Annotated in this window: 20 protein-coding genes; 12 read left to right on the forward strand and 8 right to left on the reverse strand. The window is 43.9% G+C overall.

What is annotated here, in order from left to right:
• Window positions 1-2 precede the first annotated feature (2 nt).
• The 5 genes from MHN31_RS16685 to MHN31_RS16700 all read right to left on the reverse strand — a co-directional run bounded on the left by MHN31_RS16685 (window position 3) and on the right by MHN31_RS16700 (window position 5,140).
• Window positions 3-1,742 carry a carbamoyltransferase C-terminal domain-containing protein gene (locus MHN31_RS16685; RefSeq protein WP_010384070.1) on the reverse strand — a complete coding sequence of 580 codons (1,740 nt, stop codon included), beginning with the start codon at window positions 1,740-1,742 and terminating at the stop codon, window positions 3-5.
• A 68-nt stretch (window positions 1,743-1,810) separates the two neighbouring features.
• Complete coding sequence (gene fabD, locus MHN31_RS16690; protein ID WP_239444819.1) at window positions 1,811-2,887, reverse strand: ACP S-malonyltransferase; 1,077 nt, start codon at window positions 2,885-2,887, stop codon at window positions 1,811-1,813.
• Window positions 2,888-2,906: 19 nt separating this feature from the next.
• Window positions 2,907-4,322, reverse strand: a complete 1,416-nt coding sequence (locus MHN31_RS16695; protein ID WP_239444820.1) for a PfaD family polyunsaturated fatty acid/polyketide biosynthesis protein — start codon at window positions 4,320-4,322, stop codon at window positions 2,907-2,909.
• A 371-nt stretch (window positions 4,323-4,693) separates the two neighbouring features.
• Window positions 4,694-4,819: a hypothetical protein gene (locus MHN31_RS24265; protein WP_275446833.1), complete on the reverse strand. Its 126-nt coding sequence runs from the start codon at window positions 4,817-4,819 to the stop codon at window positions 4,694-4,696.
• Between the two features lie 156 nt (window positions 4,820-4,975).
• A complete protein-coding gene (locus tag MHN31_RS16700; RefSeq protein WP_239444821.1) occupies window positions 4,976-5,140 on the reverse strand; it encodes a hypothetical protein in 165 nt (54 codons plus the stop codon).
• A 321-nt stretch (window positions 5,141-5,461) separates the two neighbouring features.
• Here MHN31_RS16700 and MHN31_RS16705 point away from each other — a divergent pair, with 321 nt between their 5' ends.
• On the forward strand, window positions 5,462-6,154 hold the full coding sequence (locus MHN31_RS16705) for a penicillin-insensitive murein endopeptidase (RefSeq protein WP_239444822.1): 693 nt from the start codon (window positions 5,462-5,464) through the stop codon (window positions 6,152-6,154).
• Window positions 6,155-6,193: 39 nt separating this feature from the next.
• On the opposite strand, the gene MHN31_RS16710 is transcribed toward MHN31_RS16705, so the two are convergent.
• Entirely contained in the window at window positions 6,194-7,861 is a 1,668-nt protein-coding gene (locus MHN31_RS16710; protein ID WP_239444823.1) for an alpha/beta fold hydrolase, read from the reverse strand.
• A gap of 206 nt (window positions 7,862-8,067) precedes the next feature.
• On the opposite strand from MHN31_RS16710, the gene MHN31_RS16715 reads away from it, so the two are divergent.
• Window positions 8,068-8,532, forward strand: coding sequence for a GNAT family N-acetyltransferase (locus MHN31_RS16715; RefSeq protein ID WP_239444824.1), 465 nt, complete (start codon window positions 8,068-8,070; stop codon window positions 8,530-8,532).
• Window positions 8,533-8,552: 20 nt separating this feature from the next.
• Here the strand turns inward: MHN31_RS16715 and MHN31_RS16720 are convergent, their stop codons facing one another.
• Window positions 8,553-8,876 (reverse strand): hypothetical protein, encoded by a 324-nt coding sequence (locus tag MHN31_RS16720; protein ID WP_125560670.1) that lies wholly within the window; start codon window positions 8,874-8,876, stop codon window positions 8,553-8,555.
• Between the two features lie 240 nt (window positions 8,877-9,116).
• Here MHN31_RS16720 and MHN31_RS16725 point away from each other — a divergent pair, with 240 nt between their 5' ends.
• From MHN31_RS16725 to lpdA, 5 genes are all read left to right on the forward strand, one after another.
• Window positions 9,117-9,425 (forward strand): hypothetical protein, encoded by a 309-nt coding sequence (locus tag MHN31_RS16725; RefSeq protein ID WP_239444825.1) that lies wholly within the window; start codon window positions 9,117-9,119, stop codon window positions 9,423-9,425.
• A 478-nt stretch (window positions 9,426-9,903) separates the two neighbouring features.
• Entirely contained in the window at window positions 9,904-10,653 is a 750-nt protein-coding gene (gene pdhR / locus MHN31_RS16730) for a pyruvate dehydrogenase complex transcriptional repressor PdhR (RefSeq protein WP_010384087.1), read from the forward strand.
• Window positions 10,654-10,722: 69 nt separating this feature from the next.
• Entirely contained in the window at window positions 10,723-13,389 is a 2,667-nt protein-coding gene (gene aceE / locus MHN31_RS16735) for a pyruvate dehydrogenase (acetyl-transferring), homodimeric type (RefSeq protein WP_125560667.1), read from the forward strand.
• 11 nt (window positions 13,390-13,400) lie between these two features.
• The gene (aceF, locus tag MHN31_RS16740) at window positions 13,401-15,296 is read left to right on the forward strand and encodes a pyruvate dehydrogenase complex dihydrolipoyllysine-residue acetyltransferase (protein WP_239444826.1); all 1,896 of its coding nucleotides are present in this window, start codon (window positions 13,401-13,403) and stop codon (window positions 15,294-15,296) included.
• Window positions 15,297-15,517: 221 nt separating this feature from the next.
• The gene (lpdA, locus tag MHN31_RS16745) at window positions 15,518-16,942 is read left to right on the forward strand and encodes a dihydrolipoyl dehydrogenase (RefSeq protein WP_010384093.1); all 1,425 of its coding nucleotides are present in this window, start codon (window positions 15,518-15,520) and stop codon (window positions 16,940-16,942) included.
• Between the two features lie 128 nt (window positions 16,943-17,070).
• Here the strand turns inward: lpdA and MHN31_RS16750 are convergent, their stop codons facing one another.
• Window positions 17,071-17,277 (reverse strand): transposase, encoded by a 207-nt coding sequence (locus MHN31_RS16750; protein WP_239444827.1) that lies wholly within the window; start codon window positions 17,275-17,277, stop codon window positions 17,071-17,073.
• 2,298 nt (window positions 17,278-19,575) lie between these two features.
• On the opposite strand from MHN31_RS16750, the gene MHN31_RS16755 reads away from it, so the two are divergent.
• From MHN31_RS16755 to MHN31_RS16775, 5 genes are all read left to right on the forward strand, one after another.
• The gene (locus MHN31_RS16755; protein ID WP_239444828.1) at window positions 19,576-28,191 is read left to right on the forward strand and encodes a type I polyketide synthase; all 8,616 of its coding nucleotides are present in this window, start codon (window positions 19,576-19,578) and stop codon (window positions 28,189-28,191) included.
• A 50-nt stretch (window positions 28,192-28,241) separates the two neighbouring features.
• A complete protein-coding gene (locus MHN31_RS16760) occupies window positions 28,242-29,939 on the forward strand; it encodes a cyclic peptide export ABC transporter (RefSeq protein WP_138538764.1) in 1,698 nt (565 codons plus the stop codon).
• Between the two features lie 17 nt (window positions 29,940-29,956).
• On the forward strand, window positions 29,957-30,715 hold the full coding sequence (locus tag MHN31_RS16765; RefSeq protein ID WP_164517546.1) for an alpha/beta fold hydrolase: 759 nt from the start codon (window positions 29,957-29,959) through the stop codon (window positions 30,713-30,715).
• An 11-nt stretch (window positions 30,716-30,726) separates the two neighbouring features.
• Window positions 30,727-40,533, forward strand: a complete 9,807-nt coding sequence (locus tag MHN31_RS16770; RefSeq protein ID WP_239444829.1) for a non-ribosomal peptide synthetase — start codon at window positions 30,727-30,729, stop codon at window positions 40,531-40,533.
• A 27-nt stretch (window positions 40,534-40,560) separates the two neighbouring features.
• Window positions 40,561-42,637: condensation domain-containing protein (locus MHN31_RS16775; RefSeq protein WP_239444830.1), on the forward strand; the 2,077-nt coding region annotated here is incomplete at its 3' end.

The following is a 42,637-nucleotide window of genomic DNA, read 5'->3' on the forward strand; positions in this document are numbered from 1 at the left end:
GGTTACTTCTCGTAAATGGTGTTGTTGATCACCAGCACATCAATGCCGGACATCAGGAACACCGCCAGCATGTCCTCAACGGAATGGACAATGGGCTTACCCATGATGTTAAAGCTGGTGTTTAGTAGCACCGGCACGCCAGTGATTTCACGGAAACTGTCGATCAGTTTGTAGTATGGCGCGTTCCATTCCTTTTTCACGCTTTGCAGGCGACCTGTGTTGTCGACATGCACTACGCCCGGGACTTTATCGCGCACCGCTTCTTTAAACACCAAAGTACGCTCCATGTATGGAGATTCCTGGTAATCCTCAAAGTACTCGTCGCCATATTCATGCAGGATAGACGGTGCAAAGGGGCGGAATTCTTCGCGGAACTTAACCCGGGCGTTCACGGTGTCTTTAATGTCCACCAGACATGGGTTGGCGAGGATTGAGCGGTTGCCCAAAGAACGTGGACCAAACTCAGCACGACCTTGCGCCCAGCCGATGATCTTCCCCTGAGCCAGGAATTCTGCGGTTTTCTTGTATACGTCTTCGCCGTAGTCGGTGGCCTTAAGGTGGCTGTAACGGTGCAGTTTATCCAGTGACTTTTGCTTCACTTCTGAGCCGGTGTAGGGGCTCTGAATTTGCGTAGAAGGCTGCCAGCTTGGGTTATCCTGCTGGTAGCACAACAAGGCGGCACCAATGGCATTGCCATCATCTGCCGGGGCGGACGGCACAAAGATGTTGTCAAATTTGGATTTCGCCAGCGCGGTGCCCATAAAGGAGGAGTTCAGTGCGCAGCCGCCGGAAATTGCGAGGTTTTTCGACGGAGCATGCTCGTAGATGGCATCGATCAGATCCATAAAGATTTCGCTGAATACCAGTTGTCCGGTGTAGGCAAAATCTTTGTAGGCTTCGATGGATTCGCCCGGCTCGCGCGCCATGGCTTTGATCTCTTTCATGATGGCATTAAGGTTTTTAGGTACCACGAAGTTGCCGTTTTTCACCTGCAAAGAGGCGCGCAGTAGATCATAAATCTTCTGATCTTTTTTACCATAAGGCGCCAGGCCCATCACCTTCCATTCTTCGCCCTTGAGTGGATCAAAGCCCAGGTTTTCACAAATAATGGTGTAAAACAGGCCCAGACTTTTGAACGAGCGCTTTACCTTGATGGGTGCAGGTGTGATCTTGCCATCTTTGTAGGTGAAGTAGTCGATGCTGCTTTTCTCACCCATGCCGTCTACCACCAGGCACGACGCTTCGCTGAATGGACTGTTAAAACAGGCATTGGCGGCATGTGTGAGGTGGTGATCGAAATAGCGTACTTCAGTGGGCTTTTTATTGCGGTAGTTACCCACGATGAAGTTGCGGCATGAGGCTTCAAAAAAGCGTGACAAGGTGCGTCCCGCAGCTGCCTGTGAGGCTCTGGCAAAGTAGAACTGATCCTTGATGTCGCGGGTGTTCACGTCGATATTAAACGAGAAAGTCTCGAGTATGCTCAGCACCACATTTTCAAGAATGTTGGTACTTTTCTCGCGGCCTTTGCTCCAGGTTTTTGCGATCACCAGCTCAGTACAGTCGCTGCAATAGGTTTTAAGCACTTCCTCGATGTAATAGGGGTTATCCGGCAGGCAGTACAGGCCACGTTTGTAGCCCAGAAAACGCTCGGCGTCTTCGGCAAAAATCACGTCACCCTGCTGATTGACAATCGCAATGGCAGGATCATGAAAGGAGGTGGCAAGGCCAATATAGTATTTCATCGTTTCAGTCCAAAAGTTGGGTCGTTATTCTGTGTCCGGCCTGTGCCGGGGCATAATCTTGTCTTTAGTTACAGTGGTGTGGCTTCGTCGAGTGCGATATAACCCTGAACACCTTCGACATACACCGCGGGTCGGTGGCCGAACAACAGCATGGCTGGGGTCCGTGTGCGCAAGGGCTCGCCAAGATGAGCGACTCTGATCTGAGTGCCAACACCATGGGACTGGTTCCAGCGTTCTATTTGTTGTGCTGTAGGGTCCTTCAATATCGTGGTCTTAGCAGCATTAGATGCAGGCAAGCTGGTTGCTTGCTGCTTAATCTCAGCTACCAATTTGGTGAGGATTTTCTTTGGTCCCAGTTCGACAAAAGTCATGTCACCCTGAGCCAGCAGATAGGCAATGCTGTCAGTCCAGCGCACGGAACTGGTAAGCTGGGCGATTAGCTGCGACTGGATAGTGTGATCCTGGTAGGGCCGTGCACTGACATTGGCAATCACCGGCACGCTGGGCGCTTTGAATTCAACCTCTGCCACGCAGCGTGCAAAGTCAGCCTGTACACCGGCCATATAGCGAGAGTGAAATGCGCCGCTGGTGTTGAGCCGAATAAACCGTCCTCCGGCTTGCTCAATGACCTGTTGTGCGCGACTGATGTCGTCATTTAGGCCTGACAGTACGCTTTGCTTAGGGCTGTTCAGATTGGCAATGTCCAGTGTTTCCAGTTGATGCACTGTCAGACAGGTTCTGATCGTGGCTTCGTCTAACGCCAGCACCGCGGCCATCGCGCCACCGTCTACCTGACTCATTAGGGCACCTCGTTGTTGTACCAGTCGCAGGCCATCTTCAAAAGACACTGCGCCGGCAGCAAATAGCGCAGTGTATTCGCCCAAACTGTGCCCGGCCATAAAATCTGCAGGGATCGGGTCGCGCTGCTGATGGGCCAAAAACGCCAGGGCACTCACCACATACAGGGCAGGCTGAGTGAACTCGGTCTGGTTCAGCTGGTTATGTGGGTCGTCAAGACATAAGGTTTTAATGCAGTAACCCAGAATCTCACTGGCTGTGTGGGTTTGCTCGGGAAACAACTCAAACCAGGCTTTACCCATGCCAACGTATTGTGCGCCTTGTCCGGGAAATAAATAACTTTTCATTTTTGCCTCGTCTGTATGGTTAATCGACGTGTTCAGGTGCCAGCCAGAGGCGGGTCCGGGTCGTCAGCAGGGCGGCGGTAGCCGTCATGAGCTGCTGGGCAATGTCGGCAACATAGCGCTGCTGCCAGGACTCAAGTGCTGTGCCTTTAACCCACTGATTAAATGCCCCCAGTGCAGGTCCGGTATGAACCTGAAAATTGATCCGCTCCTGCGTCTCTCCTGCAAATGCTAGCTTCATCGAGTGGGCAAAATACCAGCGAAATACACGCGCCATCTTGTACTTAGGGTCCTGCTCTGCGCGCGTTACTTCTGCACTGCGTCCTTGCTGATGTAAATACTGACTGGTCTCTTGCCAGATTTGACTAAAGGTCTTTTTAAACACCTTGTTTTCAAGTTGACTACGCTGCGCTGCAGGGATGGCATCCAGAGAGGGATAGTGCTGATAAAGCTGATACAGCTTTTGTGCCCGGGCTGGAAAAAATACGCCTTTTTTCAGTACCTGTACTTTGGCACCCAGTTCAAACATGTCTCCGGCAGGGGCATAGTCGGTGTCCTGAACATTAATGTCTTGCAACAGGGTTTTTACTGCCGCAGAGGTGTCGGCTTCGACCGTGCATTGGTTAATTGAACCGGTCAGGATAAAGTCCGCCCCCATCATAAACGCGGCTGCGGCGGAGGTCGGCGTACCAATGCCACCGGCCAGCCCAACCCGGGGCGCAGTGTTGAATTGATACTGCGCACTGAGTGTGTCGCGCAACTGTTGCATAGCAGGCAGCAGCACCGCTGGCATCCCTTGATCGGTATGACCGCCGGAGTCAGCTTCTACACACAGGTCGTCACACATGGCAATGTGTTTACTCAACTCGGCCTGCTCTAAAGTGATGTGTTTCTCTGCCAGCAATTGGGCAACGAGATTGTCCGGGGCCGGGCTTAAAAAAAGACTGGCGACTTCAGGGCGCGACACTTTGGCCATCAGCTTATTGGCCGACACTACCTGGCCCTGCTCATTTCGCGTCAGACCACGCAGGCGATACAGCACCAATGCCGGGGTAATGCGAATAAAGGCCGCGGCTTCGAGGCAACGAACCTGGCGTTTCAGGCACAGTTCTACCAAAGCCAGTTCTTGCTCTGGGCGAGTCAGGTTGCAGACCAGGTTGAGACCAAATCTCTGTTCCTCGGTGAGCGTGTTTTGTATTTCATTTAGCGCATGTTCAACGACATCAACAGACAAGCCACCTGAGCCAAAAAAGCTTAATAAGCCCGCTTGTGCCATGGCAATCACCAGTGTTGATGAGGCGATGCCCCGATACATACCGCCGCTGACATACGCATATTTAACGCCATAGTCAGCTCTGAACGAAGTGGCGCCCAGCTGCTGAGGGGTAATGGCTGGAAACGGGTCCGGGCTGGCGTCGCCTGAGAGTGTGTGTATCAAGAGTCAATGCCTAGTCATGATAATTACATCGAACCGTAATACATAATTATGAAAACATAATGGAGAAGCAGGAGAGGTTGGAGGAGTCTAAATTATCACCTAAGGAATAGGGTATTTATCATTTCTTATTTGTGTTGAATAGTGAAACAAATGACTTTTAAGTACATTTTCTTTATAAGTTAATGGGTTAACTATGAGCTCTTATCTAACTTTGCTATCACTCGACGTACTTAACGGCAGCGCTTTTGCTAACCAGGCTAGCGACTGAATTGGGCTGATTGGTATGAGATGAGCCTGGGCCGTGCTTTTCCCCGGCTCATACTTCAGCTCCGCGGCTGACGGTTTCTTACCGCCTGCAACGGGAAGCCTAATCAGGCTTCAACTTCAGTGTTTGCTTCGGTTAAAACCAGATCTTTGATATCGACCAGCGCAGCCTGAGCAGCTTCCAAAAGGGAGGCATCGTTGCCTGTTAATGCATACCCGATTAATGCTCGCACCAGTGCTTTGAACTTGGCGCCAGAGTCATCCTGATCGGTGAAGAGTGATTTGGTGTACAGCCAGTTGTGATGGTGATCAATTGAAAACCGTGCCTGGCCGCGATATTTATCCTGATTTGCAGGTTTTACAGAGATATCGTCCTGGGCATAAATCTTCTAGCACTCGGGGTAATCATAGGACCAGGTGGTGGCATTGGGGCCAATCAGCTCATACTTTAGCGTCTCTTTGGTGGATGCCGTCCTGTCATAATTGGCTGTCAGGTATGCCTTTTGACCGCTGTTTGAGTGAAAAATATAAAGGGTGGCTTTTTTAGTGATCATTGTATTGTCCTTAGTTTAGGGTTGTTCTAACGTTCGATATAAATGGTAGAAAAACATCTCAGTTTGGTTATTACGTAGCCATTACGAGCTAGGAGCGAATTGATGTGTTGTTTGGGTTAATATGTGGCGGCTGTTCACTTATTGTACTTGTGGCTTAACCAGCCCGTCTGCTCTGGTGATGGTTATTCGACGACCTCGACCTTGTCGGCCTGTTTTATTGCGTGTGTGGTTACCGCCAGCAAGGCACATCAAACGCTTACCACTGAGGCGATGACCTCATCAGTCAGAGGATATTCAGCTTAGTCTGTGTATGTTTTGGGTATGAAACTTTGCTATCTATTATTTATTGCTGGCTTGGTCCCAGCCGTTGCGTATTCAAAAAGCAGCACTTGCTACGGTACAACCGGGCAGGGGTCACTGAAGGGGGCCGTGGAATTACCTAAGGCTGGCAATAACTTCGTCGGCTATAGCGCGCTTGCGCGGCTGGCGGGGCGCACCTATGTGCATTCAGAGGTGTATGAAATCGTTACGGCTTCTTATCAGGTGCTGGAAAAAACACACCCAGATAAAGTCTATAAGTACGCAGAGACAGGCTTTGCCGAAGGGGGGCGGTTCAGGCCACACAAAACCCATCGTAATGGTTTATCAGTAGATTTTATGACGCCAGTCATTGATGAAGCTGGTCAGTCAGTGCATTTACCCACGCATCCGTTCAACAAGTTTGGTTATCTCATTGAGTTTGATGAGCATGATCAGTTTGACGGCCTGGAGATAGATTATGCAGCGATGGCGGCGCATATTGTTGCATTGCACAAACAGGCCAAGCGTCGTGGCCACGATCTGTGGCGCGTTATTTTTGATCCTAAACTACAGCCAAACTTGTTCAGTACACAATATGGGGAATATCTGAAAACCCATATTCAGTTTTCTAAAAAACCGTCCTGGGTTCGTCATGATGAACACTATCATATTGATTTTGATATACCCTGCGAGCCCATGGCTGAAACCGGATAATGCGGTTTCAGTCATGGTGTTAATCGCAAATAAATTTAATCAGAAATCTATAAGCGGCATAAAGGTGGCGTAGGCCTGCACAAATGCGGCTGGATCAGATTGCTTTAACTGCATAATGTCGACCTCTGACATGATCTCAGGCTGGCCATCAAAGGCATCTGGAGTACCGAACAGTACATGGCTTGCCATCGCGGAAGCGGTAAAATTGAGGCCCTGCAAATGCGCGATACAGCCGGTATCCGGTTGGCTCCAGATATCTTCAATAAAATTTTTCATGATCTCTGCGCCACAGGTGCTGGTACTGGCGTCATGGGTGTGGCTGACAAAAAGTACCCCATGATGGGTTTGTGGAAGCTCAACATAACGCTGATTAATGTTAGTAAAGGCGTCTTGGATCAGTGATATATAGGTATGTGGCGTTTGCGGGTCTAAATCACCATTGAGCGCGAGTGTGGGCATGTAATGGTGCATGGGTTGATACACATAGTGGTCAGTGTAACGATTACCCCAAACCTGCTTGTCCAGGTGAATCCGGTAGTTCATAAAATCCGGGTAGCAGGCAATGGCGTCCTGGCAATAAGCTTGCTTGCTATGCAAATCGCGTTGCACATGATTAATTTCATTGTGTGTAATGAGCTTTGAGACCACCTGTGAAAAACCGAACGGGTCTTTTGCCGGGAGTTGCATGATCTGCCTGCCCAGGCCTTTAAAGATAAAATTATGCAAGTTATTCAGTGCTATTACGTCGTTGCTGTTGCAACGATTAAGACGATGTAGTGTGGGTATGAGTATTTGTTCTACTGAGCGTGACAAGCCGAGGATCGAGAGCATTTGCAGTGCCTGGCGGTCAAAATCCAGTCCCGCGCAACTCTGGGCGGTAAAAATGTCATTAAGACGCGCTTTGAGCTGCGGCAGTGAGCTGAAATTTAATCGCGACTGGCACCTTGTATCAAGCTGGCAGTAGGCTAACAAATCGTCCAGTGTCGCGTTAAAGTTTTCATCCCAAAGGTCACTACCAAATTCGGCAGGTGGCAGCACGGAGTCGAGAATAATGGCCTGAGCACCGGTTGGGGCAATTTGACTGAATCTTTGTGCCCACAGCGTGCCATAAGAGACACCATACACATAGCTGGGTTGCCAGTCTCGCACTTTACTTTTGCCGATCACATACTCCAGATCTCGCGCCGCTGCTGTGGTATTAAACTCAAACAGGTCATCGCCCCATTGCTGATGGAGATCATCAAAACAAGTTTTGGCATACTGAGCATAATCGCTGACAACCGGGTTACTGCAGGCCAGGTGAGTCGACCAGCCAACACCGCGATGTTCCAGTACGAATAAATCATAGTGTTCGGTAAAAGGCGCTAAGGTGGTGTTTAACTGCTGCACAAAAAAGCTCCCTGATCCACCAGGACCTCCCTGTAACAGCCAAATTTGCCCTTTACTGTTTGTCGATTTCGCAGGGTATTTTGAGACCAGCACGGAGATTTTTTTGCCGTCAGGCGCCTGCCAGTTGAGAGGCACGTCGGCCAGCGTACAGGTGTTTTTGCCATCTGAGGATTGAAACTGCGCCGGGCACTCGCCCCAGTTAAAATCCAGATAGCGGTTAAAGTCAGATTGGGTTAACTCAACGGCCTGACTGGTACTGGCCAGGGTGAGCATGGTGAGCATGGTGAGCATGGTGAGTGCGACAAATGAGGTTTTCATGCTATTCCTTTACTTTTTTGTTAACTTTTTGTGTTGAAGATTCACATTAGCGCATCTCTACTTTGTTGTGTATCGTTTTTACCTGAAAAAGGTTCATGTTGATATGTTAAGTAAATATACTGAGCGCCATCGTCACAATTGCATCCGCTGTTTAATAGGGTTACAAAGGAGTAGCATTTACTGGCTCATAAAATAAGGAAGTTAAATTGCTCTGTACAGAAATCACTGCTTCACAAGTCCCCCTGGCTTTGTTACTCGAGGCGGATCCTTCGGAGCATAACATTCGTCAGTATATGCAGGATGCCTGGTGCTATGTTGTCAAAGCACAAAGACAGATTGTTGCTGCCTGTGTGGTTGGGCCAAAAAACGCGTCGTGTGTTGAGATTTTTAATGTGTCTGTACTTCCTGCTTTCCAACAGCTGGGGATTGGCACTGAACTGCTGAAATATGTGCTGGCAGAGCTAGTTGAGAAACAGGTCATTCGGGCAGAGCTGAGCACGGGGACGTTTGGTTATCAGTTAACCTACTATCAGCGTTTGGGGTTTAGAGTAGGCAGTGTGGTTAAGGACCATTTTGTGTGTCATTACGCCGAGCCTATCATTGAAGACGGCATTCAACATAAGGACGCGCTGAGACTCTATATCAATCTGGGCGACAGTGATGGGGCGTAAAAAACCCCATCAGCTTGGTTTTAATATACCCAGATGCTGTGAATTCTTGGGTGTCTGTTATTTTGACCTGAACAACCGCTAACCCAAAAACGAACCTTCTTTCCCGCAAATTTGGCAGCCAGTAAGGTGGCATGCATCGCATTGTAGTTAGGGTGAGAAGGAACGATTGCATAGTACTCTGGGTTTGAGCAGCCGTCCGGGTTGCCAGTGATGCTGCTGCCGTGAACCATAGTCCAGCTGTTGTTTACATAGATTGTTTGAATCTGGCCAAGGCTGGTTTGCGCACCAGCATACACCTGACCAGAAAGAAGTAGCGTACATGCTGCTGTTATTAGCTTTTTCATTGTATTTCCTTTGTTATTAGCTTCGGGACGGACTTTAACATACACAGAAGTAAACGTGTATTGCTTTATGCCTGCTATTGGAGGTGGTGCTTTACGCTATCTAAAACATCAAGTTTTTGATATGTGTATGTTTTTGTTTTGTTTTTTGTGTTTTTTGTTGATCTAATAGGCACGAGTAAGTATAGTGCGCGGTGCACATAATAACGCGGTGCACATAAAAACAAACAAGGAAATCTAATAATGAAAAATATAGTTTTAGTACTCGCACTTCTCATCTTATCTGTGACTGGTTTTAAAGCACAGGCAAATAGCTACGTAGATACCTACCCCAAAGTGACCAAAGTGTATGTTAACTCAGGCGGTTTGGCTTTGATCCGTATTGAGTCTCATGATAACTGGCTTGAACTGGGTAAAGTGGGCGATGCGAAGACCGACGCATGGATTGCCATTGCTTTGGCTGCCGCTCTGTCTGGGAAAAAAACATGGATCCGTTATTACCCAAGTACGTCCGGTTATCCCAGAGTGTCCATTCTGAGCGTTAGTGCCTAACTAAATAATGCACTGGCTGCCTAATATCTCCGGTTGCCAGTGCGTTGCCCTCCTTAAGCTTTGAAATTTTACGTCTTCTCCATGCAGGCCCAACTCGCAGCCTAATAACCATACTGCTATTTTCACAGCCTCACAGATGTGTCCCCTGGACAAGTATGACGTAACCCTATAGTTGGTTTTTCTATCTGGTCTGACCATTTTATTTTCCTTTTTTAAATCATTTAACTTGTATAAAGTTTAGTCACTTTGCGCGGGCTTTTCTGTATTACTTTTAGCCGCAAAGCGCCGAATTTTGACAGTTGCGCTTGATTTTGATAACGTAGTGCACAAATTTGGTATGACCAATTTACCTTTAGGGTTGGGCTTACCGGATCTGTTTAAGTAAAGAGTGAGCTGGATCAGCGCCTTGCCTGTGTTTTGACAGGCAGTGCATGTACAGCTGGCTTGGGGGTTCACCAATAAACTCGGCGTTTAATCAATGTCTTTAAAGATAAAAGCAGCGAAACTATCAGATGTGATTCTGGAACAACTGGAAAACATGATCCTCGAAGGGTCATTGATGCCAGGTGAAAAGCTGCCGCCGGAGCGTGAGCTGGCCAAGCAATTTGAAGTGTCGCGACCTTCACTGCGTGAGGCAATTCAAAAGCTTGAAGCTAAAGGGCTGGTTACCCGACGTCAGGGTGGTGGCACTTATGTGAAAAATCAGCTTGAGGAAGGTCTGACAGATCCCTTATTTGAGTTGATCAGTAAACACCCCGAGTCACAGTTTGATTTGCTGGAGTTTCGTCATGCCCTGGAGGGCATCGCAGCTTATTATGCAGCCATGCGTGGTACGCAAACCGATCTCGATAAAGTGGAACAGAGCTTTGATGATATTGCCAGTGTTGGTGATGACCTGGTGCAAAAAGCCAGAGCCATTAACACTTTCCATTTTACCGTAGCAGAAGCATCACATAACGTGGTGTTGCTGCACCTGATGCGGGGTATGCAGTCTTTACTGGAACAAAATGTATTGCAGAACTTAACGGTGCTGGTGCAAAAGCCGGATGCCAGTGAACAGCTTGCTCACCATCGCGAAGTGTTAAAAAACGCGGTGATCGAAGGCAAGCCTGAGCAGGCACGACTGGCCAGTAACGCACACTTAGCCTTTATTGAGGAGGCGTTGCTGGAAGCTGGACGAGAGCGCTCGCGTATTGAGCGCAGCTTGCGTCGTACCAAAGCGCAGTAATATATAAAACAGAGCCATAAGCTAACGCTATAGAATAAATTCGTATTTTAAACATAAGGAACACTCCATATGTCTGAAGTCAATAAATTTGACGTAGACGCGCTAGAAACCAAAGAGTGGTTGCAGGCGCTTGAGTCGGTTGTAAAAGAAGAAGGCGTAGAGCGCGCACAATACCTGCTTGAGCAGGTACTTGAGCAGGCGCGTCTGGATGGCGTTGATATGCCAACGGGCATTACCACCAACTATGTCAACACTATCCCGGCAGATCAGGAACCTGCCTATCCGGGGGATGTGAATCTTGAGCGTCGTATTCGCTCAATCATCCGCTGGAATGCGATCATGATCGTACTGCGCGCTTCCAAGAAAGATCTGGAGCTGGGCGGACATATGGCGTCGTACCAGTCGTCAGCAGCGTTTTATGAAATGTGTTTCAACCATTTCTTCCGCGCACCGAATGAAAAAGACGGCGGCGACCTGGTTTACTATCAGGGTCACATTTCACCAGGTATTTATGCCCGTGCATTCGTTGAAGGCCGTCTGACTGCAGAACAGCTGGATAACTTCCGTCAGGAAGTAGACGGTAAAGGTCTGTCTTCTTACCCGCACCCTAAACTGATGCCTGAATTCTGGCAGTTCCCAACCGTATCTATGGGTCTGGGTCCAATCGCTTCTATCTATCAGGCGCGTTTCCTGAAATACCTTGACGGTCGTGGCCTGAAAGACACTGCCGAGCAGCGTGTTTACGCCTTTCTGGGCGACGGTGAAATGGATGAGCCGGAATCTCGTGGTGCGATTTCTTTTGCGGCCCGTGAGAAGCTGGATAACCTGTGTTATCTGATCAACTGTAACCTCCAGCGTTTGGATGGCCCGGTAATGGGTAATGGTAAGATCATCCAGGAACTGGAAGGTCTGTTCAAAGGTGCTGGCTGGAATGTGATTAAAGTCGTGTGGGGTTCAGGCTGGGATAAGCTTCTGGCGAAAGACACCACAGGTAAACTGTTGCAGTTGATGAACGAAACCATCGACGGCGACTACCAGACGTATAAAGCCAAAGATGGCGCGTATGTACGTGAGCACTTCTTCGGTCGTTACCCGGAGACTGCTGCACTGGTTGCTGACATGACAGACGAAGAGATCTTTGCGCTTAAGCGTGGTGGTCATGAGCCTTCTAAACTGTTTGCTGCGTTTAAAGCGGCACAAGACACCAAAGGTCGTCCGACTGTGATCCTGGCTAAGACTGTAAAAGGTTACGGCATGGGTGAAGCGGCGGAAGGTAAAAACATCGCCCACCAGGTGAAGAAAATGGACATGACGCACGTTGAGCACCTGCGTTCACGTCTGGGCCTGGAAGATTTGGTATCTGACGAGCAAATCAAAGACCTGCCTTATCTGACACTGGAAGAAGGCTCTGCAGAGTATGAATACCTGCATGCCCGTCGTAAATCACTGCATGGTTACACGCCTCAGCGTCTGCCTAACTTCACAGAAGCACTAACGCTGCCAGAGCTGGATGCATTCAAGCCGCTGCTTGAAGAGCAAAAGCGTGATATCTCAACCACTATGGCCTATGTGCGTGCGTTGAACATCCTGCTGAAAGACAAAGGCGTAGGTAAAAACATCGTGCCTATCATTGCCGATGAAGCGCGTACTTTCGGTATGGAAGGCCTGTTCCGTCAGATTGGTATTTATAACCCACACGGTCAGAACTACACGCCTCAGGATCGCGACATTGTTTCTTACTATAAAGAAGCGACGTCTGGTCAGGTACTGCAAGAAGGTATCAACGAGCTGGGTGCAATGTCTTCATGGGTGGCTGCGGCAACGTCTTACAGCACTAATGATCTGCCAATGATCCCGTTCTACATCTACTACTCTATGTTCGGGTTCCAACGTGTTGGCGACATGGCGTGGATGGCGGGCGACCAGCAGGCACGTGGCTTCTTGCTAGGTGCGACAGCAGGTCGTACAACGCTCAACGGTGAAGGGTTGCAGCACGAAGATGGTCACTCGCACATTCAGGCGGGCACGATCCCGAACTGTATTTCTTACGACCCAACGTTCGCGTTTGAAGTAGCGGTTATTCTGCAAGACGGTATTCGTCGTATGTACGGCCCGGAGCAGGAAAACATCTTCTACTACCTGACACTGATGAACGAAAACTACCATCAGCCAGCGATGCCTGAAGGTGCAGAAGACGGTATCCGTAAAGGTATCTACAAGCTCGAAAGCTATACAGGCGATAAGGCCCAAGTACAGCTGATGGGCTCAGGCACTATCCTGAATGAAGTACGTAAAGCCGCGCAGATCCTGAGCGACGATTACGGCATTGCATCAGACGTATTCTCTGTGACTTCATTCAACGAGCTGGCACGTGACGGTCAGGACGCTGAGCGTTTCAACATGCTGAACCCGGATGCAGAGCAAAAAGTGCCTTACATCACAACGGTATTGAGCGAAGCGCCTGCAATTGCTGCCACTGACTATATGAAGAGCTATGCCGATCAGGTTCGTGCTTTCATGCCAAGCGAGTCATACAAGGTGCTGGGCACTGACGGTTATGGTCGTTCAGACAGCCGTGAAAACCTGCGTCGTCACTTTGAAGTGAATGCAGGCTATGTCGTAGTTGCTGCACTGAGCGAGCTGGTTAAGCAAGGCAAAGTTGAGAAATCAGTAGTAACAGACGCTATCAAGAAATTTGATATCGACACAACCAAAACCAACCCACTTTACGCATAAGAGGCTAAGTGATGGCAATCGAAATTCATGTACCAGATATTGGCGCCGATGAGGTTGAAGTAACCGAGATTTTGGTCAGCGTTGGCGACACGGTAGAAGAAGAGCAGTCGTTGATCACCGTTGAAGGCGACAAAGCGTCAATGGAAGTGCCTGCTGCGCAAGCGGGTACGGTTAAAGAAATCAAAATCAGCGAAGGCGATAAAGTATCGACTGGCTCATTGATCATGGTTTTTGAAGCAGCGGGCGAAGCGCCTGTTGCTGAAGCGGCACCAGCACCAGCAGCAGCTCCGGCTGCTGCGCCTGCACCGGCAACTGCTGAAGTGAAAGAAGTTCACGTGCCAGACATTGGTGGCGACGAAGTTGAAGTCACTGAAATCCTGGTTGCAGTTGGCGACAGTGTTGAAGCTGAGCAGTCTTTGATCACCGTTGAAGGCGACAAGGCGTCAATGGAAGTACCTGCGCCATTTGCTGGCACAGTCAAAGAAATCAAAGTTGAAATTGGCGGCAAAGTCGCAACGGGCAGTTTAGTCTTTGTATTTGAAACAGCGGGTGCAGCAGCCCCCGTTGCAGCTGAAACCGCACCAGCGGCAGCTCCTGTTGAAGCGACGCCTTCACTGCAGGAAGTACAGGTACCGGATATTGGTGGCGACGAAGTTGAAGTCACTGAAATCATGGTTGCTGTGGGCGACAGCGTTGAAGAAGAGCAGTCGCTGATCACCGTAGAGGGCGACAAAGCCTCAATGGAAGTGCCAGCGCCATTTGCCGGTACAGTCAAAGAAATCAAAGTGGCGGCTGGCGATAAAGTCTCAACCGGTTCATTGATCTTTGTTTTTGAAACGGTTTCGGCAACGGCACCAGCACCGGCAGCATCAGCGCCTGCTGCGCCTGCAGCGGCACCGGTTCCTGCGGCAAAAGCGGCACCTGCAGCAGCGCCTGCACCAAGTGCAGCGAAAGACGAGTTTGTGGCCAATGATGATTATGCTCATGCATCGCCTGTAGTACGTCGTCTGGCACGCGAGTTTGGTGTTAACCTGGCACGTGTTAAAGGCACAGGTCGTAAGAACCGTGTTCTGAAAGAAGACGTTCAGAACTATGTGAAAGAATTGGTTCGTAAGGTTGAGTCTGGCGAGATCAGCAAAGGCGGTAACTCAGGCGGCGGTGAGCTGGGTCTGATCCCTTGGCCAAAAGTTGACTTCAGCAAGTTTGGTGAAGTGGAAGAGAAGAAACTGTCTCGCATCCAGAAGATCTCTGGCGCTAACTTGCACCGTAACTGGGTTCAAATCCCGCACGTGACACAGTTCGACGAAGCTGACATCACCACGCTGGAAGCATTCCGTAAAGAACAGAATGTGCTGGCTGAGAAGAAGAAAATGGGCGTGAAGATCACCCCATTGGTATTCGTGATGAAAGCTGCTGCGAAAGCGTTGGAAGAGTTCCCAACCTTTAACTCATCACTGTCAGAAGACGGTGAAAGCCTGATCCTGAAGAAGTATGTGAACATCGGTGTGGCGGTAGATACGCCAAATGGCCTGGTAGTGCCTGTCTTCAAAGACGTCAACAAGAAAGGCATCATCGAGCTGTCTCGCGAGCTGATGGACGTGTCTAAGAAGGCCCGCGAAGGTAAGCTGACTGCGGCTGACATGCAGGGTGGTTGCTTCACTATCTCGAGCCTGGGTGGTATCGGTGGTACGGCATTTACGCCAATCGTAAATGCGCCAGAAGTGGCTATCTTAGGGGTGTCTAAGTCTGAGATGAAGCCGAAGTGGAATGGTAAAGAGTTTGAGCCGCGCCTGATGGTGCCGCTAAGCTGTTCATACGACCACCGTGTTATTGACGGTGCGTTGGCAGCCCGCTTTACTGTGACCCTGGCCAATTACCTGAGCGACATTCGTCAGCTGGTAATGTAAGCCAAAGCAAAACCGCATGACTCAGGTTATGCGGTTTTGTCATATTTTTACTGTCCTGTCTGATATTTGGGCGGGACATCTGTGGGTGCGAATGATACACTTTCGCGCAACAAAAAACTCTCTCTGATTGTTGGTGGCAGCGCTTGCCGATGATCAGGCACAATTGGGTGCGGATACTCACTCGAGTAGAGTCCCGTTCGAATAATAGTTAAGGTAATAACATGAGCAACGAAATCAAAACTCAAGTTGTTGTACTAGGCGGTGGTCCTGGTGGTTACTCTGCAGCATTCCGTGCAGCAGACCTAGGTTTAGAAGTTACATTGATCGAATCTCGCGATACCCTGGGTGGTGTGTGCTTGAACGTAGGTTGTATTCCTTCAAAAGCACTTTTACACGTTGCTAAGGTAATCGACGACGCGGCTGAAATGGCTTCACACGGTGTAACTTTCGGTGCTCCTCAAATCGACCTGGACAAAATCCGTAGCTGGAAAGAGTCTGTAATTGGTCAGCTGACAGGCGGTCTGTCTGGCATGGCGAAAATGCGTAAAGTAAAAGTAGTTAGCGGCTACGGTAAATTCACCGGCTCTAACTCTATCGCGGTTGAAGGTGCAGACGGCACAACAACAGTAAACTTCGACAACGCCATCATCGCAGCAGGCTCTCAGCCTGTAAACCTGCCTTTCATCCCACAAGATGAGCGTATCATTGACTCAACTGGCGCACTTGAGCTGAAAGACGTACCAGAAAAACTACTTGTTCTGGGTGGCGGTATCATCGGTCTTGAGATGGGTACAGTGTACCGTGCACTGGGCTCGCAAATCGACGTAGTTGAATTTGCAGACCAGCTGGTACCTGCGGCTGACAAAGACGTTATCAAGATTTATCAGAAGTACGTGAAAGACAAGTTCAACGTGATGCTGTCTACTAAGGTTGTTGCAGTTGAAGCGAAAGAAGACGGTATTTATGTATCGTTTGAAGGCAAGCAAGCACCAGAAGGCCAGGTACGTTACGACAAAGTATTGGTTGCTGTTGGTCGTACACCTAACGGTAAACTGCTTGACGCAGACAAAGCGGGCGTTGCGGTTGACGAGCGTGGCTTCATCAATACTGACAAGCAAATGAAGACTAACGTAAACCACATCTACGCGATTGGTGACATCGTAGGTCAGCCTATGCTTGCGCACAAAGCGGTTCACGAAGCACACGTTGCTGCTGAAGTGATTTCTGGTAAGAAACACTACTTCGATCCTAAGTGCATTCCTTCAATCGCGTACACAGATCCAGAAATCGCATGGGTGGGTGTGACTGAGAAAGAAGCGAAAGAGCAAGGTCTGAGCATCGAAACTGCGGTATTCCCGTGGGCTGCATCTGGTCGTGCGATTGCTTCTGCACGTACTGAAGGTCAGACTAAGATGATCTTCGACAAAGAGACTGGTCGCGTGATCGGTGGTGCTATGGTTGGTATCAACGCTGGTGAAATGCTGGGCGAGATCGGCCTGGCAGTTGAGATGGGTGCAGACGCAGAAGACGTGGCACTGACTATCCACGCTCACCCAACGCTGAACGAGTCAATCGGCCTGGCGGCTGAGATCTTTGAAGGTTCAATCACTGACCTGCCTAACAAAAAGGCTGTGAAGAAGAAGTAATCGCTACTTCTGAATGAACTGAAAAACCCGGCTTATATAAGCCGGGTTTTTTTGTAACTAATTCACTGTACTGGTCAAATCCAAGCGAATACTTCTTTTTGTCATTTTCATGCTCGATTGGACTCATATCATCCAGCGAGCTGTGCAGCCTGCTCTTGTTCAATATGTTCCTTCCACGTGTAAAGAAAATGGGTACTAACGCCTACTGCTTCTGCTGTTTGAGGTATTGCATAACCTTGTTCACTGACTAAGGTGGCAGCCACTTGTTTAATTTCTTTATGGTATGAATTGTATTGTCGTTTTTGCGTTGCCAAGGAGCGCGCGATGTTTGACATTATTGTCTCTTGTCAATGTGTCCGGATCTATTAGACCACTACAAGTGGCTACATTGAGAGCCTCCGAATATTCCAGCGCAATCAGCACATAAGGTTTTAAATACACTGTTTTTCTCAATGAATGAACTCATCAATTGCAAGCATCTGGTGGTGGTTTCGATGGAAATTTATCACGACATCGAAATTTTTATCACTTATTTGTCTCAAATCAATACCTTTCTTTATATATTAACGCAGCATACCACTTGTATTTGCTCTACGCTTCTGGAAAGAGAAAAGATGCACAAAGTAAAGTTCAACTTCAAAAGTGGCCGAGATGAACGCGTTGGCTATAAGTTAACCTCTATTGTCTACTGTGATTGTATACATATATCCAGTGTACCCCATACGACGCGAGGTGAACTATGATTGTCATTACCACACTTTCTTCTGGCTTTTAAGCTGCATTTTTGACAAGCAAAAAACGTGTTTTTCGTTCAAAATGTGGTGACTTATGCACCTGTTCAGCGAGATTTCTCTCCTGAAACTTACTTTTAGTAAAAATTTCATAATTTTTTTTGTTGCGATTTTTACGCTAATTGATTTCTTTGTATGGTTTTTGTTCGAATCAGTTTAGTTATTAACTCTGATTAGTATTGTTGCAATTAATGGTACTTTGGCGCGAGCTGTTTGAGGCTGCGCCAATATGAAAGCTGATATGACAATAAGGTGGTGTATTCGAACAAAATGCAAGGGAAACACTCATAGTGTTCTGTAATTTGATGAATTAAAACGTTATGAATAAATCTAAGGTTTTGAATTTTATAACTATTTAATCATGATTTTGCGTGCTCTCCCTCTTGACCCTGACCCTGTACAGAGCAAACATGCTCTTTCCTGTCATTTATTTTCGTCTGTATTGCTAGCAATGTACTTTTATCCCCCAGGCTCTCAATCGTGAGTCTAAAACCTTCGAAAATCATACATAGCCACCGGAAAACGATAGTAAGTGTAAAGGTCTGTTCTCAGTCATGCTGGCCTGGTGCGTGAATGTACATTGGTATTTATTCGCTTGAGTCGCTTTGTTATCACACAAATGCATTCTGCCATTTTGTGAAATGCAGTCGTGCAGGTACACGTATAGTGCAGAAAACCTGGCGTGCCAGCATTGTTAGTAAGAGCTGTATGATGACGCGAACTATCAATACAGCAGCCCCAAGCGCCTTCGGAAGGATTTCTGAAAATACTTAAGCTGACTTTCCTTTTGATTGCGGATCCGTAATTGTCACGGATGCTTATTTCAGGCTTCTGTGGTTTTAAACTTATGTGCGCTAGGGTTTGCGCTATATCGATTGGGTTTAAGATGCAGCTCACCTAAGAGCTGAGCCTAGTAAAGAGTCTTATTAGATATGTTTGATGTCATACATTCAATCCTTCTTTTTGGCCCCGCTACAAGGTCAGACAGTCTTACTTGTCCGTGTTGATTGCAAGACTATCTGGCTCAGCAGGGCAAAGCAAACCACAAAACACGCTATAACGCGCCTACTTCATGTTTAAAACAGCCTCTGAATAAGATGTATAGATGCATACGCCAGAAAATACCAAGGCAGATGTATCATTTGTCGACAGCCCATTGATGGTGAGGTTTTCTAATCTGCTCTTTCATATTAAGACGACGACTTAATAGTTATCAAAATAAGTCATTATCCCTTTATTTGCAATTGAGTAAGGGGGGCAATATGCAATTTTATTTTTTTGATAAAATGTTAATTTTCACTCGTTGTTTTATCTTAATTGTTTCTTTTGGTGTTGTGTGATGTTTTTATTGTTGCTGAGCCTCCCCATTTGGGTAATTGAATTTCAACATTTAATACTGCATGATGAATTTGCTGAATTTTTAGTTTGATGCATGATGAACCTTATGGTTTTGAGTGTTTAAAGTGAAATGCAAGGCTGCAATTAGGAACTTACTTAATAAAAAAGGATTTATTGGCTTATTCACTGTCACTTCTTTTCTATTTTTTAAGGTTCGCTATCACATCTTTAAATGAGTGAGCTTTACTTGTCTTTTTAAGTCATTTTTTTAATGACTTTTCTTGGTTTTTGTAAAGTCTTATAAAAATTATAACTTATATGCTTGCTAGGTTTATAAGGTGATTTTCTTAGTTTTAGTGTCATTTTTGTGATTGTTTTTTTTGTGGTTTTTTCAGCATTTTAAGCAGGATTAAAAACAAATAATAAAAATTCCATATATTCGAGACTGAAGTTTTTCTTGCCTTTATGGAATGAGTAATATCATACTTTAGAGTGAGCAATAGAATGACCTCCACGTTTAAGCCACATAAAACACTGGTTCAATTAACGCAGCAATATGCTGTAGAGCGGAATACAGACCTTGCCTATACATTGCTGAAATATTATTCAAGATCTGAAAACAGAGATGAAACATCAATTTCCTTTGCAGAGCTTGATCAGCAAGCTCGATGTATTGCGGTATATTTACAGAAGCATACGAGTAAAGGCGATCGAGTCGTATTGCTTTATCGAGCGGGATTGGAGTTTGTTAGTGCATTTTTAGGCTGTCTATATGCTGGGGTGGTAGCAGTTCCTTCAAGTGTGCCTAAATCAGGATTTGGACATGAGCGCTTAAATCGTATATTAGATGATTCTGGCGCTTCGGTTATTTTAACCGTAAAAACGATCTCTCAGAATTTATCAGCCCATGCTATCGACGTTGAAAAAAACACGCTATTAAATTTTGAAGATGTAGATTTTTCTATTGAAAAGCAGTGGGTTGAACCTGAATTAGATGAAAATGATTTAGCTTTTATCCAATATAGTTCAGGTTCTACAGGGACTCCCAAAGGTGTAATGGTAAGTCACAAGAACTTGATGCACCACTCTAATATTCTTGATAGCGAATTTCAGCTAAACAGTTTTGTCAGTTGGATCCCTAACTTCCATGATATGGGCCTCATTTTTGGTATCTTAAAATCTTTATTTGGTGGCTATCATGGAATTCTTATGTCACCAGATTCTTTTGTGCAAAAACCACTTCGCTGGTTGCAAGCGATCAGTGATTTTAAAGCTGAGGGCACAATTGCTCCTAATTTTGCATATGATCTTTGTGTAAGAAACATATCTGACGAAGAATTAGATTCTCTTGATTTATCTCACCTTCGCTATGCAGGTAATGCTGCCGAGCCTGTTAGAGCATCTACGATCCGAGAGTTTAGTGAGAAATTTGCGAGTTGCCATTTCAATAGTGTGGCATTTCAACCTGCTTACGGACTTGCTGAAGCGACATTAATGGTTACATGTAGCGAAATGTCAAAGCCGACGATTGCCCATTATTTCGATATTGATGCTTTGAAAGATAATCGTGCTGTAATTTGCGAATCACAAAATGAAAACTCGAGAGCGATAGCATCTTCCGGCAAAGTAATTGGTGATTATAAAGTTAAAATTGTTGACGCTGACACCCATAAACAAAAGCCAGACTTAGAGGTTGGGGAAATTTGGGTCGGTGGTGAAAGCGTTGCACAAGGATATTGGAATAATGAAGAGCAGAGTCACGAGATTTTCTCAGCAAGAATTGCCAATGAAGATAGCCCACTTGAATATTTGAGAACGGGTGATCTAGGCTTTCTTTATCAAGGAGAGCTTTTTGTTTGTGGTCGATTAAAAGATGTTATTTTGATCCGAGGCGGTAATTTCCACGCTTGTGACATTGAAGACACAGTAGAATGTGCTCATGAATACATTTCTAAAAATAATACAGCTGCATTTTCGATAGATGTAGAAGATGAAGAGCGCTTAGTTGTTGTATCTAAGCTTGAAAAGAAGAAAGGGACATATTCAGAATCTGAATATGAAGCCATTGTTAATGCAATACGCGATCGTATTGTTGCTGAGCATGAAATTCTACCATACAGCATTTCATTGATGCACAGAGGTATACCTAAAACGACAAGTGGAAAAATTCAGCGTAGTATTTGTCGAGAAAAATTCCTCACCAACCAATTCAAAGTCATACATGCTTGGCAAGCTAATACTATACATAACAGCGTTGAACAAGCTGTTGATCAATCTTCTAATGCTGAGTCTGCTGAAGAAACGATTAGTAACATGGAAGCGTGGCTGATTGAACAGATAGCAATGCTAAGTGGCAAGAAGGTCGAAGAAATAAGTCACAGTCAGTCCTTTTCTGAATGTGCGTTAAATACTGAGGAAGTAAAAAAATTAATTCGCAGTATTGAAGTAACTTATGCATACACTCCCCCTCCTACATTACTCAGCGAAAAGCTAACGATTAGAGAACTATCTGCAAAAATTGAGAAAATGAGTGGAGGTGACTCTGCTGTTCAAGGTCTTGCCGCCGAAAACCTTGAATTCTCATTGGATAAAATTAACCAATACAATCAAAACGAGCCGATTGCAATCATAGGTATGAGCTGTCGCTTCCCTGATGCTAATACGCCAGCAGAGTATTGGGAAAATTTATGTAATGGTCTTGAGTCAGTTGCTACTGTCCCGTTGGAGCGTTGGGATGTTGAAGCGTTATATCATGAAAACCCACTCGCAGTAGGCAAGCTGGCAACAAAAAGAGGCGGGTTCTTAAAAGGCATTGACCAACTTGATCGAAACTTCTTCAACCTCTCGGTGAGAGAAGCTAAACGCATGGACCCTGCGCATAGGTTGATGATGGAGCTTGGTTGGGAAACTTTTGAAGACGCTGGCATTGTACCTGAAAGCATTGCCGAATCTAAAACAGGTGTTTTTGTTGGTATCTCAGGTAGTGACTATGCACATATGCAGTTCAGCGAACAAAATTCAGTTGATGCTTATGCTGGTTTAGGTAGTGCTTTGACAAATGCCGCAAGTAGGATTTCACATTTCATGGACTTACGCGGTCCAGCATTGGCAATAGATACGGCATGTTCATCATCGTTAAGTGCAGTACACATGGCATGTAATAGCATGCGCCTTGGTGAATGTGAGATGGCATTGGCTGGCGGGGTGAATATTTTATTGTCACCAATCGTTACTATGTCGTTGTCAAAGGCGGGCATGATGGCGCTAGATGGTCGCTGTAAAGCCTTTGATAGTAGTGCTAATGGGTATGTTCGTTCCGAAGGTGCTGGATTAGTTTTATTAAAACCCCTATCTAAAGCAAAAGCTGATAATGATCCGATCTATGCGGTAATTAAAGGCACAGCATCCAACCAGGATGGTAAAAGTAGTGGTATTTCTGCTCCTAATGGCGAGGCACAACAACGAGTCGTCTTGAGTGCATGTGAAGATGCTGGAATTGCACCTGGTCAGTTAAACTATGTTGAAGCACACGGTACAGGCACTGCATTGGGTGACCCCATAGAGGTCAATGCCTTAGGTGAAGTTTTGAAGATTGGTGCAGTTGAAGGCACTGAATGTGCAATTGGCTCAGTAAAAACAAATATAGGCCACGCTGAATCAGCTGCGGGGATCGCAAGCTTGATAAAAACAGCGCTCATCTTGAAGAATCGGGTAATTCCTGCAAGCCTGAATTTCAACAACCCAAACCCGTTAATCCCGTTCGATGAATTACGTGTAAATGTTCAAACTGAGATTGGGGAATTACCTGAGTATGCGAGACCTGCTCTTGCTGGGGTTAATAGCTTCGGTGTCGGTGGTACAAATGTTCACCTGGTATTAGAAGAAAATAATTATACAAGTCATGAACTACCTCATGCAGAGCTAGATACCACTGACGACCACAAGCACATTCATGTTTTACCTTTAAGTGGTAACAGTTTGGCTTCTTTGAAAGCAAATGCTCAAGCAATGGCTGATTATTTGCTGGACAGTTCCGCTGAGAACTCATTGGATGACGTTTACCATACGCTCACTGAAAATCGTACTCACTTTGAGCATAGGCTTGCAGTGGTTGGGTTTGATAAGAACGAGATTGCAGAGGCTTTAGAGTCTTATAGTAGCGTAAACCATCATGCTGACATTGTTTATGGGTACATGAATAAAGAAAGTTCTGCTTCTAAATTGGCCTATGTTTTTTCTGGTCAAGGTTCACAGTGGTGGGCGATGGGTAGAACATTATTCAATAAAGAACCTGCTTATCGTAGCTTTATTGAACAGTGCGATAAAGAGCTGTCAAAGCATACATCCTGGTCACTGATTGAAGTATTAATGGCTGATGAGTCAGATTCTAAGCTAAATGATACTGAATATGCTCAACCGGCAATATTTGCTGTGCAAGTGGCGTTAGCAAAGTTATTTGAGTCATACGGAATTACACCAGATGCTGTTGTAGGTCATAGTGTGGGTGAGATAGCGGCAGCATACGTTTCTGAGTCTCTCAGCTTTGAAGACGCTTGCTTCTTGATTGCCAATCGTGCGCGCATTATGCAAAAAGCAACTGGTCACGGTCGTATGGTGAGCGTGGAGGCTTCAGTTGCAGAGATTGAAAAAGCCTTGCTGCCTTATGAAAATCGGGTATCTATTGCTGCTGTCAATGCGCCTGGCACTGTTGTTATTTCAGGTGATACAGAAGGCGTAGATAATTTAATTGATATGCTGCAAAGCGATGGGATTACAGTGATCCCGTTACCGGTTAACTACGCATTCCATAGCCCTCAGATGGAACCACTCAAAAAAGAACTCGTTGATCAGCTAGCTAATATTAAGCCTCGCCAGGGGAAAGTGCCAATGGTGTCTACGGTCACTGGTGATTGGGTTAGTGAGGGCATGCTGCTGGATGCAAATTATTGGGGAGATAATTTACGTGACAAGGTTTCCTTTTCAGCTGCAATAGAAACCCTTGCCAAAGCAGACTTTGATCTGTTTATGGAAGTTGGAGCTCACCCGGTAGTGAGTGGTGCCACAACTCGTACACTCAAAAATGTCGATCAAGAAGGTACTGTTCTTAATACATTAAATAAAGAAAACGACGATCAAAAATCTATCTATTTGACACTGTCAGCACTATACACCAAGCGTAAGTTCAATAACTGGTCTGTCTTAAATATTAAAGGGAAGTTCTTAAGAACGATACCTAATTATCAATGGGATAGAAAAGCATATTGGATAGACGGGCCATTTCAAAAAGGCCTATTCCAAGCAAGTTATCACCCATTACTTACGAACAAGATGCCTGTTGCGAGCCCAACATGGGAAGTGTTACTTGATGAGCAAGTTGTCCCATTTGTAAAAGGCCCACAAGTCAACGGTCAAAGCAAATTATCAAGTGGTATCTTACTCGAAATTGCTTTAGCAGCCGCATACGAAGAGGCTGGCAAAGTGAAAATGAGTGGGTTAAGTGGAATTAATTTCCATAGTCTAGCTTCATTGGAAGTTGGTGAAAGCACTCACGCATACCAAGTATCAATACTGGAAGATGAAAAAGGCTTGAAAAAGGCGTTGTTTTCCTATCAATCTGAAGCAAGTGAGGGTAAATCGGAAAACTGGATCAGTTCAATTTCTGCTGATGTAACAAGTGCAGATAAGCGAAATGAGCAACCTGAGTCGCTTAATATACTGGCACTACAAGAGACTCCAGATGACTTACTTGATGGCAGTGTTTTCTATAACAAAATACAAGAAGTGGGCATTGAATATAGTTCGGCTTTGCAAGTTTTAGATACTATTTGGATTAAAAATCATAGTGCACTGGCAAAAATAGACACGTCAGCGTCAATAGATGATATGGAACAGTATTTATTCCATCCCTTAATATTTGAGGCTGTGGAGCAGACTGGTTTGACGTGCCTGGGAGGCAGAGCAAATCAATTTGAAATTTCATCTATTGGGGACATTAAGCTTTTCAAATCACTAGAGCATGCAGAGTATGTTTACTCAAAAATGCGTGAAAGTAAGCAAGATAAAGCTGTGACAGTTGATTCATGGATATTGAATGCAGCGGGTGAAGTGCTTGCTATTGCCGAGGGGATTGCTTTAAAACAAAACTCATTGGCGTCTGATAGCACTAGTAATATACCAACTGAGCCGAAGAATTGGCTTTTTGATGTCGAGTGGCAATTAAAAGAGCGTGAATCAACGTATCAGAGTAATGAGAAAGAGTCTGGTGCGTGGCTTGTTTTTGCTGATGAAGGCAGTACTGGGGATTTGGTTCGAAGCTGGATGCAGGATAATAATCAGCAAGTATGTATGGTTAAGTCTGGATCAGAATTCGGTGTGCAATCTGAAAATGAATTTACTATCCGCTCTTCTTCGACAGCAGATTTTGAAAAGGTAATCAATGATTTCTTTACGGCACCAAATAAAAACTGCAAGGGCATCATTCATCTATGGAGTTTAAATGCGGCTCCGAGTGAAGATACGAATATAGATACTATTACCGAAGATCTTACATGTGGCGTACTGAGCGTTGCATATGCAATTCAAGCTATTTCGAAAGTGGGTATTCCAGGTAGGCCTAGATTGTGGTTAGTAACCGCAGGTGCGCAAGCCGCTGGCGAACTGGAGCATTTGTCAGTCGCACAATCTCCGTTACTAGGGTTTGCTAAAGGAATTGCAATTGAGCACCCTGAGTTCCGTTGCTGCCGTATTGATCTTAGTGAAAGTAGTTCACCGTTGGAGGTGTCACTGCTTTGTGAAGAGATTTACTCTGATAATGAAGAAGATCAAGTTGTGCTCAGGGGGGGAGACAGATACGTTGCGCGCTTAGAGCCTCACAAGCTAAGTCTTCAAGAAAGCAATAGCAATGCACAGGCGCTGCCATTTGATACCAAACAATCATTTAATGTGTTGGTTAGTCGACAAGAGGGCAGTGTTGTTACTCATTTATCTGAAAGCAAAAGGCGGACGCCAAGCGTTGGTGAAGTAGAAATTCGGGTAAATAAAGCAACTATACCTGCTTGGAAGGTATTGGATAACCTGAAATATACTTCTGAGCTTGAGTGTAACGGTGAACTTTGCTCTGGTGAAATTGTACACCTTGGTACTGGAGTAAAAGATTTCGCTGTAGGTGATAAGGTTGTTGCAGTAACAGATGGCAAGCTTGCATCGCATTCAAATGTTGATGTGTCTCGCTTAGCGCCTCTTCCTAACCATATCAATGATAAAGGGTTCTCTTCTTACAGACCTTTTGTACTTTCTATGTTTACTTTGAAAGAGTTAGTAAAACTTGAAAGTGGAGAAAGCGTTCTAATTCATGGTGCTGACTCTGTTTATGGTCATGCAGCAGTTCAAATAGCTAAGCACCTTGGTGCTGTTGTTTATGCGACTGCGAGTTCTAAAAAGATCGCTACGGTGAGAAGTCTAGGTGCAGATCATGTGTTTGATGCCACAAATCCAAGTGTATTTGAGGAAATCAAACATGGTACAGCTGGAGATGGCGTGCATGTTTTTGCGAACTGTGTGAGTGGATTTGATTTTGCTAAAGCGACCCAGGGAGTAAATAGCTTTGGTCGTTATATCGACTTGGCTGTTAATGAATCTGGTGTGGAAGCAAATTTAAATAACTTTAATCTCTCGGGTTATTCGTCACTTTTCTCTTGTGATATACACCACCTAGAGAGAACTCATCCAGAAAAAGTCATTACAATTTTAAAAGACATTATTCAGTTACTCGCGGAAGAAAAATTAACGGCTAGTAATTCTTCGATAAGTGTAGAGCTCCCTGAGCTGGCTACTGGTTTGATGAAAGGGGCAGGGTCAAATATTACTGTTGAATTCCCAGTTGGAGATATAGCCCAAGATAAACAAGAAAACACCGCATTTAAAGCGGATGCTACTTACATAATAACCGGTGGACTTGGTGGATTAGGGCTAAGTATTGCTAAGTACATGGCCCAAAGAGGAGCGAAGAATATTGTATTACTTGGGCGGAGGCGTCCTAGTGAAACAGCAATGTCAGAAATTGCCTACATGGAAAATCTAGGAACTCGCTGTGAAGTGAGGGCAGTAGATGTCTCTAGTCAAGAGCAAGTAGTTGAATTATTGAAATTTATTCGTACAGATATGCCTCCATTGCGTGGGATTATGCATGCAGCTGGAATACTAGACAATGGTCTGCTTACTCAATTGGATGAAGCGCAGATCCGTAATGTCATGCCTGCGAAAATAGACGGTGCATGGCATCTGCACACGTTGACCGGTGAAGATGAGTTAGATTTTTTTGTGATGTTCTCATCGTTGGCTTCCGCTATTGGTTCAACTGGTCAATCAAATTATGCAGCGGCAAATGCATTTTTGGAATGTCTCGCTGCGCACAGAAACTATCAAGGAAAAGCCGCGCTAAGCATAGGGTGGGGGCCATGGGCTGAAGTTGGTATGGCTTCTGCAGCCCATAACCTTGAAAACCTTCTTGAGCATGGGATGGGTATGATCCCACTCATCGATGGTATGAACCTATTGGAGGATTTAATTTCAACACAGCAAAAAGGAATTATTGCAACGCTGCCTATGAATTGGTCATTATGGGGTAAATGTTTCCCTCATTTGGCAAGCTTACCTTACTTATCTGATTTAATGCCTGAGCAAGATGAAGGTGAAAGTGACAAGCATAATCGAGTCGTAGCTGGTCATCTTATAGAACTTGATAGTGAACGTCAGCTTGAGCTACTTCAAAAGACAATACACCGAGTTGTCTGTCAAACGATGATGATCAACCCTGAAACACTGGATATGAATATCTCTTTAACTGCTATAGGTCTCGACTCAATTGTAGCTCTTGAGTTAAAGCATCGCCTTGAAGTTAGTATTGATGCTGTTGTTCAGACGAATAACTTGCTTAAAGGATGCAGTATTAAAGAGTTATCGAAAGTAATCCGCGACCAAATTCTAAATCAGAGTTTTGATACTGATGAACAGGATAGTGGCGATGGTGCTGAAGGGATACTTGATAATATTGATGAACTTTCTGTTGATGAAGTGGAATCATTATTAGCTGAATTTGCGGATGCAGAAGCTGAAGCCTAATCCTAATAATTGTGAAGCTTATTTAATATATTAATAATGAGATTAATAAAATGAAAGTTCTACCATTTTTAATCAAGTTTTCACCGGGGTTACTTATATTCTCGGTTATTGCTGGCATAGTAAGTGGTACGGCAAGCACGTTAGTTATTGCGGTAATCAATGACACTATTTCGGAAATTTCTAACCCTCTAACACTATTCGTGTGGTTGTTTTTGGGAGGAACTTCTGTAGCGTTGCTAGCCGGGTTAGTGTCTCGCTTACTTTTACTAAAGCTGTCAGTAAAGGCGGTTAAAAAATGGAGACTAGAGCTGTGTAAACAGCTCTTAGCTTCTCCTTACAGTGAATTGGAAAAACATGGTTCATCGAAGTTAATGGCAACATTGACTGAGGATATTCATACGGTTGCAGAGGCACTAACCGAGTTCCCTGTACTGTGCACTAATCTCGCTGTCATTCTGGCTTGCTTCGGTTATTTATTTTGGCTTTCTTGGTCTCTGGCTCTTGCGTATCTTGCTGTATTTACTATCGGTGTAATTACTTATGAGGCTATTGCCAGAAAAACGAGACCATTGCTCCAAGATGGCCGAGTTAAGTGGGATGATCTAGTTGACCATTACAACTGTCTCATCAACGGTAACAAGGAATTAAAGTTACAGCGCAGCAGAAGAGATAATTTCTACGAGCAAGAGTTAACCACGACTGCTGATGAGATGATGAATGTAGCTTGGGGCTGGCATAAGGTGTTTGCGATTGCGGACTCTTATGGGCAGTTTATTTATTCAGCGCTCATAGGCTTAATTGTGTTTGTAGCGCCTTTAGTGACATTTTATGAAACAAGTGTTCTCACGGGGTTCGTATTAATGGCCCTTTATATGAGAGTGCCAATTACTACAAGTGTAGGCTCGATCCCCATGTTTCATCAGGCTGACGTGGCAATGGATAAAATAAATTCATTGAATTTGTCCTTATCTAGCCTCAAAGAGACAGACGTCAAATCAGCTGACAGTAAGCCCTATAAACCGACAGAGTTTAATAGCCTAGAGTTCAACGAAGTTGAATATAAATACCAAAAAGAAAATGACAGTGAAAAGGGATTTTCAATAGGTCCCTTATCATTGCGCATTGGTGCTGGAGAAGTCATTTTTGTAATCGGTGGAAATGGTTGTGGTAAAAGCAGTTTTGTTAAGCTTTTAACGGGACTTTACACTCCATCAAGTGGTGAGGTTTTATTAAACAATACGCCAATTGATAATAGTAATAGGGATGATTATCGTCAGAATATTTCTGCAATTTTCTCTGATTATTACTTATTTAAAAATCTTTACGGCCTGCTTAATAAGACCGGTGATAGTAAAGTGCAGGAGTATCTGATTAAGCTCGGCCTGACAGATAAAGTTTCTGTTGAAGATGGGAAGTTGTCCACTGTGGAATTGTCATCTGGTCAACGTAAGCGTCTGGCATTGCTCATCTCATTTATTGAAGATAGAAATATTTATGTCTTTGATGAGTGGGCGGCAGATCAAGATCCGGTATTTAAAGATATTTTCTACCATGACCTTCTCCCTGAACTAAAAGCAAAAGGGAAGACAGTGATTGTTATCAGTCATGACGATTACTACTTCAATGTTGCCGACCGAATTATCAGGTTTAATGACGGCCGTATTATTCAAGATGTAACCAATACGTCTCACTCTGTGCGAAGAAAGGCTTTTCAGTGGAATGAGTCGATAACTGATGAAGTGAACTAGTAATGGTGAATGACTTGATGAATGCGAGTACAAGTTACAAGTCCAAGTGGCTGAGAGTTTTTCAGCCAAGGCCGGACGCAAGCTGCCGTATTTTTTGTTTTCCTTATGCCGGCTCAGGGCCGGCTGTTTACAAAGATTGGGGCAACCTATTACCACCTGATATTGAGGTTGTAGCTATACACTACCCAGGCCGAGAATCTCGTTCAGATGAATTGTTATTAACTGATTTAATTGAACTTGTTGAACAGTTACGAAAGCAAATTTTACCTTATCTTGATAAGCCATTTGTTTTTTTTGGCCACAGTATGGGGGCATATATTGCTTTCGAATTGACTAGGGCCCTGTGGAAGTGCGCGGGAGTTCGACCTGACTCTTTGTTTATCTCCGCTGCTGGTGCTCCTCATATACGAGAGCCTAATTGTATCAGTGACCTGAGTTATAAAGAGTTTCTAAGAGCGTTATTAAAGCTAAATGGCATACCTTCTGAGGTGCTAAAAAACCCTGAATTAATTACCTATGCACTTCCAATTTTACGTTCTGATATGCGTATTTGCGAGTCTTATACGTGTCAGACGATAGAACCATTGGAAGTTCCAATGACGGTTTTTGGTGGCACACAAGATAAGCGCATTTCTTTTGAACGCCTTGAGAAGTGGCAGCTTCATGCTGCGACCACTTACAAATTGGAAATGTATGACGGTGATCATTTTTTTATAAATACACAACGTCGAAAAATAATAGATGCAATTAATAAAGAATTGCTAGCTCTAATTTAAGAAGGTGTCATATGGATCATAATAATATTAATAATATGACGGCGCAGGAAAAGCGCGAAGCATTGGCAAAAATATTAAAGTCGAAAGTAGCTGCTAAATCAGTTTACCCACTATCAAGTGAACAGCTGTCTATGTGGTTTCAACAGAACCTGGATTTAACTAGCACTGCTTTTAATATTGCCTTGGCTTTTTGTCTTCATGGAAAGCTGAATAGACAAGCTGTTGTCAGCGCGGTCAATGAGATAGTGGCCAGGCATGATACCTTACGCTCAGTTATTTTAATGAAAAATGATCTTCCTGTTCAAAAGGTTCAGGATAAAAAAGATGTTGAAATCAAGATATCTAAGGCTGACTTTCGGGCTGAGGGTGATTGGCAGGAAAAGGTCTTAGCACTGAGTGCCAAACAGTCGCAACAACCATTTAATTTTGCCAAAGGCCCGCTTTACCGATTTGAGTTGGTTCAAATAGAAGAAGAGTTGAATGTCTTGCTTTTCACCGTTCACCATATCATTTTTGATGGTTGGTCCATTGGTGTCTTTCTTAAAGAGTTTTCAGATCTTTATGTTTCATATACGGAGGGAACTACTCCCAAGCTGGAGGTGCTACCAAAATCATTTGGTGACTTTGTGCGTCGTCAAAGAAAACGCTCTACGGATGCTGTTGTAGAAGAGCAGCTGAAATATTGGCAAAGTCGGTTATCTGATATTGAACCGACATTAGAGCTACCGACTGATCATGCAAGGCCAAGCATCGTTTCGACACAAGGCGCTATCGTTGAGTTACCTATCGACAGAGAGTTGACCAGCAAATTAGACAGCCTCGGTAAACGGCACGAGGCTACATTTTTTATGACAATGCTCGCCACATTTTACGTATTGCTGGGTAAGCTGTCAGGGCAAAAAGATATTGTATTAGGTGTTGCTACAGCTAATCGAAATGAACAGGATTCTTGGGGATTATTGGGGCTTTTCTCTAATGTTCTACCGATGAGAGCTAGCTTTGGCGAAGACCCTAGCTTTTTGAGTTTCTTGAATAAAGTTAAGCATCACTGTTTATCTGATTATGATAATGCTGATGTCGCGATAGCCTCGATAGTGGAAGCTGTCAACCCGGATAGAGATCCCAGTCGTAATATTCTCTTCCAGGCGGGTTTTGATTTTCAAAATACACCATGGCCGACAGGCAAGGTAACACAATATGTGACTTTGCTAAGTGGGGACAATGGTGCCTCTAAATTAGATTTAAACCTGAATGTCAGTAAGTTGGTTGATCGTTTAGTGGTTGCTTTTGAGTATAACTCGTCTTTGTTTTCACAGGACACAATGCAAAGCTTTGCCAGTTGTTATGAGCAATTATTGAAAAGTATTGTTGAAAACCCGAATAAGAAGCTATCTCAATTCGATATTATTTCTGATACTGGACGCGCTAAGGTGCTGGAAAGTGCGCGAGGAGAGTCTGCACTACCACGCTCACAAAACAGTGTATATGAACTTGTGTACGCCAGTATCAGTAGATCCCCAACTAAGACCGCAATCGTTAGTGGTGATGATAGCATCACTTATGCTCAGTTGGACCTGCGCATCAATCAACTTAGCCAACAATTGCAGGCTAATGGAGTGCGGCAACATGATCGAGTCGGCCTCTACTTTGAACGTTCTGTAGATTACATTGCAAGCTTGTTCGCAGTATGGAAATTGGGTGCATGTTATGTACCTTTAGACCCCAAATTACCTTTTACACGTATTGATTTTATTATTAAAGATGCGGGTATTTCACAAGTTCTGACAAATCATGAGCTTTCGCTAAAGTTGCAACAACATGAGATGCCGTGTGCTTGGTTAGTGGCTGATGAGGGACAAGAGAGTGGGTTAAGTTCGCAAGAGCAAATTTTCAATACAAGACCAGAAGACTTAGCCTATATTATTTATACCTCAGGCACGACTGGCACCCCTAAAGGGGTAATGATCCCTCATAGCTGTCTGTGTCATTACGCCCACAATGCCACAGAGAAGTTTAGTCTTAACAGCGAAGACAAAGTTCTACAATTTTCTTCTATTAGCTTTGACACAAGCTGTGAAGAAATCTTTCCGAGTTTAATTAGCGGGGCAAGTTTATACCTTCGAAACGAAGAAATGATTGCAACAATGGATCGCTTTTTGGACGAAGTTGATAGGAATAAACTGACAGTAATTAACTTGCCAACGTCATTCTGGAACGAGTTGGTTGCCTATCTGAGCGATGAAAGTGTTGCTCGTAAATTACCAGCCGCAGTCAAGTTAGTCATTATTGGTGGCGAAGCTGCTCCCCTTCATTTGGTGAATAAGTGGTTAGAGATGTTTGGCAAATCTGTCCGGCTGCTAAATACCTATGGACCAACAGAGACCACGGTCAGTGCGACGACTGCCGAACTTTCGGAGTTAGCAGTTGCAGGACAAAGCCTGGACAGGGTTCCTATTGGGCTGCCGAATGCTGGTATGTATGTCTACATTTTAGATGAATCTAATCAAGTACTGCCTCATGGGCTGTACGGGGAGATTGTCATAGGGGGGCCAACTGTAGGTAAGGGCTACTGGAATAGAACCGAGCTTACCGCTGAAAAATTCATTGATAACCCCTTTAATAAAGACTGTTCGTTTAAGTTATATAAGACTGGTGACTATGGTCGCTATTTGAATAATGGCCAAATTGAATATCGTGGTCGAGTTGACAATCAAATTAAGTTTAGAGGTTATCGCATTGAAACCTCTGAAATTGAGGCTATTTTGCTTCAACATCCTGCGATTACTCATTGTGCAGTACTCTTGCTCGAGGGAGAGGCGAGTCGATTGGTTGCCTATATTGCGCACAGGAGTAAAGAGGATAGTGAAAGCTTAAGAGCGTGGATGTCGGCACATTGTCCTGAATATATGATCCCTACTCAGTTTGTGTTTCTAGACAGTATGCCTCTCAATACGAGTAATAAGATTGATAGACAGAAGTTGATCCTTACCACTCCTGAAATGGGTCAAGAGTCAGAGCAACTAACACCACCCCGAAATTCACAAGAGTCAACATTATTGGGTATTTGGTGTGATGTATTAGGCCACAAGCAAATCGATATTAATGCAAACTTCTTTAAACTAGGCGGACATTCACTGCTTATCACAAAAATGTTGTCGCGTATAAAGCAGTTAATGTCAATACAATTACCTCTATCAAGTGTCTTTGTTGCCCCGACTGTAGCCCTATTGAGCGAATATATTACAGAGCATCGCCGCAAATCCGATAGTGATGAAGTTCAGCTACCTTTACAAAGAGTTGATAGGACCAAAGATGGCTATCAGTTGTCCTTTGCTCAAAGACGCCTTTGGTTCATTGATCAGTTAAATGGCAGCAGTTTACAGTATCAAATCCCCCAATTTATTAAAATTACTGGTGAATTTGATGAAGCGATTGCAGAAGTTGCATTTCAACGCATCATCGAACGTCATGAGTCTCTTCGTACCGTATACCAATTTGATGAAGAAACAAGGGAAGTTTATCAAAGCGTCCTAAAAGGAAGTGACTTCAAATTAACCAAAGTTAATTTACTCGATATGCCACAAGCGAACAGGCAGAAGGCGATTGATGAAGTCATAGCGCAAGACCTTAACAAGCCTTTTGCGCTTGATAGAGACCTTATGTTCAGGGCAACGGCTATTCGAACTGAAAAAGGTCAAGTTATCTTAGTTACCAATAGTCACCATATAGCTTCAGATGGCTGGTCTCTCGGGATAATCTATGCGGAATTTATTCAACAATATCAATCTGTCCTGGAAGGGAAAGTAGATGAAATACTACCTTTACCTATTCAATATATTGATTATGCTCATTGGCAAAACAAGTTACTGAGTGGCAAAGATACCAATAAGCAACTAGCGTATTGGCAAAATAAATTGAATAACATTCCAGTTGTTCATGAGCTGCCTCTGGACTATGAACGACCAGCACTGCAAACATTTAATGGTGATAGTGTAGAGTTTTTCATCAATAAAGCGACATTGGAACAACTCAAAAAGTTAGCAGTTGATAACCAAATGACACTATACATGGTGTTATATGCGGCTTTTTCAATTCTGATTTCTCGATATAGCAACAAGTCTGACGTTGTTATTGGCACACCTAATGCGAATAGAAGCCAAAAAGAGCTAGAAGCCATGGTTGGCCTCTTTGTAGACACTTTGGTTTTAAGAGTCGATTGTGACTCCAAGAAAAGTACGCAAGACTTTTTCCAAGAGGTAAAAAGTACAGTATTGGATGCTCATTTAAATAAAGATATTCCTTTTGAAATGATTGTTGAGCACTTAAATCCTGTAAGAAGTACCCAGTATTCCCCAGTTATTCAGATTATGTTTGGTTTGAATCTGGCTACAAATACTACTAGTAGTAATGAAGGTTTTTCATTTGAAAGGTATGAAGAAACGGATGTAAGTCATTCAACTGCGCAATTTGATCTTAGCCTTGACGCTAATGAAGTTCATGATGGGGTAAGTTTCAATTTTGAATACAATACGGATTTGTTTTCATGTGAAACAATAACAAGGATGAGCGAACACTATCAAAATATTTTGAATTGTTTGCTAGGTTCTGCTGAAAGTTTGCTTGATATTAAGATGTTAAGCGATACCGAAGAACAAAATTTGTCTAAGCGCTTGAAAGGCTCGCTGTTGACCACTGATAAAAATTCTAGTGTTTGTCAGTTATTCGAAAAAATTGCGATGGATAAACCTGATAGTAAAGCGGTTGTTTATCAGGGTGAAACAGTTTCTTATAAAGAAGTAAATGATAAGTCCAATCAGCTAGCTAGATATTTAATCTCGACCAATGAAACTGGTAACGAAGTATTGGTTGGAGTATGTTTAGAGCCCTCTATTGATTGGGTAATAACTGTGCTTGCGATTTTTAAAGCTGGTGGAGTTTATTTTCCGATTGAAGCAAACCAACCAGAGCAAAGAAAATCAAAGCTACTTCGTCGCGCAGCGCCTAATTTACTTGTCGTTCATGAAAAAACAGCTGATGACTTCACGAATAATGATACATGCCGAACTCTAAATTTAAATCTCATCGAAAAAGAGGTGGAAGCTGAGTCTGTCTCAAATCTTGAGAATAGTAAAAAGGATTTAGAACAACTGGCATATGTCATTTTTACTTCAGGAAGCACTGGCGAACCAAAAGGGGTAATGGTTGAGCATAAAGCACTTGCGATGCATATTACGGGGATGGTTGAACAGTACCAGATAACTAACAGTGATCGCATATTAAGTTTTTCCTCTATTGGGTTCGATCCTTCCTTGGAACAGCTGTTTATGGCGTTAGCAAGTGGTGCTTGCTGTCATATTTATGATAAATCGGGCATGGTTAAGAGTCAGATTGACCCTTTGAATTATATATTTGACGAAAGTATCACAGTTGCGGATCTGCCACCTGCATTATTGATGCAAACTCTGACCGAGGGTGAGTGGTCGAATATTATCAGACAGAGTCAACTAAGACTTATGTTTGTTGGCGGAGAGGCTGTACCAAAAGCTCTGGTAGAACAGTGGTATGCGCAGCAGTTTTCGTGTCTGCTTATTAATGCTTATGGGCCGACTGAGGGGGTGATCACGGCAATATCAGGTGCAATGTCTGATAGGGTTACACTTGGTGAGTTCGGTCCCAATCGCAATGGCTATATTTTTGATTCAGAGCTGCGCCCAGTGCCATTAGGGGTTGTCGGTGAGTTGTATATTGGTGGTGGGTGTTTAGCTCGTGGTTACTACCAAAATACCGAGTTAACATCGGCTAATTTTATTGATAATCCAAACAATACCCAAGTACAAGAGAGACTCTATCGCACCGGAGATTTGGTGAGACAAACTGCTGATGGAGCATTACATTACGTAGGGAGAGTTGACGATCAGGTGCAGCTCAATGGGATTCGAGTAGAGCTATCGGAAGTTGAGTACAATTTAACTCAACTGGAATGGATTACGTCAGCAGCCGTTATTTTGATGAGAACCGATAATGCGTCTACTGATGGAAAGGGCTTGATTGCTTACATTTGTTCCGAGGCATCGGATTTAAATTCTCATGAGCTCACTGAGCAAGTGAGAATGCAGCTCAAAGGCTCTATTCCTAATTATATGATACCTGCGATTGTCATCGCTGTTCCCTCCTTACCGATAAACTCCAATGGTAAAGTAGATAAAATGGCGTTGCCAGATCCTAGCGGCTTTAAGGTATCGATAAATGCAAACTTACCACTGAGTGACAGTGAACAGTCACTTGCTGAAATCTGGGCAAAGCTGCTAAATATTTCGGTTGAAGAAATTAAACAGGACTCTGATTTCTTCATGTTAGGGGGGCATTCATTACTATCATTAAGGTTAATAGGGGAAATCCGCTCAACCTTCAATGTGGAGATATCAATAATAGATATTTTTGAGTCATCATCATTGAAGGAGATGGCAGATAAAATTATAAATTCAGGGTGTAAACCTATTCGCTCTCCAATCACCCCAAGAGCTGAGGAGTATGAGCGTATTCCAACCTCTTTTTCTCAGCAACGCTTATGGTTTATTGATCGGTTTGAAGGTGGAAGCGCGCAATTTAACATGCCATCTGCATTTAAGCTAAAAGGGATTTTTAATCATGAGGTTGCTGAAAAAGCTTTTCGTGAGTTAATCAATAGACATGAAATACTTCGGACAGTATATGTTGATAGTAACTATGGTGTTGAGCAAAAGGTAATATCGAACCAGTGTTTTGAATTTTATCGGCAGGATCTTTCTTTTTTATCAGCCGAGAAGCAGCAAGAATTAATCAAGTTTGCAATAGAAGATGATATTCAGTATGAGTTTAACCTTGCTGAAGACTTAATGATAAAAGTTACTATATTAACATGCTCAAGTGTTGATACCGTCATCTTGATCAATGTGCACCATATTGCAGCCGATGGTTGGTCTCTAGATCTTATTTTTAATGAGTTTGTCAATAACTATAATGCTCTCTTGTCTAACGACTTTCATCAACTTCCACCTCTGGAAATTCAATATGCTGACTTTGCAATTTGGCAGCGTAGTTGGCTGGAAAGTGCAGAGTACTTTGAACAGCTGGATTATTGGAAGAAAGCGCTGATCGATTTACCTCCGGTACATTGTTTACCGCTTGATAGAGAGCGACCCGACAGCCAATCTTTTAATGGCGATAGTCATCGTTTTGTATTAGATGAAAAAATATCTAAGGATTTAATCGCGTTTGCTCAAAAGAATAATATAACCTTGTTTATGTTAGTTCATGGGCTATTGGCGATATTGCTTGCCAAGCATAGTGGGCAGAAAGATATTGTTATTGGCACGCCAGTTGCCAATCGTGCACAAAAAGAACTTGAACCAATGGTTGGTTGTTTCATTAATACATTGGTTTTACGTACGCAAATTGAGGAGCGGGCTAGCGTACGCGAATATTTTCAGAGTGTTAAGTCTGTAAACCTGAATGCGCTGAAGCACCAAGATATTTCATTTGAGCATTTGGTTGAACAAATAAACCCAGTGCGTGATGTGCGTTATTCACCCTTATTCCAAATTTTATTAAATTTAGAATCTAAAGTGCATAGTCACCAGGCGAGAATGACTGGGGTTGAAGTTGAGAACATCAATGATGCGAGTGTAAATGCAAAATATGATCTTAGTCTCAATGTGACACAAGAAGAGAAGCTTGTTTTCGATTTTGAATATAATACAGATTTGTTCGACCGGGACACGGTCATTAGGTTTGGGCTTCACCTTGATTCTCTGGCAAAAAGTGTCTTGAACTTCAGTGAGGGTAAGTTATCTGACTTAGTTATGCTGACATCAGCAGAGCAATATGATCTGATTAGCACACTCAACTCTGCAAAGAGCGAAATAGATACAAACCAATCAATTATTTCTTTACTTTCCGCTCAGCTAGCGAAAACTCCTGACCATATAGCAGCAGAGTTTAATGACACAGCAGTGACTTACTCTGAGCTACATGAACGAGTTGAGCAAACCGCTATATTACTGCGAAGTAAAGGTGTACAAAAAGGTGATTTAGTTGGCTTATACATAGATCGTGGCATCAACATGCTAGTGGGATTGCTGGGGATTCTTAAAGCGGGCGCTGCCTATGTACCATTAGACCCTAAGTTTACCAAGAAACGCATAGAGTACATAATTCAAGATAGTGGGCTTCGGGTTACGTTGACCAGCTTATTAAGTGAAGATTATCAATGGTTAGCCGAAAGCAGTGAAGTTATACATATCGAAGATAGTATAAATTCAGAATATCAACCTAATGATATAAATCAAGCTAGAGCTGAGGAACCGTCTGCAAGTGATTTGGCTTACTTGATTTATACATCGGGCTCTACCGGAAAACCTAAAGCTGTAGCGATAGAGCATGGAAATGCTACTGCTATGATACATTGGGCTTCAAAATCTTATACTCAAGATGAATTGAAGTCGGTGCTGGCATCGACTGCGTTGAGCTTTGATTTATCTGTTTTCGAGCTACTGGTGCCTATATGTAATGGCGGCAGTGTTTGTATCGTATCCGATGCTCTGTCGTTAATTGACGCTCCATATGATCATATTACTCTTATAAACACCGTGCCGTCTGTTGGCAGAGCATTGTATGAACATAATGCGCTTCCGAAAAGTGTAAAAGTCATTAATTTGGCTGGTGAAGCGCTACCACCAGTATTGTTGCGAGATTTACTTGCACTTGAGGGGGAGAGGAGGGTGTGTAACCTGTATGGCCCCTCTGAAGCGACGACCTACTCAACTTGGGCTAGTTTTGATAAAGCAACAGAAAATACAGTCCCTGTCGGTAAGCCAATCAATGGCACTCAAGTTTATATTACGGACATTTTTGGTCAATTAGCTCCAAAAGGAAGCATTGGTGAATTATATATTAGCGGACTGGGTGTTGCCCGTGGATATTATAATCGACCAAATTTAACTCATCAGAGTTTTACTGTTGATCGATTTAATCGTAAGTATTCACAAGCAATGTATAAAACTGGTGATTTGGTTTGTTGGTCAAAAGATGGACAGTTGGAATTCAAAGGGAGAAATGATGACCAGATTAAGTTCAATGGTTTTAGGATTGAAGCTGGAGAAATAGTATTCCAGCTTGAAAAACATGCTCACGTTGTCTCTGCCGTGGTTGTTAAAAAGAACGTTTCGAAACTTGATGACAAGCAGCAGAGTTCCAATGTGCTCCTGGTTGCTTACATTCTCATTGCTGACCATGCGGCTGTTAGCAATGAACTTGTGATAGAAGAGTTGAGGGCTCAGCTTAAAGATACCTTACCCTCTTACATGATTCCCAGTACGTTTGTTGTATTGGAAGAGCTTCCTCTTACGCTGAATGGAAAAGTAGATAAAGCAGCATTACCTGAACCTAATTTGACGCAATCAATAGATAAATTGATTGCGCCTTCTACGGTTACAGAAAAGTTTCTTGCTGACGCATGGAAAGCTGCATTAGGTGTTGATGCCATCGGCATTGACCAAGACTTTTTTGCACTCGGAGGGCATTCACTTTTAGCCGTCAATATGCTGTCTGAATTGGCAAATAAGTTACAGCTTGAAATTCCATTGAAGTCGTTTTTTGCTAAGCCGACCATCGAAGGGTTAAGTAGCGAATTGATTTTGTTATGTGGCGGTGCAGAAATAGCTGAAGCGCTAGTTGAAGCCTATCTACATATTGCAAATCTGTCTGATGCTGATGTGAATAGTTTAATTACTCATCATGGTGAGGAAGAGAACATATCACCGAACAGTGTTGTTAAATAGATATCATGTAGGGTAAGGAATACTATTATGGCTAACAGAACATCCGACGTTTCACCTTTATCACCTGAACATGAGCTGTTATTTACGAGAATTTTAGAAAGTAAAGGTATTTTTATAGGTGCAGGTACTCAGCTTCAATCTAGTCGGGGTACAAATAACTTAGCGCTGTCTTTTTCTCAACAGAGAATGTGGTTTATCGACCAGTTAAACCCTATGTCGAGTGCTTATAATATTTCTCAAGTTTTCTATATTAAAGGTGAGCTAGATATTGCTGCGTTGAACAAAAGTCTAAATAGCGTAGTTGAACGGCATCATATTTTAAGAACACATTATTCAGAATTTAATGGGGAACCATATCAAAAGGTTGCTGACTTTTCAGGGTTTAAACTAAAGCAAAAAAGTGTAGAGAATATCCCGCTTGAGTTGAGAGAAGAAGAGTTAAGGCGTCAGGTAGAGAAAGAAACAAATCAGCCTTTTGATATTAGTAGCGGGCCAGTTATTAGGGCAACGCTTACACAGTTTAAAGAGAATGAACATGTACTGCATATAGTAATTCATCATATTGCTGTTGATCAGTGGTCGCTGGACTTAATTGGTCGTGAGATCGGCACGCTGTATGGCGCATTTATAGCTGGAAAGGAGAGTCCATTAGAAGACTTACGCTATCAATATGCAGATTACGCACAATGGGAACAAAAAACGGTGAATCAGCAATATTTAGCTGAGAGTCTCAATTATTGGAAACATAAGTTAAGCGACCCACCCGAGAAGTTATCACTGGGCCGTGACTTTGAGCCACCGACAAACAGAACTCGTAGAAGTGCGAACGTCTCTTGTGTACTTCCAATTGAAATAGACAATAGAGTTACAACGTTAAGCCAGCAGACAAATGCAACTCCATTTGTTGTCTACCTTGCATGTTTTAAAGCAATACTGTCTTTAATTAGTAAAAAACACGACATTATAGTTGGCACGCCAGTAAATAACCGAAGAGAAGAAGCCCTGGAAAATGTCGTAGGTTTTTTTGTTAATACACTGGTTTTACGCAGCTCTGTTGACTCTAGTGCAACGTTCCATGCGCTAATTGACAGTGTCAATGACTCTGTGCTTTCGGCTATTTCACATCAAGACTTACCTTTTGAACAATTGATCAATGAACTAGATATTCAACGTACTGACGACGAAATACCGTTGGTAAATGTAATGTTTATTTCTATTCCTTCTCAACAAGAAGCGTTCTCACTGCATGGGCTTGAAGTTGAAGAGGTTGATCATTCTTTATCGACAACAAAGTTTGATCTGGTTTTGCAAGTGGAGGCTAGAGATTTTGGAGTCGTTGTTAGTATTCAATATGATGCAGAGTTGTTTTGTGAAGCAACAGTGCAGTCTATATTGGCAAGGTACAGCTCACTGCTTTCGGAAGTATTATGGCAAGACGAGGCTTCTTTGACCCAGTGTTGGAATAATGTGGAGGAAAAAGGAGCAGGATCACATTATGACAATGCTGAGAAAGTGGCAGAACTTCATAGCTCAACAACTGAGAAAATCAGTGAAATAAGGCAAAGTTTGGGGGGCGCTCACTTGCGTGGCGATGAAATCGCTGAAATAGAAAAATGTTTGGATGCGAGTGAGTTACTAAATGATGTTCAAGTTATTCCTGCAAGTATTGAGAGCCGTAAAGGCCTAGTTGCTTATTTCGTATTAAGCCATGGAACTGGCTATTCAGATGATGAAGCTATCCCGTTATTAAGAGAGCGTCTAGAGCGAAGGATCCCTCATCATATGATACCGGCGGTGTTTGTAGGAGTGAGTCAACAGTGGCTCGATCAAAGCCGCAAAGACAAAGGGAAAACAGAAGCGACTTTGGACTTGTCGGGTTTAGCGACAGTTTGCACCTTTGCAGCTCCAAGGTGTGACGTGGAGCGTCAGATTCAAGCGTTGTGGCAAAGTAAGCTCCAGCTTGAACGGATCAGTATTTATGATGATTTCTTTGCACTGAAAGGTGACTCTTTGCTGGCGATGCAAATTGTCAGTGAGATAAGCCAGTGTTTTGATGCTGATTTGAATATGAGCCACTTTTTCATTGAGCCCACGATTGCCGGAG

The sequence above is a fragment of the Pseudoalteromonas sp. McH1-42 genome, assembly GCF_022347845.1.
In the GTDB taxonomy this organism is placed as follows: Bacteria; Pseudomonadota; Gammaproteobacteria; order Enterobacterales; family Alteromonadaceae; genus Pseudoalteromonas; species Pseudoalteromonas rubra_D.

Excerpts from the sequence above, each read along its gene's own strand:
- fabD (WP_239444819.1), bottom strand. The coding sequence starts at position 2,887 with ATGAAAAGTTATTTATTTCCCGGACAAGGCGCACAATACGTTGGCATG.
- MHN31_RS16755 (WP_239444828.1), top strand. The coding sequence starts at position 19,576 with ATGACCTCCACGTTTAAGCCACATAAAACACTGGTTCAATTAACGCAG.
- MHN31_RS16750 (WP_239444827.1), bottom strand. The coding sequence starts at position 17,277 with ATGTCAAACATCGCGCGCTCCTTGGCAACGCAAAAACGACAATACAAT.
- aceF (WP_239444826.1), top strand. The coding sequence starts at position 13,401 with ATGGCAATCGAAATTCATGTACCAGATATTGGCGCCGATGAGGTTGAA.
- aceE (WP_125560667.1), top strand. The coding sequence starts at position 10,723 with ATGTCTGAAGTCAATAAATTTGACGTAGACGCGCTAGAAACCAAAGAG.
- MHN31_RS16765 (WP_164517546.1), top strand. The coding sequence starts at position 29,957 with ATGAATGCGAGTACAAGTTACAAGTCCAAGTGGCTGAGAGTTTTTCAG.
- MHN31_RS16705 (WP_239444822.1), top strand. The coding sequence starts at position 5,462 with ATGAAACTTTGCTATCTATTATTTATTGCTGGCTTGGTCCCAGCCGTT.
- MHN31_RS16720 (WP_125560670.1), bottom strand. The coding sequence starts at position 8,876 with ATGAAAAAGCTAATAACAGCAGCATGTACGCTACTTCTTTCTGGTCAG.
- pdhR (WP_010384087.1), top strand. The coding sequence starts at position 9,904 with ATGTCTTTAAAGATAAAAGCAGCGAAACTATCAGATGTGATTCTGGAA.
- MHN31_RS16760 (WP_138538764.1), top strand. The coding sequence starts at position 28,242 with ATGAAAGTTCTACCATTTTTAATCAAGTTTTCACCGGGGTTACTTATA.
- MHN31_RS16710 (WP_239444823.1), bottom strand. The coding sequence starts at position 7,861 with ATGAAAACCTCATTTGTCGCACTCACCATGCTCACCATGCTCACCATG.
- MHN31_RS16700 (WP_239444821.1), bottom strand. The coding sequence starts at position 5,140 with ATGATCACTAAAAAAGCCACCCTTTATATTTTTCACTCAAACAGCGGT.
- MHN31_RS16685 (WP_010384070.1), bottom strand. The coding sequence starts at position 1,742 with ATGAAATACTATATTGGCCTTGCCACCTCCTTTCATGATCCTGCCATT.
- MHN31_RS16725 (WP_239444825.1), top strand. The coding sequence starts at position 9,117 with ATGAAAAATATAGTTTTAGTACTCGCACTTCTCATCTTATCTGTGACT.
- lpdA (WP_010384093.1), top strand. The coding sequence starts at position 15,518 with ATGAGCAACGAAATCAAAACTCAAGTTGTTGTACTAGGCGGTGGTCCT.
- MHN31_RS16770 (WP_239444829.1), top strand. The coding sequence starts at position 30,727 with ATGGATCATAATAATATTAATAATATGACGGCGCAGGAAAAGCGCGAA.